Source organism: Amycolatopsis camponoti, assembly GCF_902497555.1.
In the GTDB taxonomy this organism is placed as follows: Bacteria; Actinomycetota; Actinomycetes; order Mycobacteriales; family Pseudonocardiaceae; genus Amycolatopsis; species Amycolatopsis camponoti.
In genome coordinates, this window is record NZ_CABVGP010000004.1 from 1 (window position 1) to 54,679 (window position 54,679).

The 54,679-nt window shown below is 71.5% G+C and carries 58 protein-coding genes and 2 tRNA genes (1 of these 60 cut by a window edge); 29 read left to right on the forward strand and 31 right to left on the reverse strand.

Features of this window, described 5'->3' with window-relative positions:
• A partial coding sequence (locus tag AA23TX_RS46895; RefSeq protein ID WP_155549519.1) for an MFS transporter occupies positions 1-775 on the reverse strand: 775 nt, incomplete at its 3' end.
• A gap of 191 nt (positions 776-966) precedes the next feature.
• Here AA23TX_RS46895 and AA23TX_RS46900 point away from each other — a divergent pair.
• Both AA23TX_RS46900 and AA23TX_RS46905 read left to right on the forward strand, forming a co-directional pair.
• Positions 967-1,041: transfer RNA gene (locus AA23TX_RS46900), tRNA-Val, on the forward strand.
• Between the two features lie 40 nt (positions 1,042-1,081).
• A tRNA-Val gene (locus AA23TX_RS46905) sits at positions 1,082-1,153 on the forward strand.
• Between the two features lie 158 nt (positions 1,154-1,311).
• Here the strand turns inward: AA23TX_RS46905 and AA23TX_RS46910 are convergent.
• The gene (locus AA23TX_RS46910; protein ID WP_155549520.1) at positions 1,312-1,917 is read right to left on the reverse strand and encodes a TetR/AcrR family transcriptional regulator; all 606 of its coding nucleotides are present in this window, start codon (positions 1,915-1,917) and stop codon (positions 1,312-1,314) included.
• Between the two features lie 77 nt (positions 1,918-1,994).
• Between AA23TX_RS46910 and AA23TX_RS46915 the strand changes: the two genes are divergently transcribed.
• Both AA23TX_RS46915 and AA23TX_RS46920 read left to right on the forward strand, forming a co-directional pair.
• On the forward strand, positions 1,995-2,777 hold the full coding sequence (locus tag AA23TX_RS46915) for a class I SAM-dependent methyltransferase (protein ID WP_155549521.1): 783 nt from the start codon (positions 1,995-1,997) through the stop codon (positions 2,775-2,777).
• Positions 2,778-2,854: 77 nt separating this feature from the next.
• Positions 2,855-3,106, forward strand: a complete 252-nt coding sequence (locus AA23TX_RS46920) for a DUF4287 domain-containing protein (protein ID WP_155549522.1) — start codon at positions 2,855-2,857, stop codon at positions 3,104-3,106.
• 19 nt (positions 3,107-3,125) lie between these two features.
• Here AA23TX_RS46920 and AA23TX_RS46925 read toward each other — a convergent pair whose 3' ends face one another.
• Positions 3,126-3,872 carry an SDR family NAD(P)-dependent oxidoreductase gene (locus AA23TX_RS46925; RefSeq protein ID WP_155549523.1) on the reverse strand — a complete coding sequence of 249 codons (747 nt, stop codon included), beginning with the start codon at positions 3,870-3,872 and terminating at the stop codon, positions 3,126-3,128.
• 113 nt (positions 3,873-3,985) lie between these two features.
• A complete protein-coding gene (locus AA23TX_RS46930; RefSeq protein ID WP_155549524.1) occupies positions 3,986-5,434 on the reverse strand; it encodes an MFS transporter in 1,449 nt (482 codons plus the stop codon).
• A gap of 98 nt (positions 5,435-5,532) precedes the next feature.
• On the opposite strand from AA23TX_RS46930, the gene AA23TX_RS46935 reads away from it, so the two are divergent.
• Positions 5,533-6,735 carry a cytochrome P450 gene (locus AA23TX_RS46935; protein ID WP_155549525.1) on the forward strand — a complete coding sequence of 401 codons (1,203 nt, stop codon included), beginning with the start codon at positions 5,533-5,535 and terminating at the stop codon, positions 6,733-6,735.
• Positions 6,736-6,741: 6 nt separating this feature from the next.
• Here the strand turns inward: AA23TX_RS46935 and lexA are convergent, their stop codons facing one another.
• The gene (gene lexA / locus AA23TX_RS46940) at positions 6,742-7,395 is read right to left on the reverse strand and encodes a transcriptional repressor LexA (RefSeq protein ID WP_155549526.1); all 654 of its coding nucleotides are present in this window, start codon (positions 7,393-7,395) and stop codon (positions 6,742-6,744) included.
• 263 nt (positions 7,396-7,658) lie between these two features.
• On the opposite strand from lexA, the gene AA23TX_RS46945 reads away from it, so the two are divergent.
• Positions 7,659-8,171, forward strand: a complete 513-nt coding sequence (locus AA23TX_RS46945; RefSeq protein WP_155549527.1) for a lytic polysaccharide monooxygenase auxiliary activity family 9 protein — start codon at positions 7,659-7,661, stop codon at positions 8,169-8,171.
• A gap of 84 nt (positions 8,172-8,255) precedes the next feature.
• On the opposite strand, the gene AA23TX_RS46950 is transcribed toward AA23TX_RS46945, so the two are convergent.
• Positions 8,256-10,259 carry an APC family permease gene (locus AA23TX_RS46950; RefSeq protein ID WP_155549528.1) on the reverse strand — a complete coding sequence of 668 codons (2,004 nt, stop codon included), beginning with the start codon at positions 10,257-10,259 and terminating at the stop codon, positions 8,256-8,258.
• 254 nt (positions 10,260-10,513) lie between these two features.
• On the opposite strand from AA23TX_RS46950, the gene AA23TX_RS46955 reads away from it, so the two are divergent.
• Positions 10,514-12,064 carry a Na+/H+ antiporter gene (locus AA23TX_RS46955; RefSeq protein ID WP_155549529.1) on the forward strand — a complete coding sequence of 517 codons (1,551 nt, stop codon included), beginning with the start codon at positions 10,514-10,516 and terminating at the stop codon, positions 12,062-12,064.
• A 6-nt stretch (positions 12,065-12,070) separates the two neighbouring features.
• Here the strand turns inward: AA23TX_RS46955 and AA23TX_RS46960 are convergent, their stop codons facing one another.
• From AA23TX_RS46960 to AA23TX_RS46975, 4 genes are read right to left on the reverse strand one after another with little or no spacing between them, the layout of a single operon-like run.
• On the reverse strand, positions 12,071-13,348 hold the full coding sequence (locus AA23TX_RS46960) for an APC family permease (protein ID WP_155549530.1): 1,278 nt from the start codon (positions 13,346-13,348) through the stop codon (positions 12,071-12,073).
• A 19-nt stretch (positions 13,349-13,367) separates the two neighbouring features.
• Positions 13,368-13,763: a VOC family protein gene (locus tag AA23TX_RS46965; protein ID WP_155549531.1), complete on the reverse strand. Its 396-nt coding sequence runs from the start codon at positions 13,761-13,763 to the stop codon at positions 13,368-13,370.
• Entirely contained in the window at positions 13,760-14,497 is a 738-nt protein-coding gene (locus tag AA23TX_RS46970) for an arsenate reductase/protein-tyrosine-phosphatase family protein (protein ID WP_155549532.1), read from the reverse strand. The genes AA23TX_RS46965 and AA23TX_RS46970 overlap by 4 nt, the downstream gene beginning before the upstream one ends.
• Positions 14,498-14,507: 10 nt before the next feature.
• Entirely contained in the window at positions 14,508-15,692 is a 1,185-nt protein-coding gene (locus AA23TX_RS46975; protein ID WP_155549533.1) for a hypothetical protein, read from the reverse strand.
• Between the two features lie 179 nt (positions 15,693-15,871).
• Here AA23TX_RS46975 and AA23TX_RS46980 point away from each other — a divergent pair, with 179 nt between their 5' ends.
• Positions 15,872-16,705, forward strand: a complete 834-nt coding sequence (locus AA23TX_RS46980; RefSeq protein ID WP_155549534.1) for an SCO6745 family protein — start codon at positions 15,872-15,874, stop codon at positions 16,703-16,705.
• A gap of 101 nt (positions 16,706-16,806) precedes the next feature.
• Positions 16,807-18,042, forward strand: a complete 1,236-nt coding sequence (locus tag AA23TX_RS46985; RefSeq protein WP_230863115.1) for an FAD-dependent monooxygenase — start codon at positions 16,807-16,809, stop codon at positions 18,040-18,042.
• A gap of 31 nt (positions 18,043-18,073) precedes the next feature.
• Here the strand turns inward: AA23TX_RS46985 and AA23TX_RS46990 are convergent, their stop codons facing one another.
• The 4 genes from AA23TX_RS46990 to AA23TX_RS49880 form a co-directional block, all read right to left on the reverse strand.
• Positions 18,074-18,907, reverse strand: a complete 834-nt coding sequence (locus AA23TX_RS46990; protein ID WP_155549535.1) for a hypothetical protein — start codon at positions 18,905-18,907, stop codon at positions 18,074-18,076.
• Positions 18,908-19,059: 152 nt separating this feature from the next.
• Positions 19,060-19,527: a hypothetical protein gene (locus tag AA23TX_RS46995; RefSeq protein ID WP_155549536.1), complete on the reverse strand. Its 468-nt coding sequence runs from the start codon at positions 19,525-19,527 to the stop codon at positions 19,060-19,062.
• Positions 19,527-20,093: an RNA polymerase sigma factor gene (locus AA23TX_RS47000; protein ID WP_155549537.1), complete on the reverse strand. Its 567-nt coding sequence runs from the start codon at positions 20,091-20,093 to the stop codon at positions 19,527-19,529. Before AA23TX_RS47000 ends, AA23TX_RS46995 begins: the two co-directional genes overlap by 1 nt.
• A gap of 9 nt (positions 20,094-20,102) precedes the next feature.
• Positions 20,103-21,386 (reverse strand): S8 family peptidase, encoded by a 1,284-nt coding sequence (locus AA23TX_RS49880; protein WP_196425938.1) that lies wholly within the window; start codon positions 21,384-21,386, stop codon positions 20,103-20,105.
• Between AA23TX_RS49880 and AA23TX_RS49885 the strand changes: the two genes are divergently transcribed.
• The 3 genes from AA23TX_RS49885 to AA23TX_RS47020 all read left to right on the forward strand — a co-directional run bounded on the left by AA23TX_RS49885 (position 21,385) and on the right by AA23TX_RS47020 (position 26,646).
• A complete protein-coding gene (locus AA23TX_RS49885) occupies positions 21,385-24,006 on the forward strand; it encodes a CHAT domain-containing protein (protein ID WP_196425939.1) in 2,622 nt (873 codons plus the stop codon). The two genes, AA23TX_RS49880 and AA23TX_RS49885, sit on opposite strands and share 2 nt — an antisense overlap.
• An 88-nt stretch (positions 24,007-24,094) precedes the next feature.
• A complete protein-coding gene (locus AA23TX_RS47015; RefSeq protein WP_155549540.1) occupies positions 24,095-25,588 on the forward strand; it encodes a LodA/GoxA family CTQ-dependent oxidase in 1,494 nt (497 codons plus the stop codon).
• Positions 25,585-26,646 (forward strand): NAD(P)/FAD-dependent oxidoreductase, encoded by a 1,062-nt coding sequence (locus AA23TX_RS47020; protein WP_155549541.1) that lies wholly within the window; start codon positions 25,585-25,587, stop codon positions 26,644-26,646. The genes AA23TX_RS47015 and AA23TX_RS47020 overlap by 4 nt, the downstream gene beginning before the upstream one ends.
• Here AA23TX_RS47020 and AA23TX_RS47025 read toward each other — a convergent pair.
• The 9 genes from AA23TX_RS47025 to AA23TX_RS47055 all read right to left on the reverse strand — a co-directional run bounded on the left by AA23TX_RS47025 (position 26,643) and on the right by AA23TX_RS47055 (position 31,657).
• Complete coding sequence (locus AA23TX_RS47025; RefSeq protein WP_155549542.1) at positions 26,643-27,698, reverse strand: ATP-binding protein; 1,056 nt, start codon at positions 27,696-27,698, stop codon at positions 26,643-26,645. The two genes, AA23TX_RS47020 and AA23TX_RS47025, sit on opposite strands and share 4 nt — an antisense overlap.
• A 96-nt stretch (positions 27,699-27,794) precedes the next feature.
• The gene (locus AA23TX_RS47030) at positions 27,795-28,091 is read right to left on the reverse strand and encodes a hypothetical protein (protein ID WP_155549543.1); all 297 of its coding nucleotides are present in this window, start codon (positions 28,089-28,091) and stop codon (positions 27,795-27,797) included.
• A gap of 13 nt (positions 28,092-28,104) precedes the next feature.
• Entirely contained in the window at positions 28,105-28,464 is a 360-nt protein-coding gene (locus tag AA23TX_RS47035; protein ID WP_155549544.1) for a hypothetical protein, read from the reverse strand.
• Between the two features lie 160 nt (positions 28,465-28,624).
• Positions 28,625-29,443 carry a hypothetical protein gene (locus AA23TX_RS47040; RefSeq protein WP_155549545.1) on the reverse strand — a complete coding sequence of 273 codons (819 nt, stop codon included), beginning with the start codon at positions 29,441-29,443 and terminating at the stop codon, positions 28,625-28,627.
• Positions 29,440-29,718, reverse strand: a complete 279-nt coding sequence (locus tag AA23TX_RS47045; protein WP_155549546.1) for a hypothetical protein — start codon at positions 29,716-29,718, stop codon at positions 29,440-29,442. The genes AA23TX_RS47040 and AA23TX_RS47045 overlap by 4 nt, the downstream gene beginning before the upstream one ends.
• 66 nt (positions 29,719-29,784) lie before the next feature.
• The gene (locus AA23TX_RS49890; protein ID WP_196425940.1) at positions 29,785-29,943 is read right to left on the reverse strand and encodes a DUF6307 family protein; all 159 of its coding nucleotides are present in this window, start codon (positions 29,941-29,943) and stop codon (positions 29,785-29,787) included.
• Positions 29,940-30,083, reverse strand: a complete 144-nt coding sequence (locus tag AA23TX_RS50890; protein WP_196425971.1) for an RGCVC family protein — start codon at positions 30,081-30,083, stop codon at positions 29,940-29,942. The genes AA23TX_RS49890 and AA23TX_RS50890 overlap by 4 nt, the downstream gene beginning before the upstream one ends.
• Before the next feature lie 14 nt (positions 30,084-30,097).
• A complete protein-coding gene (locus tag AA23TX_RS47050; protein WP_155549547.1) occupies positions 30,098-30,283 on the reverse strand; it encodes a hypothetical protein in 186 nt (61 codons plus the stop codon).
• A gap of 417 nt (positions 30,284-30,700) precedes the next feature.
• Entirely contained in the window at positions 30,701-31,657 is a 957-nt protein-coding gene (locus AA23TX_RS47055) for an SDR family NAD(P)-dependent oxidoreductase (RefSeq protein WP_155549548.1), read from the reverse strand.
• 93 nt (positions 31,658-31,750) lie between these two features.
• Between AA23TX_RS47055 and AA23TX_RS47060 the strand changes: the two genes are divergently transcribed.
• Positions 31,751-32,605, forward strand: coding sequence for a helix-turn-helix transcriptional regulator (locus AA23TX_RS47060; RefSeq protein ID WP_230863116.1), 855 nt, complete (start codon positions 31,751-31,753; stop codon positions 32,603-32,605).
• Positions 32,606-32,629: 24 nt separating this feature from the next.
• Here the strand turns inward: AA23TX_RS47060 and AA23TX_RS47065 are convergent, their stop codons facing one another.
• Entirely contained in the window at positions 32,630-33,208 is a 579-nt protein-coding gene (locus AA23TX_RS47065) for a TetR/AcrR family transcriptional regulator (RefSeq protein ID WP_155549550.1), read from the reverse strand.
• 90 nt (positions 33,209-33,298) lie between these two features.
• Here AA23TX_RS47065 and AA23TX_RS47070 point away from each other — a divergent pair, with 90 nt between their 5' ends.
• Both AA23TX_RS47070 and AA23TX_RS47075 read left to right on the forward strand, forming a co-directional pair.
• Positions 33,299-34,294: a ketopantoate reductase family protein gene (locus AA23TX_RS47070; RefSeq protein WP_155549551.1), complete on the forward strand. Its 996-nt coding sequence runs from the start codon at positions 33,299-33,301 to the stop codon at positions 34,292-34,294.
• Positions 34,291-35,496 carry a cytochrome P450 gene (locus AA23TX_RS47075; RefSeq protein ID WP_155549552.1) on the forward strand — a complete coding sequence of 402 codons (1,206 nt, stop codon included), beginning with the start codon at positions 34,291-34,293 and terminating at the stop codon, positions 35,494-35,496. Before AA23TX_RS47070 ends, AA23TX_RS47075 begins: the two co-directional genes overlap by 4 nt.
• A gap of 59 nt (positions 35,497-35,555) precedes the next feature.
• Here AA23TX_RS47075 and AA23TX_RS47080 read toward each other — a convergent pair whose 3' ends face one another.
• Positions 35,556-36,026, reverse strand: a complete 471-nt coding sequence (locus tag AA23TX_RS47080; RefSeq protein WP_155549553.1) for a MarR family winged helix-turn-helix transcriptional regulator — start codon at positions 36,024-36,026, stop codon at positions 35,556-35,558.
• A gap of 78 nt (positions 36,027-36,104) precedes the next feature.
• On the opposite strand from AA23TX_RS47080, the gene AA23TX_RS47085 reads away from it, so the two are divergent.
• The 5 genes from AA23TX_RS47085 (at position 36,105) to AA23TX_RS47105 (ending at position 42,495) form a co-directional block, all read left to right on the forward strand.
• On the forward strand, positions 36,105-36,656 hold the full coding sequence (locus AA23TX_RS47085; RefSeq protein WP_155549554.1) for an NADPH-dependent FMN reductase: 552 nt from the start codon (positions 36,105-36,107) through the stop codon (positions 36,654-36,656).
• Complete coding sequence (locus AA23TX_RS47090; RefSeq protein ID WP_155549555.1) at positions 36,653-37,636, forward strand: amidohydrolase family protein; 984 nt, start codon at positions 36,653-36,655, stop codon at positions 37,634-37,636. The genes AA23TX_RS47085 and AA23TX_RS47090 overlap by 4 nt, the downstream gene beginning before the upstream one ends.
• Before the next feature lie 249 nt (positions 37,637-37,885).
• Positions 37,886-40,333: a glycoside hydrolase family 3 N-terminal domain-containing protein gene (locus AA23TX_RS47095; RefSeq protein WP_155549556.1), complete on the forward strand. Its 2,448-nt coding sequence runs from the start codon at positions 37,886-37,888 to the stop codon at positions 40,331-40,333.
• A gap of 424 nt (positions 40,334-40,757) precedes the next feature.
• On the forward strand, positions 40,758-41,438 hold the full coding sequence (locus AA23TX_RS47100) for a hypothetical protein (protein ID WP_155549557.1): 681 nt from the start codon (positions 40,758-40,760) through the stop codon (positions 41,436-41,438).
• A gap of 178 nt (positions 41,439-41,616) precedes the next feature.
• Positions 41,617-42,495, forward strand: coding sequence for a hypothetical protein (locus tag AA23TX_RS47105; RefSeq protein WP_155549558.1), 879 nt, complete (start codon positions 41,617-41,619; stop codon positions 42,493-42,495).
• Between the two features lie 42 nt (positions 42,496-42,537).
• Here the strand turns inward: AA23TX_RS47105 and AA23TX_RS47110 are convergent, their stop codons facing one another.
• Entirely contained in the window at positions 42,538-43,488 is a 951-nt protein-coding gene (locus AA23TX_RS47110; protein WP_155549559.1) for a LysR family transcriptional regulator, read from the reverse strand.
• Positions 43,489-43,564: 76 nt separating this feature from the next.
• On the opposite strand from AA23TX_RS47110, the gene AA23TX_RS47115 reads away from it, so the two are divergent.
• Complete coding sequence (locus AA23TX_RS47115) at positions 43,565-44,410, forward strand: alpha/beta fold hydrolase (RefSeq protein ID WP_155549560.1); 846 nt, start codon at positions 43,565-43,567, stop codon at positions 44,408-44,410.
• Complete coding sequence (locus AA23TX_RS47120; protein WP_155549561.1) at positions 44,407-45,807, forward strand: MFS transporter; 1,401 nt, start codon at positions 44,407-44,409, stop codon at positions 45,805-45,807. Before AA23TX_RS47115 ends, AA23TX_RS47120 begins: the two co-directional genes overlap by 4 nt.
• On the opposite strand, the gene AA23TX_RS47125 is transcribed toward AA23TX_RS47120, so the two are convergent.
• Genes AA23TX_RS47125 through AA23TX_RS47145 form a run of 5 tightly spaced genes read right to left on the reverse strand, consistent with a single transcriptional unit; the run spans position 45,776 to position 50,531 of the window.
• Positions 45,776-46,006 (reverse strand): anti-sigma factor family protein, encoded by a 231-nt coding sequence (locus AA23TX_RS47125; RefSeq protein WP_155549562.1) that lies wholly within the window; start codon positions 46,004-46,006, stop codon positions 45,776-45,778. The genes AA23TX_RS47120 and AA23TX_RS47125 overlap by 32 nt on opposite strands.
• The gene (locus AA23TX_RS47130; protein WP_196425941.1) at positions 46,003-46,644 is read right to left on the reverse strand and encodes an RNA polymerase sigma factor; all 642 of its coding nucleotides are present in this window, start codon (positions 46,642-46,644) and stop codon (positions 46,003-46,005) included. Before AA23TX_RS47130 ends, AA23TX_RS47125 begins: the two co-directional genes overlap by 4 nt.
• A gap of 41 nt (positions 46,645-46,685) precedes the next feature.
• Positions 46,686-47,873 (reverse strand): cation:proton antiporter, encoded by a 1,188-nt coding sequence (locus AA23TX_RS47135; RefSeq protein WP_155549564.1) that lies wholly within the window; start codon positions 47,871-47,873, stop codon positions 46,686-46,688.
• A gap of 7 nt (positions 47,874-47,880) precedes the next feature.
• A complete protein-coding gene (locus AA23TX_RS47140; RefSeq protein ID WP_155549565.1) occupies positions 47,881-48,585 on the reverse strand; it encodes a flavodoxin family protein in 705 nt (234 codons plus the stop codon).
• A gap of 14 nt (positions 48,586-48,599) precedes the next feature.
• Positions 48,600-50,531, reverse strand: a complete 1,932-nt coding sequence (locus AA23TX_RS47145) for a thiamine pyrophosphate-binding protein (RefSeq protein WP_155549566.1) — start codon at positions 50,529-50,531, stop codon at positions 48,600-48,602.
• A 227-nt stretch (positions 50,532-50,758) separates the two neighbouring features.
• On the opposite strand from AA23TX_RS47145, the gene AA23TX_RS47150 reads away from it, so the two are divergent.
• The 7 genes from AA23TX_RS47150 to AA23TX_RS47180 form a co-directional block, all read left to right on the forward strand.
• Entirely contained in the window at positions 50,759-51,124 is a 366-nt protein-coding gene (locus AA23TX_RS47150; protein ID WP_155549567.1) for a hypothetical protein, read from the forward strand.
• Positions 51,121-51,408: a hypothetical protein gene (locus AA23TX_RS47155; protein ID WP_155549568.1), complete on the forward strand. Its 288-nt coding sequence runs from the start codon at positions 51,121-51,123 to the stop codon at positions 51,406-51,408. Before AA23TX_RS47150 ends, AA23TX_RS47155 begins: the two co-directional genes overlap by 4 nt.
• A 99-nt stretch (positions 51,409-51,507) precedes the next feature.
• Entirely contained in the window at positions 51,508-51,810 is a 303-nt protein-coding gene (locus tag AA23TX_RS47160; protein ID WP_230863117.1) for a hypothetical protein, read from the forward strand.
• A gap of 175 nt (positions 51,811-51,985) precedes the next feature.
• Positions 51,986-52,282, forward strand: a complete 297-nt coding sequence (locus tag AA23TX_RS47165; RefSeq protein ID WP_155549569.1) for a PadR family transcriptional regulator — start codon at positions 51,986-51,988, stop codon at positions 52,280-52,282.
• Between the two features lie 321 nt (positions 52,283-52,603).
• Positions 52,604-52,831 carry a hypothetical protein gene (locus tag AA23TX_RS47170; RefSeq protein ID WP_155549570.1) on the forward strand — a complete coding sequence of 76 codons (228 nt, stop codon included), beginning with the start codon at positions 52,604-52,606 and terminating at the stop codon, positions 52,829-52,831.
• A 193-nt stretch (positions 52,832-53,024) separates the two neighbouring features.
• A complete protein-coding gene (locus AA23TX_RS47175) occupies positions 53,025-53,963 on the forward strand; it encodes an ABC transporter ATP-binding protein (RefSeq protein ID WP_155549571.1) in 939 nt (312 codons plus the stop codon).
• Positions 53,960-54,679, forward strand: the 5' portion of a protein-coding gene (locus AA23TX_RS47180) for an ABC-2 transporter permease family protein (RefSeq protein ID WP_155549572.1). Its footprint extends 114 nt past the window's final position; 720 of the gene's 834 nt are visible here — the first part of the coding sequence; it begins with the start codon at positions 53,960-53,962; its stop codon lies beyond the right edge, outside the window. Before AA23TX_RS47175 ends, AA23TX_RS47180 begins: the two co-directional genes overlap by 4 nt.

Sequence of the window (54,679 nt, forward strand, 5' to 3'; positions counted from 1 at the left end):
GGCGCCACGTGAACACCACCAGCGCCACGACACCGGCGACGATCGGCGCCCACGCCGGCACCGGTGGCTCCGCGCCGCCCTGCTCGCCGGTCGACGACAGCCCGTACAGCACCCCGCCGAACCCGATCGCCGACAGCAGCACCGACGGCACGTCCAGCGGCACCCGCCGCGTCTCGCTGTCCAGGCGCAGCTGCAGCGCACCGGTCACCAGCGCCGCGATCGACAGCGGCAGCACGATCCAGAACATCCAGCGCCAGCCCAGCGACGAGAGCACCGCGCCGCCGATCGTCGGCCCGATCGCCGGTGCCACCGCGATGACGATCGTGATCGTGCCCATCGTCGCGCCACGCCGCTCCGGCGGCACCAAGCGCATCACCGTCGTCATCAGCAGCGGCAGCATCACCGCCGTGCCGCACGCCTGCACCACGCGCCCGGCCATCAGCATCCCGAACCCGGGCGCCAACGCGCACAGCAGCGTGCCCAGGCTGAACGCCGACAGCGAGAAGAGGAAGACCTGCCGCGGCGAGAACCGCTCGAGCAGGAACCCGGTCGTCGGGATGACGACCGCCATGGTCAGCAGGAACCCGCTGGTCAGCCACTGCACGGTCGTGGTCGGCACCCGCAGGTCGACCGTCAGGTCGCGCAGCGCGACACTCAGGATCGTCTCGTTGAGGATCATCACGAACGCCGACAGCACGAGGACCCCGATGAGGAGCCCCGGACGCACCGGAGCGCGATCCAGGTCGGCGGGCGGGGTGGACACGGTGTCGGTCACGGGGCGAGACTCTCCTGATCCGGGCACGCGAACCCGGCGGAGACCGGGCACGAGCATGCGTCTTCTTGCAGTGTGCCCGTTTCGACGTCTTCGTGTCACGGCGGTTTACGCCGTGCGCGCGGTCACACCGGACCCCCTGCTGACCCTCCGCAGCCGTCCGATATGCTTTCTCGAGTACGGAGTTCCGCAGCGCGCGATTAGCTCAGCGGGAGAGCGCTTCCCTGACACGGAAGAGGTCACTGGTTCAATCCCAGTATCGCGCACCACGAGCCCGCCCCCCGGGAAACTCGTGGAAGTTCGTACGACGGGCGATTAGCTCAGGGGGAGAGCGCTTCGTTCACACCGAAGAGGTCACTGGTTCGATCCCAGTATCGCCCACTCGAATCGGGAGAGTCGTGTTCGCGGAAAGCGCGAACCGGCTCTCTCGTTCTGTGTCCTGTGGGGGCCGTGCCCCCACACCCCCGCCGGGGGCACGCCCCCGGACCCCCCCGTGGTTGCGTTCTGGTGGTGGGTGCGGGTTTGTTTTCTGGGGGCTTTTACAGCAGCCTTCGCTGGACTGCGTCGGCGATGATCGTGTTGGTCAGCTTCTTCAGCTCTGCCGGGTCCGGGAGGGTGTGGGGCCGGCGGCCGGCGAAATGCAGGTGGCTTGCGCCGATCAGGGACAAGGCCAAGGAATCCACCTCTGCGTCTGCCGCCAAGCGGCCTTGGGCGCGCTCTGCCGCCAGGTAGGTCGAGAGCATCTCTCTTGCCTCCGTCAGGAACGGCAGGCCGTCGCCGTCGGCTGGGCGGCGTAGGCGGGTGCGGAGTTCGTCGCGGAAGAACACCAAGCTCGTCAGGGCCACCGAGACCGGGTCGAACAGCTCCGTCAGAGCGTCCAGCAGGTTCGTCGCCACTGTGCGTGTTCCCGCTGATGCTTCCAGCAGTGCCGCCTGGTCTTTCAGGCGGGCGATGCGGTCCTTGACCAGCTCGGCCAGGAACGCGTCGAAGTCGGTGAAGTGGCGGTGCAGTACGCCCTTCGCGACGTCGGCTTCCGCTGTCACCGCACGGCTGGTCAGGGCGTTCGGGCCGTCGCGGAGCAGGACGCGCTCGGCCGCCTGGAACAGCTGCTGGCGCACGTCGCGCAGGTGGACCCCGGTCGGCATGGGCCCATTCTCCGTTATGCCCGCCGCGAACGCCCACGCGGTTGTTCTAGTGGGCGAGCGCCCATTAAGGTGGGCGCATGCCCACTCAGCCTCATGAAGCCCGTGCCTTCGCCGAATCCTTCGGGATCGACGCCGAACGCTACGACCGGGCCCGGCCGGAGTATCCCGCCGAACTCGTCGACCGTGTCGTCGCCGCGAGTCCTGGTCCCGACTTCCTCGACGTCGGCTGCGGCACCGGGATCGCGGCGCGGCAGCTCCGGGCCGCGGGCCGCCGGGTCCTCGGCGTCGACCCCGATCCGCGGATGGCCGCCTTCGCGCGTGCCAGCGGCGTCGACGTCGAAGTGGCGAAGTTCGAAGACTGGGACAGCGCGGGCCGGACCTTCGACGCGGTCGTCGCCGGGCAGTCCTGGCACTGGGTCGATCCCGTCGCCGGCGCGGCCAAGGCGGCGGGCATCCTGCGCCCCGGTGGGCTGCTCGCCCTGTTCGCGCACGCGTTCCAGCCGCCGGCCGCGGTGGCCGACGCCCTCGCCGAAGGCATTCGCCGGGTGCTGCCGGACTCGCCCTTCGGGAAGGAGCCGAGGAGTGCCGCCGAACTCTACGAAGTCATGTTCGCCAAGTTCGCCGACGGCATCCGGGAGTCGGGGCGCTTCGGCGAACCCGAGCGGTCGCGGTTCACCTGGGAACGCGCCTACACGCGCGACGAATGGCTGGATCTCCTGCCGACGACCGGCGGACTGACCCGGCTCGGGCCCGAAGCGCTCACCGACGTGCTCGACGGCGTGGGCGCGGCGATCGACGCGCTCGGCGGGGGCTTCACGCTGCCGTACACGACGCTGGCGGTGGTCGCCGGGAAGCCTTGACAAAAAAAGTTGTCGGTGAGACCTTGGGGACCAGTCAGTCAGACCGAAGAACCTTCGGCCGGATCCCGGGAGTCCCCATGTCTTTCCAGGCCTACCTCGACAACGCCGAGAAGCAGACCGGCATCACCCCGCGCGCCTTCCTCGGCCTCGCGGCGGAGAAGAAACTCACGAAGCACGGCGAGATCATCACGTGGCTGAAGACCGAGCACGGCCTCGGCCACGGCCACGCGACGGCGATCGCGCGGCTCGTCACCAAGGGCCCCGAGTTCGTCGCCGCGCACCACACCGACGGTGTGCTCCACCTCGACGGCGTGGCCGCCCGGGCCTGACCCGGGCAGCCACGGCGGCTCAGGCGATCGGGCCGAGGTACGTGCCGCCGGAGACGTCGAGGGTGCGCCCGGTGATCCAGCGCCCGCCCGGCCCGGCCAGGAACCCGACGACGTCGGCGACGTCCTCGGGCTCGCCGATCCGGCCCAGCGCGGTCATCGCGGTGAGGCCGGCCGCCGCCTCGGGGATGGCCAGCACCGGCTCGGTGAGGTCGGTCCGGATCGGGCCGGGCGCGACCGTGTTGACCGTGATCCCGCGCCGGCCCAGCTCGTTGGCCAGCGTCGGCGCGAGCGCCTCGACCGCGGCTTTGCTGACGGTGTAGGCGATCTGGCTCTGCACCGCGATCCGCGAGGCCATCGAGCCGACGGTGACCACCCGGCCGCCGTCGTTCAGCAGCGGCATCAGGCGCTGGACCAGCAGCATCGGCGTCTTGACGTTGACGGCCAGGATCCGGTCCAGCTCGTCTTCGGTCACCTGGCCGATGGTGCTGTGCGAGCCGATGCCCGCGTTGTTCACCAGGACGTCCAGACCGTCGAACACCTCGCTGACCGCGTCGGCCAGCCGATCGACGGCGCCGGCTTCGCCGAACCGGGCGCACACGGGGAACGCGCGCCCGCCGGCTTCTTCGATCAGTGCGACGGTCTCCTTGGCCGCGACCTCGTTGCCGCCGTGGTGCACGGCGACCACGGCACCGTCGGCGGCCAGCCGCCGGGCGATCGCGCGGCCGATCCCTCGCGAAGCTCCGGTCACCAAGGCGTTATTCGTCATGTCCGGCTCCTCCGGGTCGGTGCCGGGCCGTGGTGGCCCGGCGACGACCCAGAGGTTCGCGCGCCGCGCTGACCGCACGCGCACCGTTCGCGAACCGCCGCGGGAGCCGCCGGTCAGCGGCCCACCGCGGCCGCCGGTTCCGGAGTCGCGGGCGCCGGCGCCGGGTGCCGCGGCAGGAACGCGGCGACGGCCAGCGCGATGAGCGCCGCGGCCGAGCCCATCCCCAGCACGAGCCGGAACCCGTTCTGCGAAGGCAGGTCCACCGGTCCGAAGTGGATGGTCAGCCGGGCGAGGATCAGCCCGGCGGTGGCACTCGACACCGACGTCCCGATCGACCGCATCAGCGTGTTGAGGCTGTTCGCGGCGGCGGTCTCCGACACCGGCACGGCGCCCATCACGAGCGACGGCATCGCGCCGTAGGCGAGCCCGATGCCGGCGCCGATGACGCTCGAAATCAGCACGAGGTGCCAGGTCGCGCTCATCAGGACGATGCCGAGGGCGTACCCGGCCGCGACGACGACCGCGCCGAGCATCAGCGTCGTCTTCGGGCCGCGCGTGGCCGTGATGCGCGCGGACACCGGTGCCAGCGCCATCATCACCAACCCCGACGGCGCCATCACCAGGCCCACCGCCAGCATCGACTTCCCGAGGCCGTACCCGGTGGCGGCCGGCAGCTGCAGCAGCTGGGGCAGCACCAGCGACATCGCGAACATCGCGAAACCGAAGACCGCCGACGCGATGTTCGTCAGCAGCACCTGGCGCCGCGCGCTCGTCCTCAGGTCCACCAGGGGCCGCGGCGTGCGCAGCTCCCAGCGTCCCCACAGCGCCAGGACGACGACCGCGGCGGCGAGCAGGCCCAGCGTGGCCGCGCTGCCCCAGCCCCAGTCGGCGCCCTTCGAGATCGCCAGCAGCAGGCACACCAGGGCGACCGAGAGCCCGGCCGCGCCGAGGACGTCGAACCGGCCGCCGGTGCGCACCGGCGACTCCGGCACGAGCGCGACGACCAGCGCGGTGACCACCAGGCCGAGGCCGGCCGCGGTCCAGAAGAGCACGTGCCAGTCGGCGTTTTCGGCGAGGAGCGCCGCCGCGGGCAGGCCCAGGGCGCCGCCGACGCCGAGGGACGCGCTCATCAGCGCGGTCGCGGAGCCGAGCCGTTCGGCGGGCAGCTCGTCGCGCATGATGCTGATCCCGAGCGGGATGACGCCGGCGGCCAGGCCCTGCAGCGTCCGGCCCGCGACCATCGGCACGAGGGTGTCGGAAAGCGCGCCGATCGCCGAGCCGACGACCAGGGCACCGAGGCTGACGAGCAGCATCCGCCGCTTGCCGTACATGTCGCCGAGGCGGCCCATGGTCGGCGTCGCCACCGCGCCCGCGAGCAGGGTGGCCGTGATGGCCCAGGTGGCGTCGGCCGCGGAGGCGTGCAGTAGCCCGGGCAGGGCGGGGATCAACGGGATGACCAGCGTCTGCATCAGCGAGACGGTGATGCCCGCGAGGGCGAGGACCGCGACGACGAGGTTCGCGCGGGGCGACGTCTCTCTCGCGGGCGTGGCTGGGTCGAGCACGGGCGGTCCTCCGGAGATCTGAATTAAATCAGTTGCTTGACTCAGCGTAGCAGTCTTCGGTTGACTACCGACGAACCGACGGCCACCGTGGAGGAACGATGACGGCCACCGAGATTCCCGAGTTCCCGATGCCCCGGGCCGCGGGCTGCCCGTTCGACCCGCCGCCCGCCGCCCGCGCGCTGCAGGAGGAGACCCCGCTCGCCCGGGTCCGGCTGTGGGACGGCAGCACGCCGTGGCTGGTGACCCGCTACGCCGACCAGCGCGCGCTGCTGGCGGATCCCCGGGTCAGCGCCGACATCACCCGGCCCGGGTACCCGAGCCCCGCGCCGTTGCCGAAGAACGGCACCGGATTCGGCTTCATCCTCATGGACAACCCGGAGCACGCGCGGCTGCGCAAGATGGTGACGGCGCCGTTCACGATCCGCCGGGTCGCCGCGATGCGCCCGGCCGTGCAGCGGATCGTCGACGACCTGATCGACGAGCTGCTGGCCGGCCCGAAGCCGGTGGACCTCGTCGAGGCGTTCGCGCTGCCGGTGCCGTCACTGGTGATCTGCGAGCTGCTCGGCGTCCCGTACGCCGACCACGGCTTCTTCCAGGAGAACAGCAAGGTCATCGTCCGCCGCGACGCGAAACCCGAGGAGCGGACGGCCGGGCTCCAGGCGATGATCGGCTACCTCGACCGGCTGGTGGGGGCGAAGCTCGACGATCCGGCCGGCGACCTGCTTTCCGGGCTCGCCGCCCGGGTCGCGGCGGGCGAGCTGACCCGGGTCGAAGCGGCGCAAATGGGCTTCCTGCTGCTCGTCGCCGGCCACGAGACGACGGCGAACATGATCGCGCTCGGCACGCTGGCCCTGCTGGAGCACCCGGACCAGTTGGCGCTGCTGCGCGAGGGCGACGATCCGGCGCTGGTCGCGTCGGCGGTCGAAGAGTTGTTGCGCTACTTGAACATCACCCACAACGGGCGCCGGCGCGTCGCGCTGGAGGACATCGAAATCGCCGGGGAGACGATCCGCGCGGGCGAGGGCCTGATCATGGCGAGCGATATCGCCAACCGCGACCCGGCGGTCTTCCCGGACGGTGACCGGCTCGACCTCACCCGTGACGCGCACCGGCAGGTCGCGTTCGGCTTCGGCGTCCACCAGTGCCTCGGGCAGCCGCTGGCCCGGCTCGAGCTGCAGGTCGTCTACAGCACGCTGTACCGGCGGATCCCGACGCTGGCGCTGGCCACCGACCTCGAGCGGGTCCCGTTCAAGCACGACGGGTCCGTGTACGGCGTGTACGAGCTGCCGGTCACCTGGTGAAGCGGGTCAGACGCTCCGCAGCACCGACACGACCACGCCCAGGATCGCCGCCCGGTCGCCGTCGATGACGTCGTAGGCGGGGTTGCGGGGCTCGAGGTAGACGTGGCCGTCGCGGCGGCGGTACACCTTGACCGTCGCCTCCTCGTCGATCATCGCCGCGACGATCTGGCCGGAGTGGGCCTCGGTCTGCTGCTTGACCACGACGATGTCGCCGTCGCAGATGGCCGCGTCGATCATCGAGTCACCGCGCACGCGCAGGCCGAAGACCGTGCCGCGGCCGGTGAGGTCGCGCGGCAGCTTGAGGACGTCGTCGACGTGCTCCACGGCCGAGATCGGCGTGCCGGCGGCGATGTCGCCGACGACCGGCACCGGGACCGAGTCGGCGTCCTCCCGCGCTTCGCCGCCCTGCAGGAACGCGCGCACGTCCATCGGGCGCGACACGCCTGTGCCGCGGCGCAGAAAACCCTTGTCCTCCAGGCTCGCCAGGTGCTTCGACACCGACGACGTCGACTGCAGGCCGACGGCCTCGCCGATCTCGCGGGTGCTGGGGGAGTAGCCGTGGCGGACCACCGAGTCGCGGATCGCGACCAGGATCTTCTGCTGCCGCTCCGGCAGGGCCGAGGCGTCGAGGTGCTCGAACGTGTCGTCGTAGGTGGTCACCGGCGAATCCTAGAGGCAGGCGCCCGGCGGGGCGCGCCCTGGTCGGCCCGGCGGGTCCCGCTGACCGGAACATCGAGTGACGGTTGGCGTCTAACCAACAGTAGTCGAGACTTCGCGATCTATTGACTCACTGTCCGTTTCGTCTTATGGTCTAGACCACAATTTTCCTTCGCTCGAACGACTTCCCGGCGCGGCGGGCTCTCCCCGCCGCGGTTTCGCCGTACCCGGCGGCGGGAAGCGAGCCTGTCCCCGAAGGAGCTGGTATGAACCGCAAACTGGTCGCGGCCGCGGCGGGAGCCCTCCTGGCCCCGGTCCTGGTGGTGGTGAGCCCCGCCGGCATCGCGAGCGCGCACGGCTACGTCAACTCCCCGGCGAGCCGCCAGGCGCAGTGCGCGCAGGGCACCGTGCCGTGCGGCGACATCAAGTACGAACCCCAGAGCGTCGAGGGCCCGAAGGGCCTGAAGTCCTGCGACGGCGGCAACGAGAAGTACGCCGAGCTCAACGACAACGGCAAGGGCTGGCGGGCCTCGCCGGTCGGCACGACGGCGACGTTCACCTGGACCTTCACGGCCCGCCACCGCACGACGAACTACGAGTACTGGATCGGCGGCGACAAGGTCGCGGACATCAGCGGCAACAACGAGCAGCCGCCGGAAACCCTTTCGCACCAGGTGAACCTGAGTGGCCACCCGGGACGCCAGACGGTCCTGGCGGTGTGGAACATCGCCGACACGACGAACGCGTTCTACTCCTGCATAGACCTGCAGGTGGGCTGAGCCCCCGCCGCCCGGGAGCGCGCGGCTCCCGGGCGGCGGCGCACCGGTGACCGACCAGGCGGCCCGGCCGCGAAATATCAGACTTCAGGACCGGCGTTGCGTCGTGACGCCGCGGCGGAGGTCGCCGGGCAGGGGGCGGACGCGGTGGAGGTCGCGGCGGGCGGTCGAGTGCAGCTGCCAGGGCACGCTGGTCACCATCACGCCGGGCTCGAACAGCAGCCGGCCCTTCAGCCGCAGTGAGCTCTGGTTGTGCAGGATGTTCTCCCACCAGCGGCCGACGACGTATTCGGGGATGTAGACGCAGACGACGTCGCGGGGGCTGGCGCGCCGGAGGTTCTTGACGTACTGCACCACCGGCCGGGTGATCTCGCGGTACGGGGACTCGATCACCTTGAGCGGGACCTTCATCGCGCGTCCCTCCCACTGCCGCCGGAGTGCGCGGGTGTCGGCGTCGTCGACGTCGACCGTGATCGCGGTCAGCGTGTCCGGCCGGGTCGCGCGGGCGAACGCGATCGCGCGCTGGCTGGGTTTGTGCAATGTGGACACCAGGACGATCGCGTGGACGCGGCTGGGCAGCAGCTCGCTCTCCTCGTCGGGCAGCAGCTCTTCGCGGACGTGGGTGTAGTGCCGGTGGATCGCCCGCATGAGGATGTAGAGCACCGGGATGGCGATGACGACCAGGTAGGCACCGTGGGTGAACTTGGTGACCAGCACGACGACGAGGACGATCGCGGTCAGGATCGCGCCGAGGGCGTTGATCAGCCGTGAGCGCCGGGCCGCCCGCCGTTCGCGCGTGCCGGCGGTGTCGGCGAGCACGCGGTTCCAGTGCCGGACCATGCCGGCCTGGCACAGGGTGAAGGAGGTGAACACGCCGAGGATGTAGAGCTGGATGAGCCGGGTGGTGGACCCGTCGAAGGCGAAGACCAGGATCCCGGCGACCACCGAGAGGGCGATGATGCCGTTGGAGAACGCGAGCCGGTCGCCGCGGGTGTGCAGCTGCCGGGGCAGGTAGCGGTCCTGGGCGAGGATCGAGGCCAGCAGCGGGAAGCCGTTGAACGCGGTGTTCGCCGCGAGGATCAGGATGAGGGCCGTGCTGGCCTGCAGCACGTAGAACAGCACCGCGTGGTCGCCGCCGAACACGGCCGCGCCGATCTGGCTGATCACGGTGCGCTGCGGGTCGGAGGTGCAGTCGCCGCGGAAGCCGGCCAGGTCGCAGGTGTTCTCGGCGATGTGGACCCGGGCGATCAGGGAGAGCGCGGTGATGCCGCCGAACATGACGACGGCGATGACGCCCATGGCGGTCATGGTGCGGGCGGCGTTGAGGGCCTTCGGCTTGCGGAACGCGGGGACGCCGTTCGAGATGGCTTCGACGCCGGTGAGCGCGGTGCACCCGGAGGAGAAGGACCGCAGCAGCAGGAACACCAGCGCGAGCCCGGTCAGGCCGGCTTGCTCGGGCCGGATGGCGTAGCCCGCGCTTTCGGCGACCGGGGTGTGCCCGGTGGCCGCGCGGGTGAAGCCGACCACGAGCATCAGCACGACGGTGGCGATGAACAGGTAGGTGGGGGCGGCGAACGTCCGGCCGGATTCGCGGATGCCGCGCAGGTTCATCGCCATGAGCACCACGATGAACCCGAGGTCGAGCAGGATCCGCTGGTCGTTGAGCTGCGGGACGGCGGAGATGATGTTGTCCACGCCGGAGGCGACCGACACGGCCACGGTCATGATGTAGTCGACCATCAGCGCGCCCGCGACGACGAGTCCCGCGTGCCGGCCCAGGTTGCGGGACGCGACTTCGTACGAGCCGCCGCCGCTGGGATAAGCGCGCACGACCTGGCGGTAGGAGATCACCACGACGGTGAGCAGGACGGCGACCGCGAGCCCGACCCAGGGGGCCAGGGTGAGGTAGGCGAGGCCGCCGATCGACAGGATGAGCAGGATCTCCTGGGTGGCGTAGGCGACCGAGGAGAGCGGGTCGCTCGCGAAGATCGGCAGTGCGAGCCATTTCGGCAACAGCGTGTCGCCGAGGGTGTCGCTGCGGAACGGCCGTCCGAGTACCAGCCGTTTGAGCCATGAGGTGGATGCCGGCACGTACGGCAGCGTGCCTTCTGCCGCGGGGCTCCGGCGTAGGGAAAACGTCAAGATCCGGGCGCCGGCGTAGGGAATGCGTAAACCTCCCCGGGCAGAACGTCAGAGTCCCGTCAACGACGCTGGTCCCCGGCGACGCGGGGGTCACGGCCGGCCGGCGCGAAGGGGAGAGGCGGACGAGCAGGCGGGTCGAGTAGCCTGAGCGCGGCGCGCCGGGAAGTCTGGTCGGCATCCGGATCGGGATGTGGAGGACCGGCATGCGCGGGGTCGAAACCGTACTTTTCCTGGTGGTCGTCGCCACGGTGGTGGCCACCTTCGCGCGGCGGCTGCGGATTCCGGCGCCTTCCCTGCTGGTCGTCGTCGGCGTGGTCGTGGGCCTGGTGCCCGGGGTCCCCGCCGTGCAGGTGACCCCGGAAGTGATCAGCCTGATCGTGCTCCCGCCGCTGCTGTTCGCCGCGGGGGAGGAACTGCCGTGGCGCGATCTGCGCGCCGTCGGACGGCCGGTCGCGGTGTTGTCGGTCGGCCTGGTGCTGCTGTCGGCCGCCGCGGTGATCGGGACGGCCGTCCTGGTGACGCCGCTGCCGGTCGGGATGGCGTTCGTGCTGGGCGCGGTGCTGGCGAGCACGGACCCCGTCGCGGTGACCGCCCTCGCGCGCCGGCTGGCGCTGCCGCCGCGGGTGCAGGCGCTGATCCAGGCGGAGAGCCTGTTCAACGACGCGACCAGCCTGCTGCTGTTCCGGGTGGCGTTGTTCCTGGCCGTCGCCGGGGGTGCGGCGTCGTGGGGACGGACCGTGAGCGAGTTCGCGGTGCTCGCCGGCGGCGGGGTGGCGATCGGCGTGGTGACGGCGATCGGGGCGTTCCTGATCCGGCGGCGCACCGAAGACCCGGTGCTGGAGACGGTGATCTCGCTGGTCACGCCGTACGCGGGGTACGTCGTCGCCGAGTCGATCGGCGGGTCGGGGGTGACGGCGGTGGTCGTGGCGAGCGTGCTCCTCGGGACCCAGGCCGAACGGCTGACGACGGCCCGGATCCGGCTGCAGGTCGGTGCGGTGAACCAGACCGTGGTGTTCCTGCTGGAGAGCGTCGTGTTCGGCCTGATCGGGCTGCAGCTGCCCGCGCTGGTGCGCCGGGTCGCCGGCGGTGGCGCCTGGTGGCTGCTGCAGGCCCTGGCGATCGCGGTGACGCTGGTCGTGGCGCGGCTGCTGCTCGTGTTCGTGCTCTCCGCCCTGCGCCAGCGGCGCGTGGACGGCCGGCTGTCCTGGCAGGTGCCCGCCGTCATCTCGTGGGCGGGCGCCCGCGGGGTGGTGCCGTTGGCGGCGGCGCTGTCGCTGCCGGTGTCCACTTTGGACGGTTCCGCGCTGCCCGCGCGTGACCTGGTGCTGCTGCTGACCACGGCGGTGATCGTGCTGACGCTCGTGGTGCAGGGGTTCACGCTGGCGCCGCTGGTGCGGCGGGCCGGCATCGCGCTCGACCCGGCCGACCTGCGGACGGAGTACGGCGCGGCCCGCCGCAAGCTCGCCGAGGCCGGGCTGAGCCACCTGGACCACCTGGCCGAAACCGAGTCCGCGCCGGAGTTCGCCGTGGACCGGCTGCGGACGAGCTGGCAGACCCGGCTGGACCGCGTCCAGGACGAGGACGAGACGGGGGACCCGATGCGCGGGATCGACTACCGGGCCCTGCGCCGGGAGCTCATCGACGTCGAGGCGGCCGAGCTGGCGCGCCTGTTCGAGGCGGGCGAGATCACCGACGGGACCCGCCGGCGGATCCAGCGGGTGCTCGACCTCGAGCACGCCGGGCTGGAGGACTGAGCGGGGTCACCGGGACCGGCCGCGCAGGATCAGCGCGCGGCCGAGCAGGCCGGCCGCGAACACGGCCAGGCCGGTGAGCACGGAGATCCACGGCAGCGTCGCGACGAGGGTCACGCAGCCGAGCAGGCCGAGGACGTTGAGCCAGCGAGGCCAACGGCGGTTCGCGCGGTCTTGGGTCAAGGCCGCGGCGTTGGCGATCGCGTAGTAGACGAGCACGCCGAAGGAAGAGAACCCGATGACACCGCGGAGGTCGGTGGTGAGGACCAGCACGGACACCACGACCGCGAGGGCCATTTCGGCGTGGTGGGGAACGCGGTAGCGCGGGTGGACCGCCGCCAGCCACGTCGGCAGGTCGCGTTCCCGGGCCATGGCGAGGGTGGTGCGGCCGATCCCGGCGATCAGCGCGAGCAGGGCACCGAGCGCGGCGAGCGCACCCCCGACGCGGACGACCGGGGCGACGGCTCCGGCGCCGGCCGCGTCGACCGCCGCGATCAACGGCGCCGTGGCGTTCGCGAGTCCCCGGGGGCCGGCCGCCAGCAGGGCCGCGCAGGCGACGACCAGGTAGATCCCGACCGTCAGGAACAGCGCGATCGGGATCGCCCGGGGAATGGTCCGCCGGGGATCGCGGACCTCTTCGCCCATGGTGGCGACGCGCGCGTAGCCGGCGAAGGCGAAGAACAGCAGCCCGGCGGCTTGCGCTGTCCCGTAGATCCCGCCCGAGGTCAGCGCGCCCCAGCCGCCGAGGTTCGCGGTCGTGGCCCCGCCGCCGGTGGCGATCGCCACGACGACCACGGCCAGCGCGGTGAGGCTGGTGCCGACCAGGATCCGCGTCAGCACCACGGTCTTGGTGATCCCGCGGTAGTTCAGCGCGGCGAGGCCGAGCACGCCCGCGACGGCCACGAGCCGCTGCAGCCAGACCGGCCCCGGCACGGCGTAGGTGGCGAAGGTGAGGGCCATCGCGGCGCAGGAGGCGGTCTTGCCGATCACGAACCCCCAGCCGGCGGTGAACCCCCACCACGGGCCGAGGCGTTCACGCCCGTAGACGTAGGTGCCGCCGGACAGCGGGTACTGGGCGGCGAGCTGCGCGGAGGCGACGGCGTTGCAGTAGGCGATGACCGCCGCGAGCGCCAGCCCGATGAGCAGGCCCGTCCCCGCGGCTTTCGCGGCCGGCCCGAACGCGGCGAAGATGCCCGCGCCGATCATCGAGCCGAGGCCGATCACCACCGCGTCCGCGGTGCCCAGCCGGCGGTCCAGCTGGGCTTGAGGTGCGGGGGAGGGGGTCATCGCTCGCCTTCGGTCGTGGTCACGGCCGCGCAGGTGCGGCCGCGGGCTGGAACAGTTCGACCGGGTTGCCGGCGGGGTCGTCGAACACGATCTGGCGCCCGCCGGGGCCGGTGACGATGTCGCTGCGGAACCGCACGCCGGCTTCGCGCAGCCGCTCGACTTCGGCGTCGATGTCGTCGACGACGAAGTGGAGGCGGTTCCAGCCGCCCGGGCCGGGCCGCGTGCCGTCGGGCATCGCGCGCCCGGCCGAGCTGGCCGGGCCGCTGAGCAGCAGGCGCAGGTTCCCGCGGAGCACGTCGGCGAAGGCGGGGGCGAAGCTCGTGTTGACGGTGAACCCGAGCTGGGTGGTGTAGAAGTCGACGGCGGCCTCGACGTCGTCGACCAGGTAACGGACGCTCACCAGTTCTGTGGTCATGCTTCGTTCACCTCTTCGGGAAGGGGGGTCGCCGCGAGGAACCCGATCCGGGTGTCCAGCTCCGCGGCGACGCGCCGGAACGCGGGATAGCCCTCGGGGTCACGCGCGGGGTCGGGCAGGCTCCAGTGGACGAGCTGCGGCCCGCCGGGAAAGGGCGGCAGGACTTCGCGCACCCGGTCGCACAGGCTGATGACCCACTGGAACCGGCGCTGCCGCACGGCATCCAGGTGCGTGGGTTCGTGGTCGAGCGTGATGCCGTAGTCGGCCATCGCGCGCACCGCGTGCGGGTTCAGCGGTTTCGGCCGGCTGCCCGCGCTGGCCACCTCGGCGCCGGTGCGGTGCCGGAGCAACGCCGCCGCCATCGGCGACCGGCCGCTGTTGCCGGTGCACAGGAACAGCACCCGCGACGGGATCGGGGCGTGGTCCGGGCGGACGAGGCCGAGCGCCGGGTGCAGCGCGGCGCCGGTGCCGGCGAGCGCGTCGGCGCAGCGCCGTAGGTCGAGGTGGTAGTAGGTGTCGCGGCCGTCGAAACTGCTGCGCCGCGCGGTGACCAGCTCCGCGGTGCGCAGCCGGCGCAGGTGGTAGGAGACGAGGTTCTGCGGCTGGCCGAGGGCGTCCACCAGTTCCCGCACGCGCCGGTCGCCGCGCGCGAGCTCGAGCATCATCCGCCAGCGCAGCGGATCACCGGCCAGCCGCACGAACGGCGGTGGGCCGGACATCGCGTCGGGACGCATGGACCGGAGATTACATCAATCCAGGTTGATGCAATAGGCCCCGGTCGGGGTGGAGCGTGAGGTAGACGGCGCGGACCGCGAGGGTGCGTTCGATCTCGTCGATGAGGGGGGCGAAGAACTGCTTGCGGTGTTCGGTGTCGCTCATCGAGGTGACCGCGAAGTACATGCTGCCGAAGCCGGCGAGCAGCGTGGCGTTGCGCAGCAGGGCGACCGGGACGCCGGGCAGCAGCGGCGAGATCGCCGGCTTCGCGCCGATCCACTGCTCGGCCGCGGCGGGCGTCACGATGATCACGCCGAGGAGGACGAAGAAGGCGAACAGCGCGAGGCCGATCACCGCGGCTTGGACGAGCTGGCGGGTGGCGAGCATCAACAGCAGGTTGCGCTTCTGGCGGCCGTTGAGGCTGACCGCGCGCACGGGGCCGTCGAGGGGGACGGCGGCCAGCGGGGTGGCGGCGCAGGCGGCGGTCAGCATGGGCGCGCTGAAGTCCTGTTCGACCCGGCCGATCTCCTCGCGGAGGCGGGCGGCCGCGGCGAGGACGGTGACCGCGCCGAAGAGCGCGACGACCAGGGCGAGGCGCCACCAGGCGAGCTGGTTCATCAGCTGCCACAGCTCGCCGGTGAAGAACAGGAACAGGGTGACGAACAGCAGGACGGGCAGCGCGCGGCCGAGGACCTGCACGCTGTTGCGGAGGTCGGTGATCGCCTGCCGGATGGCTTGGCGCAGCAGGGTGCCGAAGCCGTAGGTGGTGGCGAGGTACGTGGCCGCGAAGGCGGCGGCGAAGAACACGAGGAACGCCAGGACGCCCAGCGCGCGGGCGCCGGGAAGGGTGATGGCGCCGTCGAAGGCGAGCTGCAGCAGCGGCACGGCGACCGGCATCGCGGCGTAGGCGGCGAGGATCGCGATGGTCGCGGCGCGGGAGAAGCGGGGGAGGCGCCGGACGAACAGCGAGATCGTCACCCAGGCGGCGATGGTCACGGCGACGACGATGCCGAGCAGCACCCACCGCCCCGAGCCGGCGGTCTTGAGCGGGACGAGCCAGGCGAGGCTGGCGAGCATGACGAAGGCGAGCCCGGGCAGCATCCGGGGCAGGATGTGCTCGGCGAAGCCGTACCCGGCGATCATCGTCGGGGTCCCGCGGCGGAGGAACCAGCGTTCGGTCCGCTGGACCCGTACCCGAGGTGCTGATGTCGGCATGCGCAGATAGTGCCTGGTCGGCCCGGCTGCTCGACCGGCGAGGTCGGGCGGACGGCCACTGGTCCGTTCGGGTGAAGGTGAACTCGGGCGAAGCCGGGTGTCGAATCGGGGGCGAGTCGTTCGTGGACTCGGTGAGCGGCCACCACGAAGGGGCGCCGCCGGAGCCCACAGGAGATCAGATGTCGCACCCGGAGCCCGTCGCCCGCCGCATGTACGACCTGGTCGAGCCCATCGGCCTGGTGCCCTACTTCGCCGACGAGTCGGACGAGGCCCTGATGGCGCTGGGCCTGCGCAACCCGTGGGACGCCTACTTCGCCGGACGGGCCGCGCCGCTCGGCCGCACGGTGCCGGCCGAGGTGGTCCACGCGATCTTCTACAACTTCGCGCCGGGCGAGGTGGCCCGCCACCTCCCGCGGGTGTGGGACCTGACCACCCCCGAGGCGGCGCTGGCCGCCCGCGAGCGGGGCTGCGTCGCGGGCATGCGGCGGGTCCTCGGCGAACTCGCCGACGACCCGCGGGTCGCCCGCGCCGGCGACGTCCTGGTGAAGGCGGCGATCAGCGCCCCGGTGGAGGGCCGCGCCCTCTTCGCCGCCCTGCGCGCGCTCCCGGTGCCGCAGGAGCCGGTGGCCCGGTTGTGGCACGCGGCCACGCTGCTGCGCGAGCACCGCGGCGACGGCCACACCGCCGCCTTGCTGACCGAGGGTGTCGGCGGGACGGAAGCCCACGTGCTGCACGCGCTGTCGGCCGACATGCCCGCGAAGGACTTCGGCCGGGTCTGGCACCTCCCGGAGGCGCAGCTGAACGCGGTCATCGACGGCATGCGCGCCCGCGGTCTCGTCGGGACCGACGGCTGGCTCACCGCCGACGGCCGGGCCACGAAGGACCGGGTGGAAGCGCTGACCGACCGGCTCGCGGAGGCGCCGTACACCGTGCTGAGCCCGGGGGACCTCGACCGGCTCGTCGCCGACCTCGAGCCGATCTCGGCCGCGTTCCGGGCCGTATTCCCGATGTAGCCCGTGGGCCGGGACCCGGAGGCGCTATCTTGGCCGCGCTCGACAGTGGTGGGCCCGTGCCGGGAACGGTCCGGCGGGGGAGGGAACACAGGGAGGCAGTGATGAGCGTCGACACGCGGGTGCGTGGTCCCCGGGTGCTGGTGGCGGGGGCGAGCATCGCGGGGCCCGCGCTGGCCCACTGGCTGCGCCGGCGGGGAGCCGAGGTGACCGTGGTGGAGCGGGCCCCCGAGCTGCGTCCCGGCGGTCAGGCGGTGGACGCGCGCGGGGTGGCCAAGGACGTCATCGGGCGCATGGGGCTGGCCGAGGCGGTGCGCGCGGCCTGCACCGACACCGCCGGCGCGCACACCGTGGACGCGGACGGGCGGGTGCTGGAGACCTTCCGCGCCGACGACGACGGCGGCGACGGGTTCATCGCGGACATCGAGATCCTGCGCGGGGACCTGTCCCGGGTGCTCTACGACGACACCCGCGACGGCGTCGAGTACGTCTTCGGCGACCGGATCGCCGAACTGACCCAGGACGCGGACGGGGTCGACGTGGCCTTCGCGGGCGGCGACCGGCGGCGCTTCGACCTGGTGATCGGGGCCGACGGGCTGCACTCGCAGCTGCGGGCGATGGTCTTCGGGCCGCATGAGCGGTTCCTCCGCCACCTCGGGCAGGTGCTGGCCTTCTACAGCGTGCCCAACGAGTTCGGGCTGGACCGCTGGCTGCTCGAGTACCAGGACCAGGAGTCCGGGCGCTCGGCCCTCCTGCGCCCCATCCAGGACGCCACCCGGGCGATGGCGATGTTCTACTTCGCCTCGGCCGACTTCGACGTCGACCCCCGTGACGTCGCGGCCCAGAAGGCTCTGCTGCGGGCGCGGACGGCGGGCCTGGGCTGGCTGACCCCGGAGATCCTCGCGCACCTGGACGACACCCCGGACTTCTACCTCGACCAGGTCGCGCAGGTGGTGATGGACCGCTGGTCGAGCGGACGGGTGGGGCTGCTCGGCGACGCGGCGTTCAGCTCGTCGCCGATGTCCGGGCAGGGCACCGGGCTGGCCCTGGTCGGCGCCTACGTGCTGGCCGGCGAGCTGGCCGCCGCCGGGTGGGATCCCGACGCCGGGTTCGCCCGCTACGAGGCACGGATGCGCTCGTTCGTCGAGGCCAACCAGGAGATCGGCCGGTTGAACGCTCGCAGCCGCGAAATCCCCGGCCCGGACGCCGAGCCGGGCCCCGATTTCACCGGCGAATGGTTCACCGAGCTGATCGGGCGCGCGATCAACGGCGTCGAGCTGCCCGAATACGAGGGGGTGCCTGACTCGGGGGCGCCGATCACTTCACCGGCCAAGCCGTAGGTGTGTCGCGGTACGACCGCTGCCTGCCCGCTCAGGTGGCGGTCGTCCGGTGGGCGGCCGCGTAGTGCGCGGTGCCGATCGCCCCGGCGACCGCCAGGACGAATCCCGCGACGGCCGCGGTGGTGAAGCCGGCGCGGACGCGGTCGTCCAGCACCACCACCCCGATGAGCGAGGACACCGCCGTGTTGGTGGTGAACATGATGGCGGTGACCGCGGTCGCCCGGCCGCGTTGCAGGGCCATCGCGAACACCACCGCGGCGGCGAGCCCGTTGGCGATCATCGCCCAGATCGCCGGCTCCAGGGCCAGGCGCCAAACCGGCCCGGAGGCGTCGAGCGTCCGCGCCGAGACCCCGACGGCGCTGAACCCCAGCCCGGCGCAGAACCCGAGCACGATCGGCGACCAGCGGCCGGTACTGCGCTGGGCGGTGAACGCGATCGCCGCGATCACGACCGCGACGCCCACCAGCAGCAGCTTCCAGCCGTAGGACAGCGGCTGCGCCGGACCCGGATCGGCGGACAGCCCGAGCAGGACGAGCCCGGTGGCGCCGACGCCCAGCGCGGCCCACCCGGCCCCGGCCAGCCGGACGCCGAGGATCGCGGAGATGGTCGCGGTCACCCCGACGCTGAACGCGAGCACCGACTGGACCAGGAACAGCGGCAGCCGGTGCAGCGCGGCGGCGGCGAAGACGAACCCGAGCAGGTCCACCCCGACCCCGAGGAAGTACAACGGCTGCCGACGCAGCGCGACCAGATCCTGCGGCGAGCCACCGAAGGCACCGGCCCGCCGCACCCCGGCGGACTCCAGGATGGAGCCACCACCCGAGGCGATGGCGGCGAGTACGGCGAGGACGTATCCGAGGATCACGGTCTGAGTCTGTCAGCCCGCTCCCGGGCCCGGGCAGCTGACCACCAGCCGCGGGTACCGGCCGGGCCGCGCTTGACTCACGTCCGGTGCCGCTGCGCGGCCGTGAGACCGGCTCCACCGGATGCGCCGGCGACGACGACCTCACCCGGCGGCTACAGCTTCGCCCAGTCCGTGACGACCGTGCGCCCCGACTTGGTGCGCAGGCGGAGCCGGAACCTCTTGGCGGGCTTGGGTCTGATCACGAACCAGCCGACGGCGTCGACCGGCACCGTGGCGGGCGTCCTGCCGGGCGGACGGGCCTCGATGTCGAGCTCGGCCGGCTGCGGAGGCACGACCTGCCCGTTCAACGCGTCCGGGCCGACCTCGAGCTCGATCGTGAACTCGCGGCTGGAAAAGGTCAGTGCGCGAAGCGGCGTGGCTTCGGCGCGGACGCCCGCCGCTTCGGCGGCGGTGGCCGAGTCGTAGGAGAGGGTGGCGATCTCGGCGTCGATGTCGCGCCACAGGAACGCCGACTTTCCGGCGTCGACGAACCGCCGTGGCACTTCTTCGGCGGTCCGCAACGCCTCGCCCAGTTCGGCGAGCAGTTCCTCGTCGCTGCTCCAGAAGTCCGCCACAGTCATCACCCATTCCCGGGATCGACGAACGGCGCCATCGCCTGGCTGTGCCGGAGCGCGGCGATGCACCGCATGCGGGTGGGGCCGATCCCGCCGACCGGCAGTTCGAGCTTCTCCGAGATTTCGGCGTAGGGCGGCGGTGGATCGGTGAACAGCAGCGCGAGGAGCCGACGGCACCGTTCCGGCAGCTCGGCGAACGCCCGGCGCAGCGCGGCGAACCGCTCCTGCCTGAGCAGCTCGGCGTCCGCTTCCGCGGCGGACTCGTCGACGAACCGGTCGTCGTCGATCGGGGTGTGCGAGTGCCGCTCTCGCAGAACCCGCAGGCATTCTCGCCGGGTCACGGTCGCCAGCCAGCCGGGCAGCGCGGCAGGCTCGCGGAGGTTTCGCAAACCCTCGACGAGCCGGAGCCAGACGGCGGCCCCGGCGTCGTCGATGTCGGCGGGAGAGAGCCGGTAGCGACGGCAGATCGACCACACCAGCGGCGCGTACCGCTCGACGAGCTGGTTCCAAGCCTGCCGGTCGCCGTCCCGCGCCTGCTTCACCAACGCGATCACCAACGGATCATCCCGCATGACCACTGCTCAGAAAGGTGAGTCGTAGGTGACGGTCAGGGGCTCCTCGCGATCCTCGAGCAGTTCTTTCAGCTTCGCCGCCGCGGTCGCCTTGGGATCGGTCTGCAGGCGCTGCGCGATCTTGCCGGTCACGCCGGCGGCGGCGAAGGAGGTGCCGCTCCACGTAGCGAAACCCCGGCGGTTCACCACTTCGGAATCGGACAGCCGGACCGGCTGGTCGAGGTAGTAGGTGTCCACCTCCAGCCCTACGGTGTTCACGTCGACCCACGGCTCTTTCATGCTGAACTTCGCGCCCGTGGCGCCGACCGCAATGACGCCGGTCATCGCGGCGGGCCAGATCTGCCGCGGTGGTCGTGCGATGTGGCCCAGGTTGCCGGCGGCGGCGACGATCAGGAGATCCGGGTCGGCCGCCCTCAGCACGTCAATGGCACGACGCATGGCGAGCGGCGGTTCGCCGTCTTCGGTCGGTGTGCCGAACGACAAGTTGAGCACCCTGATGCCGGAACCGGCGAATGCCGCCATCTTCCGCGCGGTTTCCCAGGACGTGCCTTCACCGGTCCGGTCGCTCAGCCCGGCCTTGACGGTGATCCGGGCGTCGGGTGCGCATTGCCAGATCCGCCCGGCCACCGCGGTGGCGTGTCCGCTCCAGAGCGAATAGACGCCCTTGCGATCGGGCGTGGCGTACTGATCGCTGTCGATGCGGTCCTCGGGGAAATCCGGGTGCCGGTACAGGGGAGTGTCCACGACACCCACGAGAACCCGGTCTTCGGGTTCCACCGGGTGCGCGCTGGTCGGCCTCTTGATCGGTACTCCGATGCCCGGGTCGCCGACGCCCTTGTGCTGCGGATATCCGATCAGCGTGTCGCGGTTCTTGCCGAGCAGGGGAACGACTCCGTTTTCGGCCGCGAGCTGGTTGCGGACTTCGTAGAGCAGCACGTCGAGCTCCGTGAATTCGCGACGCCTGCGCCGCTCGAGCGCCGAAATCTCGCTCCAATACCGCTTCCGGGTCGTCACCGCGAATTCCGTGAGCCCGCCAAGATCCTTGATCAGAGCGAGATCCAATACGGTGTCGATCTCGGGTTGGGTGGTTCCCGCCCAAACTTTGAGCTGCTTGAGTTTGTTTTTGACGACGTCGAGATGGCGGGAATCGACGATCAGCTCGTTCGGTGCGGTCATGATCTGCCTTCCGGTTGGGTTCGGCTGTCGCCAGGCGGAGGCCGTCTTCATTCGTTTGATTCCAACATCGGAAAAAAGGTTCCGGGTACCGCCAAGGCGGTTCATGCTTTCAGGCATGAAACCGACACCGGTGCTGGCGCAGGCGCACGAGGCGTTGCGGCGCGCTGACGTCGACGCCGGCCGCGCCGCGCCGGAGGCGCAGCGAGCTGTGCGCCGGGCACTGGCCGAGAAGGACGATGTCGCGGCCTCGGTCGCCGAACGGGCGTGGGGACGCGCGCTGCTGCAAACCGGCGACGTCGACAACGCCATTCGCCATCTTCGCCATTCTGTGGAACTCGCCGAGACCACCGGCTCATCGGAACTCGCCGGGGAAACGCGCATCCCGCTTGCGGCGGCCTTGCTCCAGCGCGGCAAGCCCGACGATGCGCTGCGGAACATCGACGACGCCGTGCGGATACTCGACGGCGCCGGCAAGGCGAGGGCGCGAGCCCAGCGGGCCGACTTGCTCCACCAGATCGGCCGGCTCGACCTCGCCCAGGCCGAGTACGACTCGGCGGTTCCGCTCCTGCGTCGTGCGGCCGACCTGCTCAACCTGCAACGCACGCTGGTCAACCGAGGCATCCTGCACACCGAGCGGCACGTCTTCGCGGCCGCCGAGGCCGACCTGACCGAGGCCGGCGAGCTGGCCCGGCGGCTCGGCCGGCGGCTGGCCGTCGGGATCATCGCCGAGAACCTAGGCTTCCTCGAAACGATGCGTGGCGACGTGCCCGCGGCGCTGGCGCACCTCAGCCGGGCCGAAGACGCGATCGGCGCACTCGGAGGCCAGCTCGGCCCGGTCTTTTCCGACCAGGCCGAACTGCTGCTGTCCGTGGGGGCGCGGAGCGAGGCGGCCGAAGCGGCGCAGCGGGCGGTCGCCGCGTTCAAGCGTGAACGGCGCCGGCTGCTCGTTCCCGGCGCACGGCTGTTGCTCGCCCAAGCCGCGGCTCTCGGCGGCGATTGGACGAACGCTCTCGGACACGCGCAGCGAGCACATCGGGAGTTCGTCGCCCAGCAACGCGAAGAGTGGGCCGCGCTCGCGCAACTGGTCGTGCTGAAGGCCCAGCTCGCGTCGTCGCGGCGTACGCGGATCTCGAGCGAGCAGGTCGAGAGCATGGTCGCCACGCTGACTTCGGCCAGCTGGCCCGCCGCGGCGCTCGAGGCGCACCTGGCCGCCGCGCGGTTGGCGCTCGCCCGAGGGGAGCGGGAGCGGGGCCGGGCACACCTGCGGCAGGCCGGTGCGGCGTCCAGGCATGGTCCGGCCGCCTTACGGGCCCGCGGCTGGTTCGCGAGGGCGACGCTGGCATGGGACACCGGAAATCTGCAGGCCAGCAGCCGTGCCGTGCGGGCCGGACTGCGGATTCTCGACGAACACGCCGCCGCACTCGGCGCGACCGATCTGCGCGCGCGTTCGGCGGCGCACCGCAGCGAGCTCAGCGAGCTCGGGCTGAAGCTCGCGCTGCGGTCCGGCAAGCCCGCGCAGGTCTTCGAGTGGGCCGAACGGGGCAGGGCCAGCAGGCTCGCGCACCGCCCGGTGCGCCCACCCGACGACCCCGAGCTCGCGGTCCTGCTCGCCGAACTGCGCGCCACCGTGGCCGAAATCGACCGAGCCGGGCACAGTGCGCCGAAGCTGCGGAGCCGGCAGTCCGCGCTGGAACGCCGGATCCGGGACCGGACGCGGCTCTACCCCGGCGACGGCGCCCACCGCCCGGTGACGCCGGTCAAGCTGGCCGAACTCGAGCTCGGCGATCGCGCGCTGGTCGAATTCGTCCAGCTGAACGGGGCTCTGCACGCGCTGAGCCTGGTCGACGGGCGGTTGCGGCTCCGCGCGCTGGGAGCGGCCGAGAGCGTCGCCGGACTGGTCGAGCGCTTGGCGTTCGCGCTGCGCCGCCTCGCTCAGCGCACCGGCGTCACACGGTCCCGCGAAGCGGCGCTGATGCTGCTGGAGCAGGCCGCCGAGGCACTGGACCGGTTCTTGTTCTCCGGGATACCGGAGATCGGCGAGCGCCCCCTCGTGCTGGTCCCGACGGGCTCGCTGCACAGCGTGCCGTGGTCGGTGTTGCCGTCCTGCGCGGGCCGCCCGGTCACGGTTTCGCCCTCGGCCACACTGTGGCATTCCGCCGCCGCGCGACGCGACGGTGCGCTCGGCCGGGTCGCGGTCGCCGCGGGGCCGGGTCTCGCGGGTGCGCGCGACGAAGCCCGGGCGGTGGCCGCCTTGCACGGCGTCACACCGCTTGTGGACGACGCGGCCACCGTCGAGGCGGTGCTGGATGCGGTGGCCACCGCCGACGTGGTGCACCTGGCCGCGCACGGCCGGCTCGCGGTCGACCAGCCACTGTTTTCCGACTTGCGGCTGCACGACGGTCCGCTCGTCGTCCACGACCTGGAACGTCTCGAGCGGGTGCCGCGGACCGTCGTACTGGCGTCCTGCGACAGCGGGCGGTCCGTGGTGTGCACGGGTGACGAGCTCCTCGGCCTCAGCGCGGCGTTCATGGCGTCGGGAACGGTGCAGCTCATCGCATCCGTCGTGCCGGTGCCCGATGCGGAGACGTTGCCGTTGATGGTCGAATTCCACCGTGCGCTGGCGGCCGGGAATTCACCGGCGGCCGCACTGGCCGACGCCCAGAAATCATTGCGTGGCAGCGGTCTGGAGGCGCTCGTCGCCGCCGCGGGGTTCGGCTGCTTCGGCGCCGGGCATTGAAACAACTGTAACGTTCATGTCCGCGTCACGACTCATGTTCGCGAAGCCGCACGGTGCGGCCCGATGATTTTCTTTCGAGGTGTACGCGATGGACATTGCCGAGATTCGGATCCATCCCGCGATCGGCGTCGCTCGGGTCGGCAACAGTGCGAAAGAATTCTTCGTCGGTCCCGAACGGAAGTGGGATCGGAGCGCGCCGGAGGACGGAAAATACAAGACCGACGGCCGGATCAAGCGCCAGGTCGCCCGATTCCGGTTGTTCGCCTACGACCAGCACGAGGTGCCGACCGAGGTGGTGGCCGGGCCCGGCGTCGAGATCGAATGGACCGTGCACCTCGTCAACGCGAAGGCTGCGGCGCGGAAGTTCGATCCCGCCTCGACGCGCAACAGCGGCTATTCGGATGCCGAGCTCGATGACCTGGTGATCGACCCCGGACCGCGGTCCGTCGGCGGTACCGGCGAGGAGGAGTTCTTCGACGACGGGGAATTCACGCTCCGGGGACATCGGCCGGAAAAGGTCCGGCTCGGCGAGATTCGCACGGACGAGTCCGGCAGGCTGCTGGTCTTCGGCGGGCTCGGTGCCGCCAGATCTCCATCCGGAATGCCTCTCGCGCCCACCGGCGACAGCGATGGCTGGTACGACGACATCTCCGACGGCCCGGTCACCGCCAAGGTCAAGATCGCGGGCCAGGAACACACGGCGGCGGGCGCTTGGGTGATCGTCGCACCACCGAAGTTCGCCCCGCCGGTCATCCACGCGGTCCGGCTCTGGGACAAGATGCTCGAAGCGCTGGCTCCGCCGCCGGCATCCGCTCCGCATTCGTACGTCGAAGACATCTATCCCATCGTCCAGGCGGCCATGGACGCGGGCGGGGTCAACGCGCAGGCGCACGCCACCGAAAGGGACGGCAAGACCCGGCCGCACCACGTCTTCCAGCACCCGGTCGTCGGACCGGCCCAGGCGGTCATCGCCAGGCTCGTCGCCCAGCGCGGCGGGGCGGGGCACATGCCCAAGCTGCGATCGGACGCCGAAAAGGCCGACCTCGACCTTCCGCTGACGCCGACCCAGAAGGGCATGATCGCCAAATGGGCGCGCGGGGACGCCGGGATCGAACCCGAGTGGAACGCCGATTGGTTCGACGGGCCACGGGTGTCCGACCGCGTCACCCCCGACGGGATGGACAAAGCGGCGTTGGAGAACTGCGTCGGCGGCCCGCTGTGTCCCGGGTTCGAGGCCGGAGAACTCCTGCTGCGGCCCGAGCGCTACGAGCCGATCCGCCTCGCCGGCGGGCAGCCGTCCTTCCGGCTCAGCCACGGCGCGGTCGAGCCCGGTGAGGTCACCGCGAGCATGGCACTGCCGTGGCAGGCGGATGTCGAAGCCTGCGACAGCTTCTGGTGGCCTGGAGCCCGGCCCAACCAGGTCCGGGTGACGGGCTCCCCGGCCACGGCCCCGCGTGAACCCTGGAACCGCGCGTTCAACCGGCCCATGTTCGTCGCGGGTGGCTGGGCCAAGATGGGATTCGTCACCCGGCAGCAGGAGGAAGGCCTGGTCGAAACGGAAAGCGATCCGGAAAACCGATGAGGTCCCTGGACGTCGCGGTGATCGGCGGCGGGCCGGCCGGCGCGGCGATCGCTCTCCGGCTCGCGCGCCGGGGCGTCGATGTCGCGTTGTACGAACCTTCGGCTTACGACCAGGTGCGGATGGGCGAAACCTTGCCACCTTCGATCAACCCGTTGCTGCGGGAGCTGCGGATCTGGCTCGATTTCGTGGCGCTCGGCGCGCTGGTGTCTCACGGAACCGCTGCTGCCTGGGGCGGCGACGAGGTGACGGCCCGGTCGTTTCTCTTCTGCCCCTACGGCAACGGCTGGCACGTCGAACGGGCCCGCTTCGACCGGATGATCTCGAAAGCCGCGGAAAAGAGTGGTGCGACGCTGCTCCCGGCCAGGGTGCGCCGGGTGCGCCGGGCGGTGGGCGGGTTCGACATCGACGCGGAGATCCCGGCCCGGGCGGCCGCGATCGTGGACGCCACCGGCCGGGCGGCCCGGATCTCACGCGGGCTCGGCGCCAGGCACATCCGGTCGGACAAGCTGGTCTGCGCGGCGCGGATGTTCCCGCAGCGGGCCGATGAGCTGCTTCGAGACACCTTCGTCGAGGCGGTGGAGCACGGCTGGTGGTACACGGCTCCGCTGCCGGACGGCCAGCGGATCGTCGCCTGCTTCACCGACGCGCCGATAGCGGCGCGGATGGAACTGGGTACCCCGGAAGGGTGGGCGGCCGCGGCGGCGGCCGCGGAGCACATCGGGCCGGTCACTGCCGGTCGCGCGACAGGTCCCGTCCGGGTCGTCAGCGCGGCGGCTCATCGGCTGCACCCCTGCGCCGGACCGGGCTGGCTGGCGGCCGGCGACGCGGCGCTGGCCATGGACCCGCTTTCTTCCGGTGGCGTCACATCGGCACTGCGGATGGCGAAAGCGGCGGACGACGCTCTGCTCACCGGTCGCCGATCGCCTTATGCACAGCTGGTCGAAGGCCTGGCCGTGGACTACGCCCGGCAATACTCGGAGAGCTACGGCTGGGAAACCAGGTTCCCGTCGGCCGATTTCTGGCTGGCCCGCCGCATGCCGTCCGCGAGGTGTGGCTAGACCCGGCTCGCCTTCGGTGTCACCACGCTGGTGTTCGTCGGCTCCCGGCTGGTCAGCCTGGCGTCGATTTCCGCCTTCGTCGCCACGAGGTCGGGGGCACCGGTCGCCGGCTGGACATCGTCGGCGCCGGTCGACCGGATTCGCCGGATCTGACAGGTCAGCAACTCCATCGACAGCTCCTGCATTCCCCGTCGTGCGGCCGAGACGGCCGCGCGGAGAACTGCTTCCTTGATGTCCCGGCCGGTCACGCCGTCGATAGCGGCGAGCGCATCCACATCGACGTCGGCGGCCAGCGGAAGCTCCGCCGGGAGGTGCTTGCTCCAGATCTCCTTGCGGGCTTGCCGACCGGGCAGGTGGAAGTCGACGTGGGTCAGCCGGGAGGAGATCGCCGTGTCGTAGCTGCCCTGGAGGTTCGTGGCGAAGATGACCAGACCGTCGAAGGCGTCGAGGGCCATCAGCAGCTCGGTCCGCATGGAGTTGATCGCACTTTCGGCGGCCTGGTCCGGTTGCGAAAACCGCCGGGACAACAGGGACTCGGCCTCGTCGACGAACAGAACGGCGTTTTGCGCGGCGGCGGACTCGAACAAGTTCACCACGTTCTTCGGGCCGTCTCCGTGGTACTTGCTCTCCAGGTCGGACAATCTGCTCATGATGATGCCGCGGTTCAGCCGATGGGCGACCGCGTGGGCCGCCATCGTCTTCCCGGTGCCGGGCGGCCCGCGGAAGTTGATCGCCACCGACGGGTGGGGCTCGATCGACCGGAGATTCCACCTGTCGAAGACCGTCGGGGCGACCTGGACGAAGGCAAGGCAGTCGAGCAGCATCTCCGTCGTTTCCCCGGGCAGCACCAACTGGTCGAACCGCCACTGGGGTTCGGCCGGCGTCAAGCTCCCCTGGCGGTTGGGCGCCGGGTGGACGCCGGCGGCCTGGACCGGCTCCGGTGCTCTCGGCGCCGGTTGGGGGGATCCGTAGCCGGCCGTGATCGCGAAGGGGCCCGTCCGGTTCCGGCGGACCATGGTCGAAATCAGCTCGAGCAGTCTCACTCGGAACATCGCCAGGTCGGTGGGGTCGACATTCGGAATGGTGCCCTCGAGGAAGAAGTCAGATGTCTTCGATTCCACCGTGGCTCTCCTTCTCGGGGACGATGATCAGAACGTGATCTTGATGGCATCTCGGTTTCCGAATCGGTTTTGCAAGAGTGGTTCCAGGGTGCTCGCCTCCCAGGACCGCGTGGCGACCTTGGTGCCGAGAGGCGAAAAGACGCCGGCGACGACCTGGTATCTACCCGATGCCAGCCGGTTCTTGATGATCTCGGCCGATCCGCTGGTCGTCGGCTGGGCCATGATGAAGCTGTCGACCGTCCGCCAGGACAGGACGTCGACAACGATTGCCGCAGTTCCGGCGCCGGCGAGCAAAGCGAGCAGGATGAGCGTTATCGGTTCCATGAATACCGGCTTCCTAGGTGAACACGATCATTCCGTCGCCTTCGGCCGTCTTCCTGATCAACTCTCGATCGGAGGTGCGCGATGAAGAGATCGCCCGCGCGTCCAGTACCGTGCCGCTGCGCTGGTCGTAGAACGCCTGCACGAGCTGAGTGCTGGAGCGGTTGCGGGAGAAGACGCCGGGCACCTCCACGTAGTCCTTGTCGTTCAGCCGCTTCGCCAGAACGACGCCGATCACGTCCCGGTTGGTCTGGGGGATCCGCCGGCGTGCGGTGAACCAGTCGATGATCTTGCCGATGGTCAGGACTACGAGAGCCACGACGATCGGCCCGACGAATGCCGCGATCGCCAAGGTGAGTGAGATGGGTTCCACCATCGACTATCCCTTTCTCCGAAACCATTGCTTGAGGTCGGCCATGCTGACCCCCTTGGCGATCCGCCTTCGCCTGGCCGCCAGCAGAAATCCCAGGAGGGCCAGTGCCGCACCGGCTCCGACGGTCACGGACAGCACTATCGTGTTTGTTGACATTCCGGTCCTATCTGAAGATGACCAGGTCGGCATCCGATAATCGCTGACCGAGTTCGCGATCGAGGGACTTCGCCACCATTCTTCGGCCATACGGATGACCTCCTTCGTCCAGGCAGATGTGGTCGGCTTCGTCGAGGAACACCTGGAAGAGCAGGTCGCCGTTCGGGTGCGGCATCCTGAGCAGCGCGCCCGCGGTGATCTTGGGGTCGCCCGGGTGGCCCTCGACGAAGTACCGGATGACGTCCTCGAAGTCGACGATCTTCTCGACCCGGAGACGCGGATTGATCTTGATGCTGTCGAACATCTGCTTCAGCCACTGCAACGTCGTCTGCAGTGACGGATCGCCGATGCCGCCAAATCCGTGATCGCCGCTGCTCTCACCGGCGTCTTCGGCCTTGTTCCGGGTTCTCATCGAGTCTGCCCCTTCGGTCCCTGTGACGGGTAAGGGGCGCGATTCTCGCTGCTGATACGTCCTCGTTCGACGAGGTTCGCGCTGGTTCGCCTTCCCCGACTTAAGGACAGCCACCGTCACGACACCGGGCACAACATCGATGTCCGCGGCGCGGGGCGTGAAGTCGTGCGCCGGATGGGGCTCGAGCAGACGATGCTCGCCTCCCACACCGATGAAGAAGGGCACCGAGATCCTCGACCGCCGTGGCCGGTCGATCGCCGATTTCCCCGATCGGCGACCGGCGTCGACGGCGCGACAGCGGAGCTGGAGATCCTGCGCGGCGAGCTGTCCCGGATCCTCTACGAGAACAACCGAGACTGGACCGAATATTGCTTCGGTCACCGGATCACCGGGCTCGACGACACCGGTGATCACGTCGAGGTGACGTTCGAAAACTCGGCGAGGCGGATGTCCGCCTCCGGCATGATCGCCGACGGGCTCACCTCCCGCACCCGCCGGCTGATCATGCCGGAGGCGGACATCGCCTGCAGGACCGCGTCGAGGTGGTCGGCAACGACCTGGCAGTCACGCGGGGCGAGCGCGCGGCCGACCGCCTCGATGCCCTCGATGGCGGGAAGCAGGAGCTCGGGTGGTCGAGGTGGACCGGATGCCCGAGGCGATCGGTCGGCTCCGCGGTACCCGTGGTCCAACTGCTCGAGCAGAGCGAGGGCGCTCGTGTCCCGAGGTGCTCACCCGGTGAGCGCTGTTCGCGACGGTTACCGCACGCGTTCCGGCGTGTTGTCGATGGTGTGCAGCAGGCGCACCGCGAGTTCCTGGCAGCGGTCGTCGGAGAGCTTCGTGTTCTCCTTCAACACATCCTGCACCAGCTTGACGCGCAAGTCGTACCGGGAGACGAAGGCCGTGTCCGTGGTCATGTTCTGTCCTTCACTGGTTCGTCGTGCCCGCCGACGCAGACGCATCCGCGGTGGAACCCACCCGCCACGGTGGCCGTGCAGAAACGGCGTGCGATCACATCGTGGGAGTCCGCGGCGTGCGGGCACGCGGCGCACGCCATCCCGAGAGCCGCCGTCACCGGCGGCCGGACGGGTCGGGTGCCCCTGGGTCCGCCGCGCCGCGCCGGCGCGGAACGAGTCCGGCGGGCGGGGTGAAGACCGGCTGGCGGAACAGCTTGCCGTACCGGTCGTCCTGGGGCGCGGTGAGTGCGCCGGGGCGGGGTTCCTCGGCGACGGGGTGGCTGGACAGCGAACTGTCCATTGTGGAAGCAGTGATGGGGGTTCCTCTCGTGGACGCCACCGGAAGTGGCGTACGTCAGGCGGACAGTGGTAAGCGGCCGGCGGTGCTGCCCAAGGCGAGCGAGGGCGCACTGTCGTCGGCGGGTCCCGAGGCAGGCAGCGATGGCTTCAGCCGCAGGCGCGGTCGCGCGTCCGGTGGTGTGGAGTGGGTGGAGCTCGAGCCCGACGGCATGTCGGTGCTCCCGTCCCCGGCTGCGGACATCGACCGGATTGGGGCCGAGGACGGCGCAGGTTTGACCACTCGCGCACGAAATGCTCTCGGACACCACTGACGATACACCACGCCGATTCCGGCCCGGCCGGCACTCAGCAGATCGGCGACCCTGCTACCGCACCTGCGGGCCGTCCATTCCGGACACCCCGTGCCGGGCTCGTCCCGTCAGACCTCGGCGTCCGGCGTACGCGATGCGTCCGCGTGGTGCGCCAGTTCGGCGGTCGCCTCCCACAGGCGGCGCTCGCGGCCGCGGTCGTGGGCGACCGGCTGGACCTCGGTCAGCTTGGTCTTCACCACGAACGCGCCGTCACGCAGGTGCGCCCACTCGTCATCGACCGCCATCGCGGCCAGCAGGGGCCCCGAGCGCTGCGGTGTCGAGACGCCGGGAATCCGGCCGAGGGCGCGGCTCATCGCCTGGAACGCCGCGGGGGCGCCGCGGCCCAGCGCGGTGCCGGGCATCCAGCCTGGCTCGAACACCGACACGCTGATCCCCGGGCCGGCCTGACGCTGCAGTTCGTGGGCGTAATAGAGAACTGCGAGCTTGGCGTTGGAGTAGGCGACGCCGGAGGCCGCCATGCCCGGGTTCTCTTCGCCACCGGCCGGGCGGGCGAGCTCGACGGGGTCGGCCCACTCGGCCTCGGCCACGTGCAGCAGCTTGCGCCAGAAGTTGGCGTGGTAGGTGTTCGAGCCGACCAGCACGACCCGCGCCGGGGCGGTGAACGAGCCGATCAGGTCGCCGATGAGCTGCGCGTGGGCGAGGTGGTTGACGGCGAAGGTGAGCTCGTAGCCGTCGGCCGAGGCCCGCCGGGTGTCGGCCGACATGGTGCCCGCGTTGGCGACCAGCGCGCGTAGCGGACGGACAGCGCCGTCGGCGAGCAGGCCGCGGGCGGTCGCCGCGGCGGCCCGGACGTCGGCCAGGCTCGCCAGGTCGCAGCCGATTTCGATGGCGTGCGCCCCGAGGGCACGGGCCTCGTCGGTGACCGCGGTCAGGTCGCGCCCGGCGCGGCCGACGAGCAGCAGGTCGGGTCGCTGCCCGTCCGGGCGGCCGGCCATGGCCAGCACGGCGTGACGGCCCAGGTTGCGCGTGGGGCCGGTGATGAGGACGGTTCCGGGTTCGGTCATGGCTCCAGGCTGCGAGCACGGCCGGGGCGCAGCCAGTCGTCCGGTTTTCGTAGGACTGCCAGGGCCAGGACAACCGGTGCCCGCTCGTCCAGAATGGACTGCGTGGAAGCGTGGGAGTTCGGCCGGACGGTGCGCCGCTGGCGCGACCGGGTGGTCCCCGAGGCCGTCGGTGTCCCGGCGGGCCGGCGGCGGCGGGCCAGCGGGTTGCGCCGGGAAGAACTGGCCGCGCTCGCCGGCATCTCGGCCGACTACCTGACCCGCCTCGAGCAGGGACGCGCGACCGCGCCGTCGACGCAGGTCGTGGAGTCGCTGGCCCGCGCGCTGCGCCTGGCCGACACCGAACGTGACCTGCTCTACCGGCTGGCCGGGCACGCCGCGCCGGGCCCGGACGTCGTGCCGTCGCGGGTCACCCCGAGCGTGCAGCGGCTGCTCGACCGGCTGTCGCACACGCCGGTGGTGGTCTACGACGCCACCTGGACGCTCGTGCTGGCCAACGCGCCGTACGACGCGCTCATGGGCGACACGACCACCTGGCGCGGGCTGGAACGCAACGCCGTGTGGCGCAACGTCGCCCGGCTGCCCTCGCGGGTCGTGCACAGCCCGCGGGAACAGGCCGAACACGAAGCCCGGCTCGTCGCCGACCTGCGCCTGACCGCGTCGCGCTACCCCGCCGACCGCGCGCTGCGGCGCCTGCTCGCGGACCTGGCCGCCGGCAGCCCGCGGTTCGCCGAACTGTGGGATGCCGAAGCCCCGCCGTCGGTGGCCGACCCGTCCCGGCGCAAGATCATCGACCACCCGGCGGTCGGCCCGATCACCCTCGACTGCGACACGCTGCTCGTCGCCTTGGACGACCTGCGCATCAGCGTGTACACCGCCGAGCCCGGCACCGAGGACGCCGACCGCCTGGCTCTCGCCGCCGTCCTCGGCACCCAGTCGCTCCAGCACTGAGAACGAGCCGGCGAACCGCGCGAGCTATCCGTCCGAGCGCGGTCGGCGCAGCCCGTCCAGCACGAGGGTGATGACGTCGTCGGCCTCGGCCCGCCACTCGGGGCGGTCGTGGGCCGCGCCGATGCCGTGCAGCGCCATCATGACGGCGCCGGCGTCCACGTCGTCGCGGATGGCGCCGTCCCGCACGCCGGCGGCCACCAGGTCGGTGACCGCCTGTTCCAGCGCCCGGCTGCCTTCGGCGAGGGCACCCGAGCGATCGGCCCAGAGCGTGGCCAGCGTCCGGGCGAGGCCCTCGTGGGCGGCTATGTGGTCGACCATGCCGCGGAGGAAGGTCGCCAGCGCCTCCGCCGCGGGCAGCGTGGCCTGTAGCCGGCGGGCGCGGTCGCACAGCGTGGCGACTTCTCCGTGGTAGACGGCCTCGGCCAGTGCCTCCCGGGTGGGGAAGTGGCGGTACAGCGTGCCGGTGCCCACCCCGGCCAGGCGGGCGAAGTCATCGAAGCGCAGGTCGAAGAAGCCTCCGGCGTCGAAGACCTCCCGGGCCGTGGCGAGCAGGGCTGCACGCTTGCGCTGGGCGTCGGCCCGCAGCGGCTTGTCGGCGGTCATGCGCTCCCTCGCGTTGACAAATGGAGATGACCTCCATATTTTGGAAAGTGGAGATGATCTCCAAATCAATCGTACCCCACGAGGTGCCATGTGAAGATCCTGATGTTCGGCCGAGGCGTGATCGCCACCATCTACGGCTGGACCCTGCAACGGGCCGGGCACGACGTCGAGTTCTACGTCCGGCCGGGCCGCGCCGCGACGTACGGGGACGCGGTGGACCTCGACCTGTTCGACATGCGGCGCCGGGTGTGGGGGCGACGCGTCGCCGAGAAGTGGCCGGTGCGCTACCGCGAGGCGCTGGAGCCGGACCACGACTTCGACCTGATCGTGCTCAGCGTGCCGCACCACCGCCTCCCGGAGGCGACGGCCTTCCTGTCCCCGCGGGTCGGCCGGGCCACGGTGCTGGTCTTCGGCAACCTCTGGACCGAGCCGCTCGCCGCGGTCGGCGCGCTCCCACCCGACCGCATCGCCTGGGGCTTTCCCCAGGCCGGCGGCGGTTTCGACGCGGACGGCGTGCTCCACGGGGGACTGTTGCCGTCGGTCGTCTTCGGCACCCTCGGGCGGCCCCCGACCGATCGGGAACAGGCCGTGCGCCAGGCGTTTCGCGAAGCCGGGCTCCGGATCAAGGAGCGGCCCGACTTCCGCGGCTGGCTGTGGGTCCATTTCGTCTCGGATGCCGGCATGTTCTCGCAGGGCCTGCGGCGGGGTTCCCTGTCCGAACTGGTCGGGGCACGGGGCGACCTGCGCGAGGCGCTGCTGGCCGGCCGTGAGTTGCTGCCGCTCCTCCAGGCGCGCGGCGTCGACCTGCGACGGCACCGGGGCGGTCTGCTGCCGTTCCGGGCGCCCACCTGGCTGACGGCCCCCGCGCTCGCCTGGCTGACCACTCATGTCCCGCCCGCGCGCGTGAGCCTCGCGGCGCACGACGACCCCGACGCCGAGGAGCCGCGTGCGGTCTGCCGGGACGTCCTGGCCGAAGCGCGGCGGCTGGGCATCTCGGCACCACGACTGGAAGCGGCGGAACCGCTCTTCGCCCGTGCCGGCCGGCCTCTGTCGCCCGTCCGTGACGTCGTGGAAGGAAAGTCATGACCACCACCGGGAAGCACGAGTTCCCCCTGGCCCGTACGTGCCCGTTCGTGCCGCCGCCGGCGTACGAAGAGATCCGCGAACGAGAGCCGGTCTCACGGGTTCGCCTGCCCGACGGCGGGTGGGCCTGGGTGATCAGCCGTCACGAAGACGTGCGAACCGTGTTGAACGACCGGCGGTTCAGCGCCGACCGGCAGCATCCGGATTTCCCGGCGCTGGTCAAGGGCGAGGCCGCGACCCGGCGGCCGGACGAGGAGCGCATGCTGATCGCGATGGACGCGCCCGAGCACGGGCCGGCGCGCAAGGCCGTCCTCGGCGAGTTCACGGTGCGCCGGTTGGCGGCGCTGCGGCCGCGGATCCAGGAGATCGTCGACGAGCGGATCGACGCGCTGCTGGCCGGGCCGCGGCCCGGTGACCTGGTGGAGTCGCTGTCGCTGCCGGTTCCGTCACTGGTGATCTGCGAGATGCTGGGTGTGCCTTACGCCGACCACGAGTTCTTCCAGGAACAGACGGTGAAGGTGTTCAAGCAGTCGACGTCGCCCGAGGAGGCGTGGGCGGCCATGGCGGTCCTCCAGGGCTACCTGGCCGACCTCGTCGCGGAGAAGGAACGGAACCCGCCGGACGACCTGCTCGGGCGGCAGATCGTCAAGCTGCGCGCGGACGGCACCTACCGGCGGAAAGCGTTGGCCGGCATGGGTCTCCTGCTGCTCGTGGCCGGCCACGAGACGACGGCGAACATGATCTCGCTGTCGACCCTGGCATTTCTGCGCGCCCCGGACCAGCTCGCGATGATCAAGGCCGACCCGGGCAAGACGCTCGACGCGGTCGAGGAGATGCTGCGGTACTTCACGATCATCGACGTGGCGACCGCCCGGCTGTGCGTCGGGGACATCGAGGTCGGCGGCCGGCTGATCCGTGCCGGCGAAGGAGTGCTGGCGCTCGGGTATTCGGCCAACCGGGACCCCCGGGCGTTCGAGAACCCGGACGAGCTCGACATCGAGCGCGGCGCGCGCCACCACGTCGCGTTCGGCTTCGGGCCGCACCAGTGCCTGGGCCAGAACCTGGCCCGGATGGAACTGCGGATCGTCTTCGACACGCTGTTCCGCCGCGTCCCCACTCTCGAACTGGCGATGGACGTCGACGAGCTGCCGTTCAAGGACGACGCGCACATCTACGGCCTCTACCGGCTCCCGGTGACCTGGTAGCGGACGAACTGCCGGCCACCACGCCGGAGACTCGCCGGCGGACCGGCGAGTCTCCGGCGCTATTCGGCTTGGTCGTCGACGCGGGCGAGCACCTTGTCCGCGATCCGGCGCAGCGTACGCAGCTCCGCCGGGGTCAGGGCGTCGGCGAACAGCTCCCGTACCCGTTCGACGTGCCCGGGCGCGACCGACTCCAGGTGCGCGAAGCCCGCGTCCGTCAGGATCGCTCGCGTGTACCGGCCGTTGCCCGGATCCGGTTCCCGGCAGGCGAAGCCGCGCTTCTCCAGGCGGCCGATCAGGTGGGACAGCCGAGACAGCTCCGTGTTCGCCAAGGCCGCCAGGTCGCTCATCCGCGCCCGGCGGTCCGGCTGCTCCGACAGGTGCGCGAGCACGTAGTACTCGAGGAAGCTCAGCCGCGCGTCGCGCTGCAGCTGCGCCTCCAGGGACGCCGGCAGCCGCTGGGTGAGCCGCATGAAGGCGCGCCACGCCGACAGCTCGTCGCTCGTGAGCCAGCGCTGCCCGGGTTCCGTCATCGCCGCAGTCTAGCTGACTTGAAAATTCATGTCATCGTGCTAGCGTCTCACTTGAACATTCAAGTGAGAGGACTTCCTGTGAAGATCGCGATCATCCTCGGCAGCACCCGTCCCGGCCGGAAGGGCGAAGCCGTGGCGAGGTGGGTGCTGGCCAAGGCCAAGGAACGGCCGGACGTCGACTACGAGCTCATCGACCTGCTCGACCACCCGCTGCCGCACCTGGACGAAGCCGTGTCCGCCAGCCGGGGCGTCTACGCCAACGACCACACCAAGGCCTGGTCCGCCACGATCGCGGCGTTCGACGGGTTCGTCTTCGTCACCCCCGAGTACAACCACTCCACCTCGGGCGTCCTGAAGAACGCCATCGACTACCTCTACGCCGAGTGGAACAACAAGGCCGCCGCCTTCGTCTCCTACGGCGCGCTCGGCGGCGCCCGCGCCATCGAGCACCTGCGGGCGATCTCCAGTGAGCTGCAGCTGGCCCACGTGCGCCAGCAGCTGTCGTTCTCGCTCTTCACCGACTTCGAGAACTTCGCCGAGTTCAGCCCGTCCCCGATGCACGACGCCGCCGCGTCGGTGCTGTTCGACCAGCTCGAATCCTGGGCCGGCGCGCTCAAGACCATCCGGTGAGGCTCTACGGGCTCGAGGAGCACTTCGCCACGGCCGACGTGGTCGCGGCGTGGCGGCGGCACGACCCGGCGCTCGCCGCGCCGATGATGAGCCGGGCCGTCGGCAGTGCCGCGTTGCTCGACCTCGGCGAAGGCCGCGTCGCCGCGATGGACGACGCCGGGATCGACACCGCCGTGCTGTCGCTCACGACGCCCGGCTTGCAGGACCTCGACCCCGCCGAAGCCCTCGCGCTGCAACGTCCCACCAACGACGTCCTCGCCGACGCCGTCGGCCGGTTTCCCGGGCGGTTCCGGGGGTTCGCGGCCCTGGCGACGTCCACGCCCTCGGCGGCGGCCGACGAGCTGCGGCGGGCCGTGGTGGACCTCGGGTTCGACGGGGCGCTGGTGAACGCGAACTCCCGCGGCCAGGCCCTCGACGAGTTCCGCTTCTGGGACATCTTCGAGGCCGCCGAGGACCTGCGTGCCCCGGTGTACCTGCACCCGAGCGTGCCGGTCCCGGCGGTCACCGAGGCCTGCTACCGGCGGTTCGGCGGCCCGGTGGACGAGCTGCTGGCCACCGGGACGTTCGGCTGGCACTACGACGCCGGGCTGACCGCGCTCCGGCTGATCGTCGCCGGGGTCTTCGACCGGTTCCCGGGGCTGCGGCTGATCCTGGGGCACTGGGGCGAGGTCGTGCTGTTCTACCTCGACCGCGTGGCGGCCCTCGACGCGGTGACCGGGCTGGAGCGCCCGATCGCGGAGTACTTCCGCACGAACGTCTTCATCACCCCGGGCGGCATCGCCAGCCACCGGTACCTGCGGTGGAGCCTCGAGACGGTGGGCGCGGACCGGATCATGTACGCCTCGGACCACCCGTTCAACCGCGAGCACGGCGGTTCCGCCCGGAGATTCGTGGCGACCGCACCGATCAGCGACGCCGACCGGGCGCGGATCGCCCACGAGAACTGGGAAAACCTGATCGCGGGCATCCGGCGCCGGTAAGTCCACAGTGTACTTCCCCGATCGGCTCCGGACCGGGCCCTTCGCGACCGCGCGATCACGTGGCACGTCGCGCGGGACGGCCTCGCCGACAGGCCACCCGCGTCCCTCGACCGGGATACCGCTTACTTCAAGGCGTGAACCACGGACGTCCGGCCGCCGTTCGGCGCTTTACAGCCCGGGCGGAAGGCGCCTACCGTGCGCTCGCATCCATCCGGCCGGTCCGTGCCGACCACGGCTGAAGGAGGTCAGGTGTTCCGCAACCACAGACCCAGTACCCGCGCCACCGTCACGGTGCTCGCAGCGACGGTCCTGCTGGCGGTTCCCGCGTTCACCGCCAGTAGCAGTGCCGCCATCGACCTGGGCGCCGCGCCCTGGCTGGACACCCACCGCCCGGTGCCGGCGCGGGTGGAGACGCTGCTTCACGCGATGACGCTGCCCGAGAAGGTCGGCCAGATGGACCAGCAGCTGGTCACCACGCTGACCGATGCGAACAGCGCGACGTGCGGGAACAACGGATTCAATCTACCCAATCCCGAATGCATGCGAAAAATACTGGTCGACGCCAACGTCGGTTCGATTCTCGCGGGCGGCACCGAGAATCCGGTCGACACCACGGGCAAGGGCGGCGTGGGCAACACCGGCTACGACTGGGCCACCGAGTACAACATCATCCAGCAGTTCGCGATCAAGAACTCGCGCCTGCACCTGCCGGTGGTGTTCGGCGTCGACGCGGTGCACGGCTTCGGTCACCCGTGGCAGGCGCCGCTGTTCCCGCAGTCCATCGGCATGGGCGCCACCTGGGACCCCGCGCTCGCCCAGGCGGGTGGCAAGGCGACCGCGGACGCCCTGCGCGCCACCGGCTGGACCTGGAACTTCGCCCCGGTCCAGGACATCGCGCGCGACAACCGGTGGGGCCGCACCTACGAGACGTGGGCCGAGCAGCCGGCCCTGTCGGCCGCGATGGGCGCCGCGAACATCAAGGGCATGCAGACGCCCGGCAAGCGCGGTGAGCTGAACGTCAGCGCGACGGTCAAGCACTTCGCCGGCTACTCGCAGTCGGTCAACGGCCACGACCGGGCCGAGGCGCTGCTCCCGATGAACTACCTCCAGACGACCATCCTGCCGCCGTACGCGGCGGGGATCGACGCGGGCGCCGGCACGGTGATGGTCAACTCCGGTTCGATCAACGGGGTTCCCGCCACCTCGTCGCACTACCTGCTGACCGACGTCCTGCGCGACCAGATGCACTTCCAGGGTGTCGTGATCAGCGACTACCAGGACGTCACCGCGTTGCAGACCGCCTATCACATCGCGGCGGATCTCCCGGGTGCCATCGCCGCCGCCGTGAACGCGGGCGTCGACATGAGCATGCAGGTCTCCGACCCGGCCGGCTGGCAGGCCGCGATCCTGCAGGCCGTCGACACGGGCAAGATCTCGCGCGCGCGGATCGACCAGGCCGTGCGCCGCATCCTCACGCTGAAGTTCCAGCTCGGCCTGTTCGACCAGCCGTGCGTGGCCGACCCGGCGAAACCGTGCGTCGACGCGAACGCCGCCAACGCGGCCGTCACGGCGGGCCGCGATCAGACGCTGAAGGCCGCGCGGGAGTCGATCACCTTGCTGCGCAACGAGAACAACGCGTTGCCGTTGCCGGCGGGCGCGAAGGTCGTGGTGACCGGCCCGAGCGCGGACTCGATGACCAACCAGCTCGGCGGCTGGAGCGTGAGCTGGCAGGGCGTGGCGGGTGCCGGCCACGTGTGCTGCATGGGCCCCGAGAACCAGATTCCGCCGGGCACCACCGTGCTGGGCGGCATCCGGGCCGCGAACCCGGGCGCGGTCTACGCGCCGGATCAAGCCAGCGCCGTCGCGGCGGCGGCCGGCACCAGTGCCTATGTGGCGGTGGTGGGGGAGAAGGCCTACGCGGAAGGGCTGGGCGACAACCCGGCGCCGGCCCTGGCGCCCGACCAGCAGGCCCTCATCTCGGCACTGGAGGCGACCGGCAAGCCGGTGATCGTCGTGGTCGTCGCGGGCCGGCCGGTCGGGCTGGGCCCCGCGGAGAAGGCGAACGCGGTGCTGATGGCCTACCAGGGCAGCACGGAAACCGGCACGGCGGTGGCGGATGTGCTGTTCGGCAAGACGAACCCCGCGGGCAAGCTGCCGATCAGCTGGCCGTCCGACGCGCCGGCCGTCGGCGCCGACTTCGCCGGCACGGCCCCGTCCCCGCTGGGGGACCAGCCGAAGTTCTTCGACCAGCTGCCCAGCACCGCGTCCGGTCCGGGCAACGCGTACAACCCGCAATTCCCGTTCGGCTACGGCCTGTCGTACACGACGTTCACCCACACGAACCTGGCGGTGACGCCGAAGGTCGCGCGCGGCGGCACGGCCACCGCGACGTTCACCGTCACCAACACCGGAACCCGCGCCGGCACCGACATCGTGCCGGTGTACGTGGCCCAGCCGGTGAGCCCGGTGGTCGTCCCGCCACAACGGCTGGTCGGCTTCGCGCGGGTGACGCTCGAACCGGGCCGGTCCCAGGTCGTGCGCGTGTCCTTCCCGGCGTCCGCATTGGCCGAAAGCGCACCGGACATCAACGCGTCCGGCCCGCCGGCCGTGGTGCCGGGCAGTTATGTGCTGCAGCTGGACAAGAACAGCACGACGCCGTACACGGTGGACGTGTCGGCGCCGTTCCTGATCCAGTAGCAAGCGGTCGCTTGCGGGGCGACGCCGGCGCGTCGCCCCGCAATGCCCGCTCAGGCCGGTGTCCCGAATGGCAGAGAGCGTGGGGTGACCTCGTTTCCGCTGGTAGCAGCCCAGTTTCGCGCCGGTTGTAACTCCGGCGAGCCGGGGGACGACCTAGCTCCTGATTGAGGAGACGCCCCATGTCACAGCGTGCAACACGGGTCACACCGAGTCGGTTCGGGTGGCTGCTTCTCGCCTTCGTCTTCGCCGGCACGGCCGGCGTGCACCTCTACTTGCTCTTGTCGACCGCGGCCAGGTGGCCGGGCTGGGCGGCGATGGTCCTGGTGGTACTGGCCCTGAGCTGCGTCAGGAACTCAGGGCTCGGCCGGGGCCCCGCGCGTGCTCGTGCCGACGCCGGGAGCGCGAAGAGCGGGGAGCCCGCTGGATGAGCGGGTGGTCCGACCCGTCGGCTCTGGCCGTGTTCGTGATCGCCGTCGCGCTGCTCCTCGCCGCCGGCACGAGTGGTGCCCTCAGGCTCCCGCCGCTCAACGTGCACGGCCCGCTGACCCCGGCCGGGATCAAGGTGACCGCCGCCCTCGGTGTTCTGTGCTTGGCCGTGGCCGGAGGGGTCGCCTTGTGGGGCGGGCACGACTCGCCACCGCAGCCGACCGCGACGCCGCCACTCTCGAGCTCGGTTCCGCAGGCCACCTCACCTTCTTCCGCGGAGACGCCGGGTTCGACCGCGCCCACTCGGTCGACGGGAACGCCGCCGTCGCCCGGGCTCACGGAACTGGCCGCCGATCGTGTTTCCTTGGGAACGTCGACCGGATACGACTTCGACACGGGCAAGACCGGTTTCGCGGGCGAGGGTGCCGACATAGTCGTCGACAGCACCGGTATCAGTGCGGTTTCCGATACCGCGCTCGCGCTTTCCGGCCGAACGGACACCCGGCCGGACGGATGTCCCTCGGAACTGAGGCTCAGCCGAGTGCCGCGCAGCGGTACCGCGTCCGGTCGATCGGTCTGCGCTCTGACGACGAGCGGGAACCTCGCGGTGTTCACGTTCTCCGATTCGCGCTCGTCGGGCGAAGTGGTGGTGGACTACGTCTTGTGGGGTAACCGATAACGACGGACCGGCCACCTGGGGCTGCCATCTCCACCGCCGGCAGGCGGAGGCTCGGCTCAGTGGTGACCCCCGAGCCGGGACCGCGCTACCCGGAAGGGGCCGGTTCAGGGGGATCCCCGAAGCGACAACGGGTCCGCTGTTCCTAGCCTGGCGGTACTCGAGGGGAAGGAGCACGGCCATGCGTTTGTCCCACCTGTTCGCGGCCACGGCACTGGGGATCTCGACCGTGGTGGCGACGCCGGTCGCGGCCGACGCGACGACGACGTGCACGGCTCCGGCACCGGGCCCGTGGACCGTGGACCCCGCGAGCGCCGCGGCGCCGGCCGGGGCGGGCCGCCCGGCGGACCCGGCCACCGCCGCACGGGTGCGCGCCGGCATCCGCAACTTCGTCGCCTGCGTCGACGCCGGTGACCCCGCCAAGCCGGACGACCTCGCCGCCAACCCGGCGGCGACGTTGTTCACCGTGCACTTCATCACCACGTTCATGCACCAGGACAGCTACGCGGCCGTGCCCAGGGTGCTCGGCGGCCTGCGCATCGATCGGATGCGCACCCTCGACGTGACCGCCTACCCGGACGGCAGCGTCAGCACCGAAGGCACCTACCTCGCCTACGGCCACAAGCTCGCCCACGAACGCTGGAACTGGTGGCCCGACCCCGACGGCCACCTGAAGGTCAACAAGCTCGAACCGCTGGCCCCGCCCGTGCCGCCGGACGCGGCCACCCTCGGCATCGAGGTCGGCGACTACTACTACCGGCCCGACACCCCGGTCGTGCGCGCGCCCGGCGGCAAGGTGGTGCTGCGCTTCCACCAGTCCGGCGCGCAGCGCCACGAGGCGATCCTGTTCCGCCTTCCCGACGGCGCCACCGCCGCCGACCTGTTCAACGGCAAGCTGACGCCGGGCCAGGTCACCACCGTCGGCCAGGACAACGGCTCCGACGTCATGTCCCTGGTGGCGCTGCGGCCCGGCACCTACACCCTGATCAGCTTCGAACCGGGCCCCGACGGCAGGCCGCTCGCCCTGCACGGGCTGACCGCGCAGTTCCGGGTCTGCTGACCCACGCGCTGCCCGAGCCGGGGGAGCGTCCGCACCAGGTGACTACGGCTTGACCGACCGGGCTTCGCGGCGGGCGAGGACGTCGTCGAGGCGGGAGCCGACTTCGGCGCAGTTGGCGCGGACGATGTCCAGGAACGCCGCGAGCACCGGGGAGTCGTCGGCCGCGCGGAACGACAGCTGCAAGTCCGGGAGGCGGACGCGCGGGGCGATGTCGCAGAACCAGACGTCCTTGCGGGTGACCAGCCGCATCCGGGCCGGGCCGAGGCCGACGCCGACGTCGCACGCCGCCAGGCCGATGATCGTGTGGATGTCCCGGGACACCGTGGCGGCGTCCAGCGCGGCCGCGCCGGCGCCGAACAGGTCGTGCAGGCGCGCGGCCACGGCGGGTTCCTGCGTCGGCGCCGACATGATCAGACGCTCGGCCGCGAGCTGCTCGAGCCGGATCTCCGCGCGGCCGGCGAAGGGGTGGGCGGTGCCGACGACGGCGACCAGGTGGTCGGCGCCGATGGGGACGGTCACCAGGCCGTCCACCCGCGCGCCGCGCGGGGTGCCGCGGCCGACCGCGACGTCGAGTTCGCCCGCGACCAGTGCGGCCGTCCCGTCCGGGCTGTTCACTTCCCGCAGGTCGAGCCGGACGTCCGGCCGGGCCCTGCGGAACCGGCCCAGAACGCCGGGCAACGGGTCGAGCAGGGCCGAGCCGATGAAGCCCATGCGCAGCTGTCCCGTCTCGCCGCGGGCCGCGCGGCCGGCTTCGACCGCGGCGGCCGTCATCTCGCCCAGCGCCCGCCGGGCCCGGGCCAGGAACGCGGTGCCGGCCGCGGTCGGGAACACCCCGCGGGGCGTGCGGTCGAACAGCCGCTCGCCGACCTCGCGTTCGACGGCCGCGATCTGGGTGGACAGCGGCGGCTGGGCGATGCCGAGGGACGCGGCCGCACGGCCGAAGTGCTGGTGCTCGGCCAGCGCGAGCGCGTAGCGGAGGTGACGGGACTCCATATTTTCAGGATATCGCGCGAGGCGGATTCAGCTATGAAAGTGGATAGCGCACTCGTCACGCGGTGGGGTGGACCTCATGACTGGAACCACCGCTTGCGTGCTCGTTCACGGTGCCTGGCACTCCTCACTGCACTGGGCCGCCACCCAGCGCGCACTGGCCGCGCAAGGCATCACCGGCGTCGCCGTCGACCTCCCCGGGCACGGCGTGACCGCGCCGCTGCCGTCCGGGTACCTCCGGCCCGGCCAGCCCGGGCTGGCGACCGAGCCCTCCGCGCTCGCCGGGCTGACCACCGAGGTGCTCGTCGACGCCCTGATCGCCGACCTCGCCGAGGTGCGCCGCCGGTTCACCAGCGTGGTCCTCGTCGCGCACAGCGCGGGCGGCGGCCCGGCGTCGGCCGTGGTCGAGCGGCACCCCGACCTGGTCGACCACGTCGTCTACCTGTCGGCGTTCGTGCCCGCCGGACGGCCGCGCTTCGGCGAATACGTGACGGACCCGGTCAACGCCGGTGCCGCCCACGCACCCCGGACCGGCGACCCCGAAGTTCTCGGCGCCTTCCGGATCAACCCGCTCTCGCCCGACCCCGCCGAGGTCGAGGCGATCCGGCGGGCGTTCCTGACCGACTGGCCCGCGGACCGGCCGGGCTGGCGCCTGACGCTGCACCCCGACGAACCGATGGCGTCGCTCGCCGGGGCGTACCCGGTGACCGCCGGACGGTGGGGCCGGGTGCCGCGCAGCTACATCCGGCTGACCGACGACCTGGCGCTGCCGCCGGCCACCCAGGACCTGATGATCGCCGAAGCCGACCGCCTGACCCCGGAGCGCCCGTTCGCGGTGCACTCCCTGCCCGGCGGGCACTCGCCGTTCCTGACCCGCCCGGCCGAGCTCGCCGAGCTCCTCGGCCGGATCGCGAAGCAGGCATGAGGCCCGCCGCGCAAGCCGTGCTGCTGTCGGGGACGTTCGTCCAGCTGATGAGCGTCACCGTGATGCAGCTCGCCGTCCCGCGCATCCGCCACGACCTCGCCGCCGGCTCGGGCGCGGGCCAGCTCGCGCTGGTCGGCTACACGCTGACCTACGCGTGCGCGCTGATCACCGCGGCCCGGCTCGGCGACCGGTTCGGCTACCGGCGGGTGTTCGTCATCGGCACGGCCGTGTTCACGCTGGCGTCGCTGGCCGCGGCCGCCGCGCCGGCCGCCGGGACCCTCGTGGTCGCCCGGCTGGTGCAGGGCGTCGGCAGCGGCCTGGTCGCGCCGCAGATCCTGTCGCTGATCCAGACCGCGGTGCCCGCGGACCGGCGGGCCGGGGTCCTGGGCCGATACGGGGCGACGATGGCCGTGGCCTCGCTGGCCGGCCCGCTGTGCTGCGGCGTCCTGCTGCACTTCGACCCGTTCGGGCTGGGCTGGCGGCTGGCACTGGCCCTGCCGGTGCCGGTGGGCGTCGTGTCGCTGGCCCTGGTCCGGATACTCCCCGGCGGGCGCGGCCCGGCGGACGCGAGCCGGGTGGATCCCGTCGGCGCAGCGTTGTCGCTGACCGGGCTGATCCTGCTCGTGCTGCCGCTGACCCTCGGCCAGGACGCGGGCTGGCCGGCCTGGACGTGGGCGAGCCTGGCCCTGGGGCTGGGCCTGCTCGCCGCCTTCGCCGCGGCACAACGCCGAGTGCGCTTCCCCTTGGTGCGGCCGGAAGCGCTGACCGCGTCGACGACCCGATGGGGCATCGGTGCGGTGTTCCTCTTCAACGCCGGCATCCCGTCGTTCAGCCTGCTGCTTTCCTTGCACCTGCAGGGCGCGCTGCACCGCGGCCCGCTGGTGACGGCGTTGACCGTCGCGCCGTACGCGATCGGCGCTCTGCTGGGCAGCGCGGTCGCCGAAGCCGCGGCACGCCGGTTCGGCGCCGCGGCGCTCGCCGCCGCGTCCGCCGGCTTGGCCGCGGTGTCGCTGCTGCTCATTCCGGTGCTGGCCGGGCCGGCGCCGCTCCTGTGGGCGGTGCTCGGGGGCGGCGGCTTCGCGTTCGGCGTCTTCACGGCATCGGCGTTTTCCCTTGTCTTGAAACGGGTTCCGGTGCCCGTGGCCAGTTCCGTGTCGGGGTTGCTGCCCACCGCGCAGCAACTCGGCGGCACACTCGGCGTGGCCCTGGCGGGGATCGCCTACGCCGCCGGGGCACTGGACGCGGCGATGGGTTACGAGGCCGTCGTGTTCCTGCTCGCGGCCGCGGCCACGGCGCGCTTGAGGAAGCCTACCCAAGCAGCTTTCGGTACTGCGCCAGTTCTACTACGACATCGCGCTGTCCGCGTCACCCGCGGTGCCAGTCGCGGAAGGCGGTGAGGACGGCGTCACGGGTCTCGGGCGAGAGGGTTTCCGGTGGCAGCCGCCCGAGTTCGCCGATGGTCGTGCGGAACTGGTCGAGGTAGCGTTCGCAGCCTTCGCAAAGCGCGAGGTGGTCGATGAAGCGTGCTTCGGTGCCGGGGTCGAGGGCGTCGTCGAGGAACGCGGTGACCAGTTCGACGAATTCGTCGCAGTTCACGTCCTCGCCCCCGTCGCCAAGTACACCGCCAGCCGCTCCCGGACGGCGGCGCGGGCCCGGTGCAGCAGGACGCGCTGGTTGGCCGCCGAGATCCGCAGCATCGCACAGACCTCTTCGGCGGTGTAGTCCCCGACGTCGCGCAGGCTCAGCACCGCGCGCTGCCGCGCGGGGAGCTCGTCGAGAACGGTGGTGATCACCTCGCGGATCTCGAGGACGAGCGCGGTGTCCTCCGGCGACGCCCACGCGGCCGGGGCTTCGCGCCAGTGGCCGGGGTAGCCGCCGCCGGTGCCCTGGAACCGGGCCGGGTCGACGGTCGGGCCGTGGTCCTCGTCCTGGGGCAGGATGCTGGTCCACGGCACGCTCCGGCGCTCGGCCACGCCGCGTTTCTTGGCGGTGTTGACCAGGATCCGGAAGACCCAGGTCTTGAACGCCGACCTGCCCTCGAAGGCATCGACGCCCTTGAGCACGGCGAGCCAGGTCTCCTGGACGACTTCCTCGGCGGAGGCGCGGGTGGACACGAACGAGCGGGCCAGCCGGAGCATCGGCGCCGACCACGCGTCGAGCACCGCGGCGAACGTCGCGTCGTCGCCCCGGCGGACGGCGGCGATCAGCTCGTCCTCCGGCGGCAGCTTGGTCACCAGGCGAATATAACGGCGGCAGGCGGGCAAAAGGATGACCGTCACCTTACGGCCGCCTTCCGGCCGCGCAGCAGCGAAAGGGCGCCCGCGGGGAAGGCGAGCACCGACAGCAGGCCCGCGCACACGAGCCCCGCCGCGGTCGCCGGGGACATCGACCCGGTCAGCACGCCGATCTGGGAAACGGTGACCAGGAACGGCAACGACGTCGCCTGCAGCAGCGCCGCCGCGGCCGCCGGGCGCCGGCCGAACTCCCGGGTGTACAGCAGCGCCGGGACGCCGCGGGCGATCAGCAGGGCCACCAGGAAGAGGGGAATTCGCACCGGCGCCGCCGGGTCGGCCAGCAACCCACCGAGGTCGAGCCGCAGCCCGCCGGCGACGAAGAACACCGGGATGAGGAAGCCGTAGCCGATGGCGTCCAGCTTGACCCGGAACCGCGGGTGCGACGCGGCGTCCCGGTCGAGCAGCCCGACCACGGCGCCGGCGAGGAACGCGCCGAGGATGCTCTCCAGCCCGAACGCCTCCGCGAGCGCGACGAACGCGACCAGCAGCACCACCGCCGCGCGGACCCGGATCTCGGCGGTGGTGTCCTGCAGCCTGGTCAGGGTCGCGCCGAGCCGCCGCGACCTCCCGGCCAGCGACACGACGACCGCCGTCGCCGCGACCAGCAGCGCGAACGCCACCAGCAGCACCAGCCGCCCGCCGGTGCTGCCCCCGGACGCCGAGAACAGCAGCGACAACAGTACGACGGCGGCGAAGTCGGCGACCGAGCAGGCGGCGATGATCGCCTGCCCGAGCGCCGTTTCGGCCTGCCCGGCGTCCTTGAGCACCGGCACGACCAGGCCGAGTGACGTCGCCGAGAGTGCCACGGCGATCAGGAGCGGGCTCTTCACCCAGCCCGCCGCGCCGAACCCGGCTCCGGCGGCCAGGCCGAGCGCGAGCGTGACGCCGTAGCCGAGCAGCGCCAGCCGCAGTGCCCGCCCGCGCAGCCGGTGCACGTCGATCTCCAGCCCGGCGAGGAACAGCAGGAACGCCAAGCCGAGCAGGGCGGCGATCTCCACCGGCACGTCGGCTTCGACCCAGCCCAGCACGGACGGCCCGGCGACGATCCCGAGCACGATCTCCAGCACGACCGCCGGGACGCGCAGTTTCGGGACGAGCGCCGTCACCAGGGGCGCGACGAGCGCGATCGCGGCCACCGCGAACAGGTTCACGAACTCGACGCCGGGCATCGCGAGCTCAGCGGTATTCGGGGTTGGCGAAGTCGAAGCGGCAGCCGGCGTCCCATTCGCTGCGCTGGTTGCCGTGCGCCGGGATGCCGCCCGCGTCCTTGAGCATGCGGGCCAGGTGGAGCAGGTTCCAGGTCATGAACGTGGTGTTGCGGTTGGTGAAGTCGTTCTCCGGTCCGCCGGAGCCGGGGTCCAGGTAGGACGGTCCGGGGCCGGCCTCGCCGATCCAGCCCGCGTCCGCCTGCGGCGGGACGGTGTAGCCGAGGTGCTGGAGGCTGTAGAGGACGTTCATGGCGCAATGCTTGACCCCGTCTTCGTTGCCGGTGATCAGGCAGCCGCCGACCCGGCCGTAATAGGCGTATTGCCCGGCGTCGTTGAGCAGGTGCGAGCAGGCGTAGAGCCGCTCGATGACCTGCTTGGTGACGGAGCTGTTGTCGCCCAGCCAGATCGGGCCCGCGATGACGAGGATGTCGGCGGCCATGACTTTTTCGTAGATGCCCGGCCAGGCGTCGGTTTCCCAGCCGTGCTCGGTCATGTCGGGCCAGACGCCGATCGCGATGTCGTGGTCGATCGCCCGCAGCACCTCGACGGTGACGCCGTTCTTCTCCATGATGCCGCGGCTGACGTCGATCAGCCCTTCGGTGTTGCTGCGCTCGGGGGAGCGCTTGAGCGTGCAGTTGACGAACAGTGCGCGCAGGTCGCCGTAGGTCGGCATGGTTTTCCTTCCGGTCAGAGGAGTTCGGCGTCCTGCTCGACGCAGAGCAGGACGGGTCCGTCGGTGGCGAACAGGCTTCTCATGGCGTCGTCGAGCTGGTCCCGGGAAGTGACGCGGATGCCGGTGGCACCGCACAAGCCGGCGTAGGCGGCCCAGTCGGGGTTGCGCAGCGAGGTCTGCCAGACCGGGTAGTCCCCGGCGAGCTGCTCCTTGCTGATCTTGCCGAGGGCGTTGTTGTTCAGCAGCACGTGCTTGACCGGGATGCCGTACTTGACGGCGGTGGTGAGCTCGGTGGCGTACTGCCCGAACCCGCCGTCGCCGGTGACCGCGACGATCGGCCGGCCGGGTGCGGCCGCCCACGCGCCGAGCGCCGCCGGGTAGCCGAACCCGATCGAGCCGAGGTAGCCCGACATCAGCACCGGCTGGCCCCGCGACTCGAGGTAGCGGCCGAGCGAGTAGGCGTGGTTGCCGACGTCGACGGTCACCACGGCGTCGGCGGGCAGGTGCCGGGACAGCGCGTCGAACACCGCCGCGGCGGCCACCCCGCGCCCCCGGTCGTCCCGTACCCGGCGGGCCTTTTCGGCTCGCCAGATCTCCCACCGTGCCGCGACGTCCCGGCGCTGGTCCTCGGCTTTCGTCTCGCCGAGCGCGGCGGTCAGCGCGGCGACCGTGAGCCGGGCGTCGCCGAGCAGGGACCTCGTCACCGCGTCGAACCGGCCGATCGCGGCGGGCTCGTCGTCGATCTGCAGGATCGGCTTGTAGGCGGCGATCCCGGTGTGGCTCGAGAACGACGCGCCGACGACGATCAGCAGGTCGGCCTCGTTCATCAGCCAGCTCGCGACCGGTGTGCCGCTGCGGCCGAGCACCCCGGCGCCGAGCGGGTGGGTGTCCGGGACCAGGCCTTTCGCCTTGAACGTCGTGAGAACGGGCGCGGTGAGCGTCTCGGCGAGCAGCCGGACCTCGGTTTCGGCGCCCCGCGCGCCGTGACCGGCGATCACGACCGGCCGGCGAGCGTCCCGGACCACTGCGGCGGCGGCTTCGACGGCGGAACCTTCCGGCCGGATCCGGCGGTCGGCCGCTCGTCCGTCCGGAGTGGACGCGGGCGCGTCGCTGGGCTGGACCTGGACCTCGTCGGGCAGCACGAGGTGGGCGACCCCGCGGTGGTCGAGGGCGTGCTTGACCGCGAGCGCCGCGAGCTCGGCGTGGTCGCTGCCACTGTGGACGGTCGTGGTCGACACGGCGACGTCCCGGAACACCGCGGACAGGTCGACGTCCTGGAACGCGCCGCGGCCGAGCACCTTGGACGGCACCTGCCCGGAGATCGCGAGTGCCGGCGCGCCGTCCAGCTTCGCGTCGTAGAGCCCGGTGAGCAGGTTCGTCGAGCCGGGGCCGGCGATCGCGAAGCAGGCCGCCGGGCGGCCGGTCAGCTTGCCGTACGCGCTCGCGGCGAAGGCCGCGGCGCCCTCGTGCCGGATGCCGACGTAGGTGAGCTCGCCGCGGTCCTCCGCGCGGCGCAGTGCCTCGGCGAACCCCAGGTTGGAGTGCCCGACCATGCCGAACACGTGGGTCACGCCCCAGGCGACGAGCGTCTCGACCAGCACGTCCGCGACCGTGCGCACGGCCGTCGGCGGGTCCGGCAGCCGGACGAACACGCCGTCCTCGCGCTGCTCGACCGGGTAGGTCGCGACGCCGTCGGAAAACCCCTCCGGGGGCAGCCCGGAGATCGGGTCGTAGTCGTAGCCGTGCCACGGGCAGCGCAGCAGGCCTTTCTCGATCGAGCCTTCGCCGAGTGGGCCGCCCTGGTGCGGGCAGCGGTTCTCGAGCGCGCCCAGCCGCGCGCCGCACCGGGACAGCGCGACGCTGCGTCCGTCGATCGTGACGCTGCGAACCCGGCCGTCATCCGGCACGTCCGCCGGGTCGACCCGGTGCCAGCCGTTTTCGGTCATGTGACGCCTTCCAGACTCGGGGACACTGTGCCGTCGAAAGAGTGGTGACGGCAGACTCAGTGCCTCGATGGGGGCCAGGCGTTACACGAGGAGTTCGGCGATGTCCGAAGCTCTCGATGCCCAAGCCCACGTCCGAAGAGGACACGCACCTTGTGGTGCACTCGTCGGCAACGCTTCGGCCGCCGCGAGCGATATAAGGGCACGCGTTGACGGCGGGAGGTGGTCCGATGAGCTTCTGGCCGGTGGGTGCCGCCGCGAGCTTCACGTTCGCGGGGACGGCCGTGGTGGTGGCGCCGGTCTCGGCGTGGGCGTTCAAGAAGGTCGGGCTGCCCCAGTGGCCGCAGAGTACGGCACTGGATCACGTCGTGTGGGAACGCGACCGGGTGCTCGCCCTGGCCAAGGGCACGGCGACCAGCGCGCTCGGGTTCCTGAGCGCGGTGATCGTGGCGCTGCTCAAGCACGAGATCAACGACCGCGTGCCGGGCTTGGCGGTGCTGTGCTGCCTGCTCGGCGCGGTCGGCCTGCTTGTGTTCGCCGCGAGGATGAGCGTGAGCGTCCGGCTGACCGCGGCCACGGAAACGGATCCGCGATGACGACCGACCAGATCATCTACCTCGTGCTCGGGGGTGCCGGTCTCGGCGTGCTGATGGGGGCGCTGACGCGGGTGAGTCCCGGTGGCGGGCCGCAGCCTCGGCGCGCGGCGGATTCGGGCCCCGATTTGCCTCAGCCGCCGCCTACCGTGCCTGAGCCGCCTCTGACCAGTGAAGAACAAGAGGCCGCGGTTGAGGAACAGCGCCTGCGGCACCAGCACGCTTTGGCGGTGGCGAGGCAGAACCGGCTCCGCGAAATCGCCCGGCGGCGCCCGAAACCGGAGTGAGGCGGGCCCGGCTCTCTTCTCGGCCGCACGTAACCGTGCGGTAAGGATCACCACCCGGGAACCGTGTGAGACTGAGGTGATCCCGACGAGGAGGTCACCATGGCCAGCAGTCACCCGCGCCCAACGTCGATCGGCGGCCACACTCACAACCGATTGGCGAAAGCGGGAATCTCGGTCGTCTCCGCCCTCATCGTCGCGGCCGGCGCGAAGGGCGCTTTCGAGATCAGCAACAGCACCATGATGATGAACATCGCTTCTGTCGGCGCGTGGGTGATGTTGTGCCTCGGCCTGGCCTACGCGGGCGTCCGGATCCGCCCCGCCGTCGGCGGCGCGCTGCTCGTGGGCGTAGGAATAGGCGTGCTTCTCGTGGTGATCTTCGGCGGCATGCAGATGCTCGGTTGACGCGACGGCGCCGGCGGCGGGGTCGCTGCCCGGAAAGCCCTGGCGCAGAACGGGTTTCCCGACGCCCAGCTGCACGAGGAACGCTTCGACCCGTGATCGCCCTCAGGCGCCTGCGCGGTACGTTGCGCGTACTACGTGACACGTAGTAACGTGCGGCCGACCGAAGGGGCCGAGCATGCCGAACGACGCTCAGATCTTGGTGCTCTACGCACTGACCGATGGCCCGCTGCACGGCTACGCGATCAACACCGCGATCGACGAACTGACCGGCGAACGGCTGGGGCCGGGCAGTCTCTACGGCGCGCTCGCGCGCTTGGAGGCGAAGGGGCTGATCGAAGCACTCGGCGGCGAAGGTCGCCAGCGCCCGATGCGGATCACCGAGCAGGGCCGCGCCGTGCTGGAAAGTGAGCTGCGGGCCATGGCTCGGGTGGCCGACGCGGGTTTGCGGCGGCTCGGCGAGCGGCCGGCATGACCGTCGCGCAGGGGCTGGTCCGGCTAGCCGCGGGCGTTCCGGGACCGGTGGGGCGCCGACCTCGCGGCTGACCTCGGCGCGAGCGGCGCCCGGTCGTGGCCGGACCTGCTCGTGGGCGTGGCCGACGTGTGGCTGCACCCCGCGGTCTGGCCCGCGCGCTCGGCGTCCCAGCGTCAAGCCCGGTCACCGCGATGGCGGTGATCGTGACCGGTCTCGGCTGGTTCGCCGTCCACCTGACCGTCGAGGACGCTCGCGGACTTCCGCGAGTGCTCGACGCTTGTGCGGCGGCGGTGGCCACCGGCTTGGTCTTCGTTGTGGGGCTTGGCCGTGATCCAGGTCGCCAGAGCGGTCGCCGGGATCGGCTTCGTGCCGGCCGTGTCCCCGCGGCGCTTCCGGCTCGGGGTCCGGGTGCTGGCCACGGCGGCCGCGGCCATCGGCGCGACGCAACTGGTCGCCGCGGTCGTCAACGCGGCGCCCGCGTCGGCAGCGCTCGGACTGTGCCTGCTCACGACACCCCTGGTCCTGCGAACCCCGGAAACCGCGGCCTGAAGGGCGGACAGCTCCGCGGCACCGAACTGCCGGGCCACGTCGGCCTGATCACGCCGGCGGTGAGCTGTCGTACCGCGGTACTACTCGCCGCGCCGGATTGCCTCCCGCGGTACCACGAAACGGCCCGAGTCCCCTCCTACCGTCGGGGAAGAACGGGCCGGGGCGACCGGTCCGCGGATCCAGGGGATGAACGATGATCGAGGCACACCAGCTGACCAAGCGGTACGGGGAAAAGACAGCGGTCGACCACCTGGACTTCACCGTCCGGCCGGGCGCCGTCACCGGGTTCCTGGGGCCCAACGGCGCGGGCAAGTCCACCACGATGCGGATGATCGTCGGGCTGGACGCGCCGACCAGTGGCTCGGTCAAGGTCAACGGCCGCCGCTACGCCGAGCACACCTCGCCGCTGCAGGAGGTCGGGGTCCTGCTCGAAGCGAAGTCCGTCCACAGCGGACGGTCGGCGTTCGACCACCTGCTCGCCCAGGCCCAGACCCACGGCATCCCGCGGCGGCGGGTCGACGAGGTGATCGAGCTGACCGGGCTGCAGTCGGTGGCTAAGAAGCGCGCGGGGAGCTTCTCCCTCGGCATGGGCCAGCGGCTCGGGATCGCCGCGGCCCTGCTCGGCGACCCGGCCACCATCATGCTCGACGAGCCGGTCAACGGCCTGGACCCCGAGGGCGTCCTCTGGATCCGCAATCTGCTCAGCGGGCTCGCGGCCGACGGCCGCACCGTGTTCGTCTCGTCGCACCTGATGAGCGAGGTGGCGCTGGTGGCGGAGCACCTCATCGTCGTCGGCCGGGGCCGCCTGCTCGCCGACACCACCGTGCACGACCTCGTCCGGGACGCCGGCGGCGACACCGTCCAGGTGGCCACCGCGGATCCCGCGCGCCTGCGCGAGGTCCTGGCCGGTCCCGGCGTCGAGATCGCCGGCCGCACCGGTTCCGAGGAGCTGCAGGTGAAGGGCCTCTCGGCCCGCGCCATCGGCACCAAGGCCGCCGAACACGGCATCGCCCTGTTCGAGCTGTCCGCCCGGACCGTCTCCCTCGAAGAAGCCTTCATGGACCTGACCCGCGACGCCGTCGAGTACCACGGCGTCACCACCGGCATCGACGCGCTCGGGAGGGCGGCATGACCACCTTGACCCCGGAAGCCCCCGCCCGCACCGTCCGCCCGGTCTACCGGGTGACCGGGCGCCACGTCCTGCGTTCCGAGTGGACCAAGCTCTGGTCCCTGCGCTCCACCTGGATCACCCTGGGTCTCGGCCTGGTGTTCCTGGTCGCCTTCGGGCTGATCTCCGCTGCCCGGTACAAGTCGAACATCGGCTCCGGTCAGCCGCTCGACCCGGACTTCGCCGACGCCACCGCGCTGAGCCTGTCGCTGTTCGGCACGAACTTCGCGCAGCTGACGCTGGGTGTGCTCGGCGTGCTCGTGGTCGCCGGCGAATACTCCACCGGCATGATCCGCTCGACGCTGACCGGGGTCCCGCGCCGGCTGCCGGTGCTGTGGTCCAAGTCGGCCGTGTTCGGCGTCGTCGCCCTGCTCGTCGGCACGGTCGGCGCGTTCCTCGCCTTCATCTTCGGCAACGCCATCGTGGCCGGGACGCCCGCGGCGATGTCCCTTTCGGACCCGGGCGTGCTGCGCAGCCTGCTGGGCACCGGCCTCTACCTGGGCCTGGTCGGGGTGATCGGGGTCGCGCTCGGTGCGCTCCTGCGCTCGGTCGCCGGGGGCATCTCGGTCCTCGTCGGCGCGCTGATGCTGATCCCGGGCCTGGTCTCGCTGCTGCCGAAGTCGTGGCAGAGCGACATCAGCCCGTACCTGCCCAGCAACGCGGGACAGGCGATGTTCGCC

Coding starts and splice junctions, on each gene's coding strand:
- AA23TX_RS46910 (WP_155549520.1), bottom strand. CDS start 1,917: ATGCCGACCGGGGTCCACCTGCGCGACGTGCGCCAGCAGCTGTTCCAG.
- AA23TX_RS46915 (WP_155549521.1), top strand. CDS start 1,995: ATGCCCACTCAGCCTCATGAAGCCCGTGCCTTCGCCGAATCCTTCGGG.
- AA23TX_RS46920 (WP_155549522.1), top strand. CDS start 2,855: ATGTCTTTCCAGGCCTACCTCGACAACGCCGAGAAGCAGACCGGCATC.
- AA23TX_RS46925 (WP_155549523.1), bottom strand. CDS start 3,872: ATGACGAATAACGCCTTGGTGACCGGAGCTTCGCGAGGGATCGGCCGC.
- AA23TX_RS46935 (WP_155549525.1), top strand. CDS start 5,533: ATGACGGCCACCGAGATTCCCGAGTTCCCGATGCCCCGGGCCGCGGGC.
- AA23TX_RS46945 (WP_155549527.1), top strand. CDS start 7,659: ATGAACCGCAAACTGGTCGCGGCCGCGGCGGGAGCCCTCCTGGCCCCG.
- AA23TX_RS46955 (WP_155549529.1), top strand. CDS start 10,514: ATGCGCGGGGTCGAAACCGTACTTTTCCTGGTGGTCGTCGCCACGGTG.
- AA23TX_RS46960 (WP_155549530.1), bottom strand. CDS start 13,348: ATGACCCCCTCCCCCGCACCTCAAGCCCAGCTGGACCGCCGGCTGGGC.
- AA23TX_RS46965 (WP_155549531.1), bottom strand. CDS start 13,763: ATGACCACAGAACTGGTGAGCGTCCGTTACCTGGTCGACGACGTCGAG.
- AA23TX_RS46970 (WP_155549532.1), bottom strand. CDS start 14,497: ATGCGTCCCGACGCGATGTCCGGCCCACCGCCGTTCGTGCGGCTGGCC.
- AA23TX_RS46975 (WP_155549533.1), bottom strand. CDS start 15,692: ATGCCGACATCAGCACCTCGGGTACGGGTCCAGCGGACCGAACGCTGG.
- AA23TX_RS46980 (WP_155549534.1), top strand. CDS start 15,872: ATGTCGCACCCGGAGCCCGTCGCCCGCCGCATGTACGACCTGGTCGAG.
- AA23TX_RS46985 (WP_230863115.1), top strand. CDS start 16,807: ATGAGCGTCGACACGCGGGTGCGTGGTCCCCGGGTGCTGGTGGCGGGG.
- AA23TX_RS46995 (WP_155549536.1), bottom strand. CDS start 19,527: ATGACTGTGGCGGACTTCTGGAGCAGCGACGAGGAACTGCTCGCCGAA.
- AA23TX_RS47000 (WP_155549537.1), bottom strand. CDS start 20,093: ATGCGGGATGATCCGTTGGTGATCGCGTTGGTGAAGCAGGCGCGGGAC.
- AA23TX_RS49885 (WP_196425939.1), top strand. CDS start 21,385: ATGAAACCGACACCGGTGCTGGCGCAGGCGCACGAGGCGTTGCGGCGC.
- AA23TX_RS49880 (WP_196425938.1), bottom strand. CDS start 21,386: ATGCCTGAAAGCATGAACCGCCTTGGCGGTACCCGGAACCTTTTTTCC.
- AA23TX_RS47015 (WP_155549540.1), top strand. CDS start 24,095: ATGGACATTGCCGAGATTCGGATCCATCCCGCGATCGGCGTCGCTCGG.
- AA23TX_RS47020 (WP_155549541.1), top strand. CDS start 25,585: ATGAGGTCCCTGGACGTCGCGGTGATCGGCGGCGGGCCGGCCGGCGCG.
- AA23TX_RS47025 (WP_155549542.1), bottom strand. CDS start 27,698: ATGTTCCGAGTGAGACTGCTCGAGCTGATTTCGACCATGGTCCGCCGG.
- AA23TX_RS47030 (WP_155549543.1), bottom strand. CDS start 28,091: ATGGAACCGATAACGCTCATCCTGCTCGCTTTGCTCGCCGGCGCCGGA.
- AA23TX_RS47035 (WP_155549544.1), bottom strand. CDS start 28,464: ATGGTGGAACCCATCTCACTCACCTTGGCGATCGCGGCATTCGTCGGG.
- AA23TX_RS49890 (WP_196425940.1), bottom strand. CDS start 29,943: ATGACCACGGACACGGCCTTCGTCTCCCGGTACGACTTGCGCGTCAAG.
- AA23TX_RS50890 (WP_196425971.1), bottom strand. CDS start 30,083: ATGGCGTGCGCCGCGTGCCCGCACGCCGCGGACTCCCACGATGTGATC.
- AA23TX_RS47050 (WP_155549547.1), bottom strand. CDS start 30,283: ATGGACAGTTCGCTGTCCAGCCACCCCGTCGCCGAGGAACCCCGCCCC.
- AA23TX_RS47055 (WP_155549548.1), bottom strand. CDS start 31,657: ATGACCGAACCCGGAACCGTCCTCATCACCGGCCCCACGCGCAACCTG.
- AA23TX_RS47060 (WP_230863116.1), top strand. CDS start 31,751: ATGGACTGCGTGGAAGCGTGGGAGTTCGGCCGGACGGTGCGCCGCTGG.
- AA23TX_RS47065 (WP_155549550.1), bottom strand. CDS start 33,208: ATGACCGCCGACAAGCCGCTGCGGGCCGACGCCCAGCGCAAGCGTGCA.
- AA23TX_RS47075 (WP_155549552.1), top strand. CDS start 34,291: ATGACCACCACCGGGAAGCACGAGTTCCCCCTGGCCCGTACGTGCCCG.
- AA23TX_RS47080 (WP_155549553.1), bottom strand. CDS start 36,026: ATGACGGAACCCGGGCAGCGCTGGCTCACGAGCGACGAGCTGTCGGCG.
- AA23TX_RS47100 (WP_155549557.1), top strand. CDS start 40,758: ATGAGCGGGTGGTCCGACCCGTCGGCTCTGGCCGTGTTCGTGATCGCC.
- AA23TX_RS47105 (WP_155549558.1), top strand. CDS start 41,617: ATGCGTTTGTCCCACCTGTTCGCGGCCACGGCACTGGGGATCTCGACC.
- AA23TX_RS47110 (WP_155549559.1), bottom strand. CDS start 43,488: ATGGAGTCCCGTCACCTCCGCTACGCGCTCGCGCTGGCCGAGCACCAG.
- AA23TX_RS47115 (WP_155549560.1), top strand. CDS start 43,565: ATGACTGGAACCACCGCTTGCGTGCTCGTTCACGGTGCCTGGCACTCC.
- AA23TX_RS47120 (WP_155549561.1), top strand. CDS start 44,407: ATGAGGCCCGCCGCGCAAGCCGTGCTGCTGTCGGGGACGTTCGTCCAG.
- AA23TX_RS47135 (WP_155549564.1), bottom strand. CDS start 47,873: ATGCCCGGCGTCGAGTTCGTGAACCTGTTCGCGGTGGCCGCGATCGCG.
- AA23TX_RS47140 (WP_155549565.1), bottom strand. CDS start 48,585: ATGCCGACCTACGGCGACCTGCGCGCACTGTTCGTCAACTGCACGCTC.
- AA23TX_RS47145 (WP_155549566.1), bottom strand. CDS start 50,531: ATGACCGAAAACGGCTGGCACCGGGTCGACCCGGCGGACGTGCCGGAT.
- AA23TX_RS47150 (WP_155549567.1), top strand. CDS start 50,759: ATGAGCTTCTGGCCGGTGGGTGCCGCCGCGAGCTTCACGTTCGCGGGG.
- AA23TX_RS47155 (WP_155549568.1), top strand. CDS start 51,121: ATGACGACCGACCAGATCATCTACCTCGTGCTCGGGGGTGCCGGTCTC.
- AA23TX_RS47160 (WP_230863117.1), top strand. CDS start 51,508: ATGGCCAGCAGTCACCCGCGCCCAACGTCGATCGGCGGCCACACTCAC.
- AA23TX_RS47165 (WP_155549569.1), top strand. CDS start 51,986: ATGCCGAACGACGCTCAGATCTTGGTGCTCTACGCACTGACCGATGGC.
- AA23TX_RS47175 (WP_155549571.1), top strand. CDS start 53,025: ATGATCGAGGCACACCAGCTGACCAAGCGGTACGGGGAAAAGACAGCG.